The organism is Kluyvera sp. EC_51, assembly GCF_019584505.1.
Lineage (GTDB): Bacteria > Pseudomonadota > Gammaproteobacteria > Enterobacterales > Enterobacteriaceae > Kluyvera > Kluyvera sichuanensis.
The window spans coordinates 1-54,397 of record NZ_VDAG01000038.1 but is presented as its reverse complement, the minus strand read 5'-3'; the positions used below and the strand labels follow the sequence as shown (position 1 = coordinate 54,397).

General features: G+C 55.3%; 54 protein-coding genes and 1 pseudogene. 26 read left to right on the top strand and 29 right to left on the bottom strand.

The window, feature by feature from the left end; genetic code table 11:
* Window positions 1-158 precede the first annotated feature (158 nt).
* From FHC49_RS10630 to bolA, 9 genes are all read right to left on the bottom strand, one after another.
* The gene (locus FHC49_RS10630) at window positions 159-557 is read right to left on the bottom strand and encodes a YbgC/FadM family acyl-CoA thioesterase (RefSeq protein ID WP_185667142.1); all 399 of its coding nucleotides are present in this window, start codon (window positions 555-557) and stop codon (window positions 159-161) included.
* 109 nt (window positions 558-666) lie between these two features.
* The gene (locus FHC49_RS10625; protein WP_220439721.1) at window positions 667-1,044 is read right to left on the bottom strand and encodes a helix-hairpin-helix domain-containing protein; all 378 of its coding nucleotides are present in this window, start codon (window positions 1,042-1,044) and stop codon (window positions 667-669) included.
* Window positions 1,045-1,192: 148 nt separating this feature from the next.
* Window positions 1,193-3,067, bottom strand: coding sequence for a peptidylprolyl isomerase (gene ppiD, locus FHC49_RS10620; RefSeq protein WP_220439720.1), 1,875 nt, complete (start codon window positions 3,065-3,067; stop codon window positions 1,193-1,195).
* A gap of 198 nt (window positions 3,068-3,265) precedes the next feature.
* The gene (gene hupB / locus FHC49_RS10615) at window positions 3,266-3,538 is read right to left on the bottom strand and encodes a nucleoid-associated protein HU-beta (RefSeq protein WP_035895161.1); all 273 of its coding nucleotides are present in this window, start codon (window positions 3,536-3,538) and stop codon (window positions 3,266-3,268) included.
* Window positions 3,539-3,747: 209 nt separating this feature from the next.
* A complete protein-coding gene (gene lon / locus FHC49_RS10610) occupies window positions 3,748-6,102 on the bottom strand; it encodes an endopeptidase La (protein WP_185667145.1) in 2,355 nt (784 codons plus the stop codon).
* A 183-nt stretch (window positions 6,103-6,285) separates the two neighbouring features.
* Complete coding sequence (clpX, locus tag FHC49_RS10605; protein ID WP_220439719.1) at window positions 6,286-7,560, bottom strand: ATP-dependent protease ATP-binding subunit ClpX; 1,275 nt, start codon at window positions 7,558-7,560, stop codon at window positions 6,286-6,288.
* 134 nt (window positions 7,561-7,694) lie between these two features.
* Window positions 7,695-8,318, bottom strand: coding sequence for an ATP-dependent Clp endopeptidase proteolytic subunit ClpP (gene clpP / locus FHC49_RS10600; RefSeq protein WP_185667147.1), 624 nt, complete (start codon window positions 8,316-8,318; stop codon window positions 7,695-7,697).
* A 240-nt stretch (window positions 8,319-8,558) separates the two neighbouring features.
* Window positions 8,559-9,857 carry a trigger factor gene (tig, locus tag FHC49_RS10595; RefSeq protein WP_185667148.1) on the bottom strand — a complete coding sequence of 433 codons (1,299 nt, stop codon included), beginning with the start codon at window positions 9,855-9,857 and terminating at the stop codon, window positions 8,559-8,561.
* A gap of 346 nt (window positions 9,858-10,203) precedes the next feature.
* Window positions 10,204-10,521, bottom strand: a complete 318-nt coding sequence (gene bolA / locus FHC49_RS10590) for a transcriptional regulator BolA (protein WP_035894301.1) — start codon at window positions 10,519-10,521, stop codon at window positions 10,204-10,206.
* 297 nt (window positions 10,522-10,818) lie between these two features.
* Here bolA and FHC49_RS10585 point away from each other — a divergent pair, with 297 nt between their 5' ends.
* The 8 genes from FHC49_RS10585 (at window position 10,819) to FHC49_RS10550 (ending at window position 18,644) form a co-directional block, all read left to right on the top strand.
* The gene (locus FHC49_RS10585; protein WP_185667149.1) at window positions 10,819-11,397 is read left to right on the top strand and encodes a lipoprotein; all 579 of its coding nucleotides are present in this window, start codon (window positions 10,819-10,821) and stop codon (window positions 11,395-11,397) included.
* 45 nt (window positions 11,398-11,442) lie between these two features.
* Window positions 11,443-12,918 carry a muropeptide MFS transporter AmpG gene (ampG, locus tag FHC49_RS10580; protein ID WP_220439718.1) on the top strand — a complete coding sequence of 492 codons (1,476 nt, stop codon included), beginning with the start codon at window positions 11,443-11,445 and terminating at the stop codon, window positions 12,916-12,918.
* A 473-nt stretch (window positions 12,919-13,391) separates the two neighbouring features.
* Window positions 13,392-14,339: a cytochrome o ubiquinol oxidase subunit II gene (gene cyoA, locus FHC49_RS10575; protein WP_035894297.1), complete on the top strand. Its 948-nt coding sequence runs from the start codon at window positions 13,392-13,394 to the stop codon at window positions 14,337-14,339.
* A gap of 19 nt (window positions 14,340-14,358) precedes the next feature.
* A complete protein-coding gene (cyoB, locus tag FHC49_RS10570) occupies window positions 14,359-16,350 on the top strand; it encodes a cytochrome o ubiquinol oxidase subunit I (RefSeq protein ID WP_220439717.1) in 1,992 nt (663 codons plus the stop codon).
* Window positions 16,340-16,951, top strand: coding sequence for a cytochrome o ubiquinol oxidase subunit III (locus FHC49_RS10565; RefSeq protein WP_035894295.1), 612 nt, complete (start codon window positions 16,340-16,342; stop codon window positions 16,949-16,951). Before cyoB ends, FHC49_RS10565 begins: the two co-directional genes overlap by 11 nt.
* On the top strand, window positions 16,951-17,280 hold the full coding sequence (locus FHC49_RS10560) for a cytochrome o ubiquinol oxidase subunit IV (protein ID WP_106927992.1): 330 nt from the start codon (window positions 16,951-16,953) through the stop codon (window positions 17,278-17,280). Before FHC49_RS10565 ends, FHC49_RS10560 begins: the two co-directional genes overlap by 1 nt.
* Before the next feature lie 11 nt (window positions 17,281-17,291).
* Window positions 17,292-18,179, top strand: a complete 888-nt coding sequence (gene cyoE, locus FHC49_RS10555) for a heme o synthase (protein WP_185667152.1) — start codon at window positions 17,292-17,294, stop codon at window positions 18,177-18,179.
* A gap of 309 nt (window positions 18,180-18,488) precedes the next feature.
* Entirely contained in the window at window positions 18,489-18,644 is a 156-nt protein-coding gene (locus FHC49_RS10550) for a Hok/Gef family protein (protein WP_035894290.1), read from the top strand.
* 75 nt (window positions 18,645-18,719) lie between these two features.
* Here the strand turns inward: FHC49_RS10550 and FHC49_RS10545 are convergent, their stop codons facing one another.
* A complete protein-coding gene (locus FHC49_RS10545; RefSeq protein ID WP_202216336.1) occupies window positions 18,720-19,478 on the bottom strand; it encodes an IclR family transcriptional regulator C-terminal domain-containing protein in 759 nt (252 codons plus the stop codon).
* A 152-nt stretch (window positions 19,479-19,630) separates the two neighbouring features.
* Between FHC49_RS10545 and FHC49_RS10540 the strand changes: the two genes are divergently transcribed.
* From FHC49_RS10540 to FHC49_RS10505, 8 genes and pseudogenes are all read left to right on the top strand, one after another.
* Window positions 19,631-20,452, top strand: a complete 822-nt coding sequence (locus FHC49_RS10540) for a shikimate dehydrogenase (RefSeq protein WP_220439716.1) — start codon at window positions 19,631-19,633, stop codon at window positions 20,450-20,452.
* Entirely contained in the window at window positions 20,449-22,143 is a 1,695-nt protein-coding gene (locus tag FHC49_RS10535) for an FAD-dependent oxidoreductase (protein ID WP_220439715.1), read from the top strand. Before FHC49_RS10540 ends, FHC49_RS10535 begins: the two co-directional genes overlap by 4 nt.
* Complete coding sequence (locus FHC49_RS10530; RefSeq protein ID WP_035894285.1) at window positions 22,140-22,460, top strand: NIPSNAP family protein; 321 nt, start codon at window positions 22,140-22,142, stop codon at window positions 22,458-22,460. The genes FHC49_RS10535 and FHC49_RS10530 overlap by 4 nt, the downstream gene beginning before the upstream one ends.
* Window positions 22,461-22,470: 10 nt before the next feature.
* On the top strand, window positions 22,471-24,165 hold the full coding sequence (locus FHC49_RS10525) for an FAD-dependent oxidoreductase (protein ID WP_220439714.1): 1,695 nt from the start codon (window positions 22,471-22,473) through the stop codon (window positions 24,163-24,165).
* A gap of 72 nt (window positions 24,166-24,237) precedes the next feature.
* Window positions 24,238-25,041, top strand: coding sequence for a sugar phosphate isomerase/epimerase (locus FHC49_RS10520; RefSeq protein WP_220439713.1), 804 nt, complete (start codon window positions 24,238-24,240; stop codon window positions 25,039-25,041).
* A 13-nt stretch (window positions 25,042-25,054) separates the two neighbouring features.
* Window positions 25,055-26,419 carry an aromatic acid/H+ symport family MFS transporter gene (locus tag FHC49_RS10515; RefSeq protein ID WP_220439712.1) on the top strand — a complete coding sequence of 455 codons (1,365 nt, stop codon included), beginning with the start codon at window positions 25,055-25,057 and terminating at the stop codon, window positions 26,417-26,419.
* A pseudogene (locus tag FHC49_RS24690) lies at window positions 26,416-27,434 on the top strand (Gfo/Idh/MocA family protein). The gene FHC49_RS10515 and the pseudogene FHC49_RS24690 overlap by 4 nt, the downstream one beginning before the upstream one ends.
* A 158-nt stretch (window positions 27,435-27,592) precedes the next feature.
* A complete protein-coding gene (locus tag FHC49_RS10505) occupies window positions 27,593-28,957 on the top strand; it encodes an MFS transporter (protein WP_185667160.1) in 1,365 nt (454 codons plus the stop codon).
* A 42-nt stretch (window positions 28,958-28,999) separates the two neighbouring features.
* Here the strand turns inward: FHC49_RS10505 and FHC49_RS10500 are convergent, their stop codons facing one another.
* Entirely contained in the window at window positions 29,000-29,491 is a 492-nt protein-coding gene (locus FHC49_RS10500; RefSeq protein ID WP_220439711.1) for a YajQ family cyclic di-GMP-binding protein, read from the bottom strand.
* Window positions 29,492-29,650: 159 nt separating this feature from the next.
* Here FHC49_RS10500 and panE point away from each other — a divergent pair, with 159 nt between their 5' ends.
* Window positions 29,651-30,562, top strand: coding sequence for a 2-dehydropantoate 2-reductase (panE, locus tag FHC49_RS10495; RefSeq protein ID WP_220439710.1), 912 nt, complete (start codon window positions 29,651-29,653; stop codon window positions 30,560-30,562).
* Window positions 30,525-31,118, top strand: a complete 594-nt coding sequence (gene yajL, locus FHC49_RS10490) for a protein deglycase YajL (protein WP_185667163.1) — start codon at window positions 30,525-30,527, stop codon at window positions 31,116-31,118. Before panE ends, yajL begins: the two co-directional genes overlap by 38 nt.
* A gap of 73 nt (window positions 31,119-31,191) precedes the next feature.
* Here yajL and thiI read toward each other — a convergent pair whose 3' ends face one another.
* On the bottom strand, window positions 31,192-32,640 hold the full coding sequence (gene thiI / locus FHC49_RS10485) for a tRNA uracil 4-sulfurtransferase ThiI (RefSeq protein WP_220439709.1): 1,449 nt from the start codon (window positions 32,638-32,640) through the stop codon (window positions 31,192-31,194).
* Window positions 32,641-32,840: 200 nt separating this feature from the next.
* Between thiI and xseB the strand changes: the two genes are divergently transcribed.
* The 4 genes from xseB (at window position 32,841) to FHC49_RS10465 (ending at window position 36,902) form a co-directional block, all read left to right on the top strand.
* On the top strand, window positions 32,841-33,083 hold the full coding sequence (gene xseB, locus FHC49_RS10480) for an exodeoxyribonuclease VII small subunit (protein ID WP_035894270.1): 243 nt from the start codon (window positions 32,841-32,843) through the stop codon (window positions 33,081-33,083).
* A complete protein-coding gene (gene ispA, locus FHC49_RS10475) occupies window positions 33,084-33,983 on the top strand; it encodes a (2E,6E)-farnesyl diphosphate synthase (protein ID WP_220439708.1) in 900 nt (299 codons plus the stop codon).
* An 18-nt stretch (window positions 33,984-34,001) separates the two neighbouring features.
* Window positions 34,002-35,864, top strand: a complete 1,863-nt coding sequence (gene dxs, locus FHC49_RS10470) for a 1-deoxy-D-xylulose-5-phosphate synthase (protein ID WP_220439707.1) — start codon at window positions 34,002-34,004, stop codon at window positions 35,862-35,864.
* 63 nt (window positions 35,865-35,927) lie between these two features.
* Window positions 35,928-36,902, top strand: a complete 975-nt coding sequence (locus tag FHC49_RS10465; RefSeq protein WP_220439706.1) for an aldo/keto reductase — start codon at window positions 35,928-35,930, stop codon at window positions 36,900-36,902.
* 89 nt (window positions 36,903-36,991) lie between these two features.
* Here the strand turns inward: FHC49_RS10465 and pgpA are convergent, their stop codons facing one another.
* The 6 genes from pgpA to nrdR all read right to left on the bottom strand — a co-directional run bounded on the left by pgpA (window position 36,992) and on the right by nrdR (window position 41,075).
* Window positions 36,992-37,483, bottom strand: coding sequence for a phosphatidylglycerophosphatase A (pgpA, locus tag FHC49_RS10460; protein WP_255581328.1), 492 nt, complete (start codon window positions 37,481-37,483; stop codon window positions 36,992-36,994).
* The gene (gene thiL, locus FHC49_RS10455) at window positions 37,476-38,447 is read right to left on the bottom strand and encodes a thiamine-phosphate kinase (protein WP_185667170.1); all 972 of its coding nucleotides are present in this window, start codon (window positions 38,445-38,447) and stop codon (window positions 37,476-37,478) included. Before thiL ends, pgpA begins: the two co-directional genes overlap by 8 nt.
* A gap of 76 nt (window positions 38,448-38,523) precedes the next feature.
* On the bottom strand, window positions 38,524-38,943 hold the full coding sequence (nusB, locus tag FHC49_RS10450; RefSeq protein ID WP_185667171.1) for a transcription antitermination factor NusB: 420 nt from the start codon (window positions 38,941-38,943) through the stop codon (window positions 38,524-38,526).
* A gap of 19 nt (window positions 38,944-38,962) precedes the next feature.
* Complete coding sequence (gene ribE / locus FHC49_RS10445; RefSeq protein ID WP_001021161.1) at window positions 38,963-39,433, bottom strand: 6,7-dimethyl-8-ribityllumazine synthase; 471 nt, start codon at window positions 39,431-39,433, stop codon at window positions 38,963-38,965.
* Window positions 39,434-39,518: 85 nt separating this feature from the next.
* Window positions 39,519-40,622 carry a bifunctional diaminohydroxyphosphoribosylaminopyrimidine deaminase/5-amino-6-(5-phosphoribosylamino)uracil reductase RibD gene (gene ribD / locus FHC49_RS10440; protein ID WP_220439704.1) on the bottom strand — a complete coding sequence of 368 codons (1,104 nt, stop codon included), beginning with the start codon at window positions 40,620-40,622 and terminating at the stop codon, window positions 39,519-39,521.
* Window positions 40,623-40,625: 3 nt separating this feature from the next.
* Window positions 40,626-41,075 (bottom strand): transcriptional regulator NrdR, encoded by a 450-nt coding sequence (gene nrdR, locus FHC49_RS10435; protein WP_052283888.1) that lies wholly within the window; start codon window positions 41,073-41,075, stop codon window positions 40,626-40,628.
* 151 nt (window positions 41,076-41,226) lie between these two features.
* Here nrdR and FHC49_RS10430 point away from each other — a divergent pair, with 151 nt between their 5' ends.
* Window positions 41,227-41,769 (top strand): DUF3251 domain-containing protein, encoded by a 543-nt coding sequence (locus FHC49_RS10430; protein WP_220439703.1) that lies wholly within the window; start codon window positions 41,227-41,229, stop codon window positions 41,767-41,769.
* 298 nt (window positions 41,770-42,067) lie between these two features.
* Entirely contained in the window at window positions 42,068-42,928 is an 861-nt protein-coding gene (locus tag FHC49_RS10425; protein ID WP_220439702.1) for a nucleoside-specific channel-forming protein Tsx, read from the top strand.
* A gap of 89 nt (window positions 42,929-43,017) precedes the next feature.
* On the opposite strand, the gene FHC49_RS10420 is transcribed toward FHC49_RS10425, so the two are convergent.
* The 7 genes from FHC49_RS10420 to queA all read right to left on the bottom strand — a co-directional run bounded on the left by FHC49_RS10420 (window position 43,018) and on the right by queA (window position 49,341).
* Window positions 43,018-43,125, bottom strand: coding sequence for a type I toxin-antitoxin system toxin Ldr family protein (locus tag FHC49_RS10420; protein ID WP_035895150.1), 108 nt, complete (start codon window positions 43,123-43,125; stop codon window positions 43,018-43,020).
* 288 nt (window positions 43,126-43,413) lie between these two features.
* Window positions 43,414-43,761, bottom strand: coding sequence for an HNH nuclease YajD (gene yajD, locus FHC49_RS10415; protein WP_035895149.1), 348 nt, complete (start codon window positions 43,759-43,761; stop codon window positions 43,414-43,416).
* A gap of 116 nt (window positions 43,762-43,877) precedes the next feature.
* Complete coding sequence (gene secF, locus FHC49_RS10410; RefSeq protein ID WP_185667175.1) at window positions 43,878-44,849, bottom strand: protein translocase subunit SecF; 972 nt, start codon at window positions 44,847-44,849, stop codon at window positions 43,878-43,880.
* Window positions 44,850-44,859: 10 nt separating this feature from the next.
* Window positions 44,860-46,707: a protein translocase subunit SecD gene (secD, locus tag FHC49_RS10405; RefSeq protein ID WP_185667176.1), complete on the bottom strand. Its 1,848-nt coding sequence runs from the start codon at window positions 46,705-46,707 to the stop codon at window positions 44,860-44,862.
* A 27-nt stretch (window positions 46,708-46,734) separates the two neighbouring features.
* Window positions 46,735-47,067, bottom strand: coding sequence for a preprotein translocase subunit YajC (yajC, locus tag FHC49_RS10400; protein ID WP_123649994.1), 333 nt, complete (start codon window positions 47,065-47,067; stop codon window positions 46,735-46,737).
* 22 nt (window positions 47,068-47,089) lie between these two features.
* Entirely contained in the window at window positions 47,090-48,217 is a 1,128-nt protein-coding gene (gene tgt, locus FHC49_RS10395; RefSeq protein WP_123649993.1) for a tRNA guanosine(34) transglycosylase Tgt, read from the bottom strand.
* A 53-nt stretch (window positions 48,218-48,270) separates the two neighbouring features.
* Window positions 48,271-49,341, bottom strand: coding sequence for a tRNA preQ1(34) S-adenosylmethionine ribosyltransferase-isomerase QueA (gene queA / locus FHC49_RS10390; protein ID WP_185667177.1), 1,071 nt, complete (start codon window positions 49,339-49,341; stop codon window positions 48,271-48,273).
* A gap of 91 nt (window positions 49,342-49,432) precedes the next feature.
* Here queA and acpH point away from each other — a divergent pair, with 91 nt between their 5' ends.
* The gene (acpH, locus tag FHC49_RS10385) at window positions 49,433-50,014 is read left to right on the top strand and encodes an ACP phosphodiesterase (RefSeq protein WP_220439701.1); all 582 of its coding nucleotides are present in this window, start codon (window positions 49,433-49,435) and stop codon (window positions 50,012-50,014) included.
* 168 nt (window positions 50,015-50,182) lie between these two features.
* A complete protein-coding gene (locus FHC49_RS10380) occupies window positions 50,183-50,785 on the top strand; it encodes a peroxiredoxin (protein WP_064547849.1) in 603 nt (200 codons plus the stop codon).
* A 75-nt stretch (window positions 50,786-50,860) separates the two neighbouring features.
* Here FHC49_RS10380 and FHC49_RS10375 read toward each other — a convergent pair whose 3' ends face one another.
* From FHC49_RS10375 to FHC49_RS10360, 4 genes are all read right to left on the bottom strand, one after another.
* Window positions 50,861-52,729, bottom strand: coding sequence for an amidohydrolase (locus tag FHC49_RS10375; protein WP_220439700.1), 1,869 nt, complete (start codon window positions 52,727-52,729; stop codon window positions 50,861-50,863).
* Window positions 52,730-52,749: 20 nt separating this feature from the next.
* Complete coding sequence (locus FHC49_RS10370; protein ID WP_370631759.1) at window positions 52,750-53,292, bottom strand: antibiotic biosynthesis monooxygenase; 543 nt, start codon at window positions 53,290-53,292, stop codon at window positions 52,750-52,752.
* 60 nt (window positions 53,293-53,352) lie between these two features.
* On the bottom strand, window positions 53,353-53,994 hold the full coding sequence (locus tag FHC49_RS10365; RefSeq protein ID WP_185667181.1) for a hydrolase: 642 nt from the start codon (window positions 53,992-53,994) through the stop codon (window positions 53,353-53,355).
* 304 nt (window positions 53,995-54,298) lie between these two features.
* Window positions 54,299-54,397 (bottom strand): IS1 family transposase (locus FHC49_RS10360; RefSeq protein ID WP_000641146.1); only part of this gene is annotated, 99 nt, incomplete at its 5' end.

The window sequence follows — 54,397 nt, the reverse complement described above, 5'->3', positions numbered from 1 at the left end:
TACTATGACCGGAAAAGCCGTAGTATTATCCGGATAGACTAGGAAAGTGTTACCTATGTTCCCGGTCTGAAGTGTTACCTATGTATCCGGTCGTACATGCGCTCGCCCGGGCTACCTGTTCCGGGCAAGGCGTTTACGCCGCCCCCGGGACAAGCACATTACTCAACCATCGCTTCCAGATGCTCCCGCAATTCCCCTTCCAGCGCCAACGCCTTCTGGGTTTTTAAGTCGATACAGACGAAGGTAATCAGCGCGTCGGCAACCACCTGCCCTTCAGGCTCCAGCGTGACCACCTGACTTAATACGCCGCTTTTACCGTTCAATTGCTGCACCTTGCTGGTCACCGTCAGCAGATCGCCCAGCACCGCCGGACGACGGTAATTAATATTGATATTCACCACCACAAAGGCGATGTGGTTCGCACTCATCCACTGGAACCCCGCGCTGCTCTCCAGCCCATCCCAGCGGGCCTCTTCAAGAAACTCCAGATAGCGAGCGTTGTTAACGTGCTGATAGACGTCCAGGTGATAACCGCGAACTTTGATTTGTGTCTGCATAGCGCCATAGCCTTATTATTTTGTTTTTACATAGAGTCAGAGGTCACACCACTGGTATGACCTCTTTAGTCTGGCAAATTTTCAGACGAGTGCAAACACTTGATGCAAATTAAAGCGTGAGGTGTGCCAGATTACGCTCAACGAGCGAGCTACCCATTCCCGGCACCTGCTTGAGATCGTCCACCGTTTTGAACGGGCCATACTCTTCACGATAGCTAACGATGGCCTGCGCCTTTTTCAACCCTACGCCGTTCATCGCCTGCGCTAACGCCTCAGCCGACGCGGTATTGATGCTGACCCTGGTCCCTTCATCTTCCGCCGTTTTAGCGGCAGGCGCGGCCTTCACCTGCTCTCCGGTATCCGCACTGGCTTTTGTCTGCGCCGCCTGCGTTTTCGCCGCAGCAGGCGCTGCCGCCTGAACGCTAAAGCTCATCCCCGCACACGCCAGTACCGCCGCCATAACAGACATTTTGATTCCACGTTTCATCTTGATTTCTCCTTGTTGATTGATAGCGAAAGCACCATAACGGTTAGCGCGAAACGGTTCAAAAGGCAGATTTCAAATGTGGAAAAGGCCGCGAAAGCGGCCTTTGATATGTACATCGCATTACAAAATTATGCGAAGCGAATTCCGATTATTGCTGCTGGTCAATGATGTCGCCGAGCTTAATCTTCGCGGATTTACGCAGGTTGTTCATCATCGCTTCAAAGGCGATTTGCGCGTTGTTCTGGGTAATACCCTGAACCATCGCTTTCTTCTGCGCTTCCGGCATTTCGCCCGCTTTCACTTCGTCCAGCGCCAGCAGAACCACGTTGCCCTGCATATCGTTGCCGATACCGTAGCTTGGTTTGTCTTTCTGCGGCAGCGGCAGTGCGAAGGCAGCCTGGCTCAGCGGATCCTGACCGGCACGGCTCAGGGTTTTGCTGGCGCTAAAGGTCAGGCCTGCCGCTTTCATCGCGTCGTCGCCTTTACCGTCTTTCAGCGCCACCAGCAGTTTTTCAGCATCCAGTTTGGCCTGCTGTTCTGCTTTGTTGTGCTTAACGATATCGGTCACCTGCGCTTTCACTTCCGCCAGCGGTTTCACCGCTTCGGCTTTGTGCTCTCTCACGCGAATGACGAAGGCGCGGTCGCCGTCAACGGTGATGATGTCTGAGTTGCTGCCCGGCATGCCGTTCTCGCCAACCAGACCACCGTTGAAGATAGCCTCAGATACCGGCTTGAAGTTCAGCTCGGCCGGCAGGCTGTTACGGTCAAACCAACCGGTCTCAACCGCTTTCACGCCAGCCGCCTGCTCTGCACCCGCCAGAGAGTCGTTGTCGTTGCTCGCCGCATCGCTCACCTTCTGCTGCAGTGCATAGTAAGCGTCGAGTGATTTTTCCTGCTTCACTTTGTCCGCAATCTCTTTGCGCACGTCAGCCAGCGGTTTCACCTGTGCAGCCTGTACGTCGTCAAGACGCGCGACCAGGAAGCCCACGGAGGATTTGATCACGCCGGACAGTTGGCCTTTTTCTTTCAGGCCGGCATTTTTCAGCTCGTCAGGCGTGGTAGAGGCTTCCAGCCAACCCATATCGCCGCCGTTACGTGCGGAGATGATGTCAGCAGATTTCTCTTTTGCCAGAGCAGCGAAGTCAGCGCCTTTGTTCAGGGCGTCCAGTACCGCTTTCGCATCCGCTTCAGTTTTGGTCTGAATCACGCTGTAACGGTCACGCTGCGGCTGAGTGAACTGATCCTGATGCTGGTCGTAGTAAGACTGAATGTCGTTGTCAGAAACAGGCTCGCTCATGGAGGTAGCGTCCAGCTTGATGTAGCTCACGCGGAACTGCTCCGGCGCCACAAACTGGCTCTTGTTCTGCTCGTAGTAGCTAGAAACTTCCTGATCGGAAACCTGCTGCTTCGCCGCCAGCGCATTCACGCCGATCGTTGCTTCGCGAACCAGACGCTGCTGCGCAACCAGTTCGGCCAACTGGTCGGTTTCGCCCGGCAGCATAAAGTCGGTACCGGCAACGGCGTTAATCAGCTGTTGGGTCGTCAGTTGGTTACGTAGCGCCTGCGCGTATTGATCCGCCGTCATGCCCATCTGATTCACCAGCGCGTTGTAGCGGGTGTTATCAAATTTGCCGTCGGTCTGGAAAGCGGGGGTGGCGAAAATCGCTTTACGCACCTGCTCATCGCTGATGCTAAGACCTAAAGTCTTCGCGTACTGATCCAGCAGCGATTCGTCGATCAGGCGGTTCAGCACCTGCTGACGCATCGTTTTGATGTAGTTTTCGTTGGCCGCCAGCTCTGAGTACTGGTCGCCAAGCTGCTGCTGCATGCGGTTACGCTCGCTAGCAACGGCATTTTCAAACTGGCCGCGGCCAATTTCCTGGCCATTCACTTTTGCGGCAAAATTATTGTTACCGCCGATCAGGTAACCACTCACGCCGGTCAAAATGAACGACACGATAATGAGCCCGAAAATGACTTTGATCACGACGCTGTTGGCTGCCGTGCGTAAATTGTCCATCATGGTGTAACAACACTCCGCTGTAGGTGACAAATACCTCGTGCAGCATAGCACGTGTGGCCGCTATTTTGACAAGAAACCAGGGCGCTTGTCAGCATGACACCGAATATAAACGCTTAAAAGTACACAATAAGCCATAAAAAAAGGCACATCAGATGATGCGCCCTTGTACTGTGCCACATTCCCTACGCGGGAAAGCGATCAGTTTACCGCGTCTTTCAGTGCTTTACCTGCACGGAACGCTGGTACTTTAGCAGCGGCGATAGTGATCTCTTTACCAGTCTGAGGGTTACGGCCAGTACGGGCAGCACGCTCTTTAACAGCAAAGGTACCAAAACCTACCAGTGCAACATCATCCCCTGCCTGCAGAGATTCAGTAACAGAAGCAATTAAAGCATCTAACGCACGTCCAGCTGCAGCTTTGGAGATATCCGCGCCAGCAGCAATCTTGTCAATCAGTTGAGATTTATTCACTGTTCTCTTCCTCTCTTTATTATTTATATCGCACCTGAATCCTTCACGATGCAATCGCGGAGCAGTTATATCAGGACTCCCATGCCCTTACAACACCCGTCGTCATCGACACACCTGCCAGCCGTCTAAATTAGCGAGACAAAAAAAGGCTGGCAAGTCAGTTTACGCTTGCCAGCCTTGTTTTTATTAACGCTCTTTGCGCGAGGTCACTATTTTGCGCTTACAACCTGCATGCCAGACGGCTCATTTTGCAGCGCTAGCGCCAGAACTTCCTCGATGCGCTTAACCGGATGAATCTCCAGATCGGCCAGAACGTTGTCCGGAATCTCTTCCAGATCGCGTTTGTTCTCATCAGGAATCAGAACAGTCTTAATGCCGCCACGGTGTGCTGCGAGCAGTTTTTCCTTCAGACCACCGATTGGCAGCACCAGGCCACGCAGGGTAATTTCCCCTGTCATCGCCACGTCTGCACGCACCGGGTTACCGGTCAGGCAGGAAACCAGCGCGGTACACATCGCGATACCCGCACTTGGGCCGTCTTTCGGCGTAGCCCCTTCCGGTACGTGAACGTGAATATCGCGTTTTTCGTAGAAATCTGGGTTGATGCCCAGTTTTTCTGCGCGCGCGCGCACCACGGTCAGCGCAGCCTGAATGGACTCCTGCATCACTTCACCTAAAGAGCCGGTGTAGGTCAGTTTGCCTTTACCCGGTACACAGGCGGTTTCGATAGTCAGCAGATCGCCGCCCACTTCCGTCCACGCCAGGCCGGTAACCTGACCAACGCGGTTTTCTTCATCCGCGCGACCATAGTCGAAGCGCTGAATGCCGAGATAGTCGTGAAGGTTGTCGCCGTTAATATCGATGTGCTTCAGCTCTTTATCCAGCAGCAGCTGTTTAACCGCTTTACGGCACAGTTTCGAAATTTCACGTTCCAGGCTACGAACGCCCGCTTCACGGGTGTAGTAACGGATGATGCCAACAATCGCGCTATCGTCTACCGTCAGCTCGCCTTTTTTCAGGGCGTTACGTTCGATCTGCTTCGGCAGCAAGTGACGTTTAGCAATGTTCAGCTTCTCGTCTTCGGTATAACCGGACAGACGGATCACTTCCATACGATCAAGCAGCGGCGCTGGAATGTTCATGGAGTTCGAGGTCGCCACGAACATCACGTCGCTGAGATCGTAATCCACTTCCAGGTAGTGATCGCTGAACGCTACGTTCTGTTCTGGATCAAGCACTTCCAGCAGAGCGGAGGCCGGGTCACCGCGCATGTCCGAAGACATTTTGTCGATTTCATCGAGCAGGAACAGCGGGTTTTTAACGCCCACTTTGGCCATTTTCTGGATCAGTTTACCCGGCATAGAGCCGATGTAGGTGCGACGGTGACCGCGGATTTCCGCTTCGTCACGCACGCCGCCCAGCGCCATACGAACGTATTTACGTCCGGTCGCCTGAGCAATAGACTGCCCCAGAGAGGTTTTACCCACACCAGGAGGCCCTACCAGGCACAGGATTGGCCCTTTCAGCTTGTTCACACGGCTTTGAACCGCGAGATACTCAAGAATACGGTCTTTGACGCGCTCGAGGCCGTAATGGTCGGTATCGAGGATTTCCTGCGCCTGGCGAAGGTCTTTTTTGACCTTACTGCGCGTATTCCACGGCACCTGCACCATCCAGTCGATATAACCGCGAACCACGGTCGCTTCTGCTGACATCGGCGACATCATTTTCAGCTTTTGCAGTTCGGCTTCGGTTTTCTCTTTCGCCTCTTTCGGCATCTTCGCCGCGTCGATCTTACGCTTCAGCGCTTCGTTTTCGTCAGGAACTTCGTCCATCTCGCCGAGTTCTTTCTGAATGGCTTTCATTTGCTCGTTCAGATAGTACTCACGCTGAGATTTTTCCATCTGCTTTTTCACGCGGTTGCGAATACGTTTCTCAACCTGCAGCAGATCGATTTCTGACTCCATCATCGCCATCAGATATTCCAGGCGCTCATTGATGTCGGACATCTCGAGTACGGACTGTTTATCTGCCAGCTTCAACGGCATGTGGGCCGCGATGGTATCCGCCAGGCGTGCAGGATCGTCGATGCTGTTCAGCGACGTCAGCACTTCTGGTGGGATTTTTTTGTTCAGCTTGATATAGCCTTCAAACTGACCGATTGCGGTGCGTACCAGCACTTCCTGCTCGCGCTCTTCAATCGCCGGCGATTCCAGGTACTCTGCTTTCGCGGAGAAGTGTTCGCCGTTATCAGAGAGCGTAGAGATACGCGCACGCTGCAGCCCTTCAACCAGTACTTTGACCGTACCGTCAGGCAGCTTCAGCATTTGTAAAATAGAGGCCACGGTCCCGACGGTGAAAAGATCGTTTACACCCGGCTCATCCGTTGAAGCATCTTTCTGCGCGACCAGCATGATTTTTTTATCATGATCCATGGCCGCTTCCAGACAACGGATAGATTTTTCCCGCCCTACAAATAAGGGGATGACCATGTGCGGATAAACCACCACATCGCGCAACGGCAATACGGGGATTTCAATGCGTTCAGAACGCTCAGGATTCATAGAGCTCTCTCTTAGTTTAGTGTCCGCCAGGTAAACTGGTCATGCGACTGTGCTTCACACAACCATTAACATGTAACCAGTATATGGGGATGTATTCCACACATTCAACGCCATGAATACGGAAAAATAAAAGGGGAGATAAAATCCCCCCTTTTTGATTAACTGATTGTATGATCTGGTGAATTATTCGCCAGATGCCTGCTGCGCTTCCGGCTTGCCGTAAATCAGCAGCGGTTCGCTTTGACCGGCAATCACCGACTCGTCGATAACCACTTTTTCGACGTCTTCCATAGAAGGCAGATCGTACATGGTTTCGAGCAGTGCGGCTTCAACGATAGAACGCAGACCACGAGCACCGGTTTTACGCGCCATTGCTTTCTTGGCGATAGCGTCCAGCGCTTCGTCACGGAATTCCAGATCCACACCTTCGAGGTTAAACAGCGCCTGATACTGCTTGGTCAGGGCGTTTTTCGGCTCTTTGAGGATCTGAATCAGCGCTTCTTCGCTCAGTTCAGTCAGGGTTGCAACCACCGGCAGACGGCCGATGAACTCAGGGATCAGACCAAATTTGATCAGATCTTCTGGCTCAACCTGGGTCAGCAGTTCGCCTTCGCTGGCTTTATCCGTTTTAGATTTCACCGTTGCGCCAAAGCCAATACCCGAACCGGTTTCAACGCGGTTACCGATCACTTTATCCAGACCAGCAAACGCGCCGCCGCAGATAAAGAGGATCTTCGAGGTATCAACCTGCAGGAACTCCTGCTGCGGATGTTTACGGCCACCCTGCGGCGGAACGGCCGCTACGGTGCCTTCAATCAGCTTCAGCAGCGCCTGCTGTACGCCTTCGCCGGACACGTCACGAGTAATCGACGGGTTGTCAGACTTACGAGAAATCTTGTCGATTTCATCGATGTAAACAATACCGCGCTGGGCTTTCTGTACGTCGTAGTCGCACTTCTGCAGCAGTTTTTGAATAATGTTTTCAACGTCTTCACCCACGTAACCAGCTTCGGTCAGGGTGGTTGCATCAGCCATGGTGAACGGAACGTCCAGCAGGCGTGCCAGCGTTTCGGCCAGCAGGGTTTTACCGGAACCGGTTGGGCCAATCAGCAGAATGTTACTTTTGCCGAGCTCAACACCGTTGTTGGTATCACCGTTACGCAGACGTTTGTAGTGGTTGTAGACCGCAACGGCCAGCACCTTTTTCGCCTGTTCCTGACCGATAACATAGTCATCTAAGTGGTGGCGAATTTCGTGTGGCGTCGGCAGAGCACTGCGTTCACGATGCGGCGCCACTTCTTTAATCTCTTCGCGAATGATGTCGTTACATAAGTCGACGCATTCGTCGCAGATATACACGGATGGGCCGGCGATGAGCTTACGCACTTCGTGCTGGCTTTTGCCGCAAAAAGAGCAGTACAACAGTTTGCCCGAGCCATCTTTGCGTTTATCTGTCATGAGTCAAAACCTCTTTTTAAGTTCTTTGTGCCGCATATGACGACGCAAATGCCATTCTTAAGCGCAAGCTGCTACGCAAGCGTTGTGCCGCCCTTAGTAGTATATACCGTGCAGCGGCACGTGCCGTCATGACATTAGTTACGTTTGCTCAAAATTGAGTCAACCAGGCCATACTCGACGGCTTCAGAAGCGGACAGGAAGCGGTCACGTTCAGTGTCGCTCTCAATCTGCTCCAGAGATTTGCCAGTATGGTGCGCCATAAGCTCATTCATGCGTCCTTTCACCTTCAGGATCTCACGGGCGTGGATTTCGATATCCGTCGCCTGGCCCTGATAACCGCCCAGCGGCTGGTGAATCATTACGCGGGAGTTTGGTAAGCAGAAGCGCTTACCTTTTGCGCCTGCCGTCAGCAGGAACGCGCCCATCGATGCCGCTTGCCCCATACAGATGGTGCTGACATCCGGCTTGATAAACTGCATGGTGTCATAAATAGACATCCCTGCAGTGATCACGCCGCCTGGGGAGTTGATGTACAGATAAATGTCTTTTTCCGGGTTTTCCGCTTCCAGAAACAGCATTTGCGCCACAATCAGGTTTGCCATGTGGTCTTCGACCTGACCGGTCAGAAAGATTACGCGCTCTTTAAGTAGACGGGAGTAGATATCAAAAGAACGTTCGCCACGTGAGGTCTGTTCAATGACCATCGGCACCAGGGCCATGTGGGGTGCAAAATTATCTCGTTCGCCACTGTATGACATTTCCGTCTCCTGGATAATAAATAAAATAGCCACAGCCTGCTAATTATAGAGATGCGGCGAGTGATTCGTTCCCTCAGTAATGGGTACGATCTTACCCTATTTCAAGCATAACAATATTTTGTTGATACGCTAACACCGAAAAGCCGTTTTATCACGCAAGCTTTGGTTATTACTGCAATAAAAAAACCCGTCACCAAAAGGCAACGGGTTTTTCTCAAAACCGTAAACCGGTAAGCGAAATTACGCCTGCTGGTTCATCAGTTCATTGAAGGAAGTTGCTTTTTCAGTCACTTTCGCTTTTTCCAGAACCGCTTCAACAGCCTGTTCTTCCAGAGCGACACTGCGCATGTTTTCCATCAGCTCTTTGTTTTTGCTGTAGAATTCAATAACTTCTTTCGGATCTTCGTAGGCGGAAGCCATTTCTTCGATCAGGGTAGCAACGCGTGCTTCGTCAGCTTTCAGCTCGTGGGTACGAATCACTTCGCCCAGCAGCAGGCCAACAACTACGCGGCGTTTAGCCTGCTCTTCGAACAGTTCGCGAGGCAGTTCCATCGCTTGCTGCTGGTTGCCACCGAAACGCTGTGCAGCCTGACGGCGCAGAACGTCGATTTCGCTGTCGATCAGGGCAGCAGGAACGTCGATTTCGTTCGCTTTTACCAGACCTTCGATTGCCTGAGATTTAACGCGGTTACGTACCGCGCCTTTCAGTTCGCGTTCCATGTTTTTACGCACTTCAGCGCGCAGGCCTTCAACGGAACCATCTTCAACGCCGAAACGTTTGATGAATTCTGCAGTCAGTTCTGGCAGTTCACGCTCTTCAACTTTCTTCAGGGTAATCGCGAATTTAGCCGCTTTACCTTTCAGGTTTTCAGCGTGGTATTCTTCTGGGAAGGTAACGTCGATAACGAACTCTTCGCCTGCTTTGTGACCTTTGATACCGTCTTCAAAGCCTGGGATCATACGACCCTGGCCCATTGCCAGTACGAAATCAGTCGCTTTGCCGCCTTCGAATTCTTCGCCGTCTACAGAGCCGGAGAAGTCAACGGTAACGCGGTCTTCAGCGTCAACAACGCCGTCTTTGTCTTTCCAGGTTGCCTGCTGCTTACGCAGAGTGTCCAGCATGCCGTCAACGTCAGCTTCGGTCACTTCAACGACTGGTTTTTCAACTTCGATAGCGTCCAGACCCTGCAGTTCAACTTCTGGGTACACTTCGAATTCTACTGCGTAGGTGAAATCTTCACCCAGCTTGTATTCACCTGGAACGTAGTTAGGCGCGCCAGCTGGATTGATCTTCTCTTTGATGATCGCGTCAACGAAGTTGCGGCTCATCAGGTCACCCAGAACGTCCTGACGCACGGAAGCGCCATAACGCTGAGCAACAACATTCATCGGTACTTTACCTTTACGGAAACCGTCAATGCGTACTTTTTTCGCTACGTTGACCAGCTCGCTTTTTACAGCGGTCTCGATGCTGTCAGCAGCGATAGTAATCGTTACACGGCGGCCAAGGCCCTGAGTGGTTTCAACTGAAACTTGCATCTTGTTACCTCAAAAAAATCACAGTGCTCGGTCAACTCTACTCCGCAAGCTCGAAAAGCTGGCGTTGCGGACCTGGGATGCTCTCGTAATCAATCACATTCCCTGTCGTCAGAATCATCCCGAAGACATTCCGAAAAATAAGACGCAGCATTATAGCGGCATCACTTTTATGAGTCGAGAACGGTTATCACGCGTTGCTGCGGCATTTTTCACAATTCCCGGCTAATTTTTGTCTGAACGCTGTCGAAATAGCTCAAAATTCAGACAAAACAAAACGGCCCGCAGGCCGTTTTCTCATAATCTGTACGCAACATACTGGAAAAGTTCCGTGTTGCAAATGCCTTTTCTACGCGATAGTACCCGCTCCGCGGCATGGCGGTGAGGTAATGACGGTATCTTGCAAACCTTCCCACTCTTTTCGCGTATAAGTATGCAATGCCAGCGCATGGACGGTGGACGCAAACTCCTCTGTTAACGTTCCGTAGATCATCCGATGACGATTCAGAAAACGTTCCCCGGTAAACTTATCGCTCACCAGCACAACTTTAAAGTGGCTCTCAGAACCGGCCGGTACGTTGTGGCGGTAGCTTTCGTCTACGACTTCCAGGAAAACAGGTTCAAACGCTGCCCTCAGTTTTTCTTCGATTTGTTCACGCATCATCATGATATTACTCCTCCGACAACGTTAAGATGCCGCCTATCCCTTTAAATGTTAGCCGCTTTTACTGATTACATTACACAAAGGCAACAAAAAATTAGCGTTCGCACCCTTTTATTTGTCAAGTAGATGAAGTTAACGTCTTTTACAATCGCTTCTCATCTGAAATCCTGCCGCAGATTGTTCGCGAGCGCAGAAAAACACCAACACGATGAAATTACATGCATTGCCTACTTCCCCTGACCGATGGCGATGTTATGATGGCGGGAATTTTCAGTAAACAATGCGTTTGAGACCCCTAACATGTTAAAAAAAATCCTCTTCCCACTGGTAGCACTGTTTATGCTGGCAGGATGCGCAACGCCTCCGACCACGGTTGAAGTGTCACCAAAAATCACCCTGCCTCAGCAGGATCCAAGCCTGATGGGCGTGACCGTTAGCATCACCGGCGCTGACCAGCGTCAGGATCAGGCGCTGGCCAAAGTCACCCGTAACAACCAGTTGGTTACCCTGACCGCTTCCCGCGACCTGCGTTTCCTGATGCAGGAAGTGCTGGAAAAACAGATGACCGCGCGCGGCTATATGATTGGCCCGAACGGTGCGGTAAATCTGCAGATTATCGTTAATCAGCTGTATGCCGACGTTTCCCAGGGTAACGTGCGTTACAACATCTCTACCAAAGCCGATATCGCTATCATCGCGACCGCCGCTAACGGTAACAAGATGACCAAAAACTACCGTTCTAACTACTCCGTTGAAGGCGCATTCCAGGCTTCCAACAAAAACATTTCCGATACCGTTGATAGCGTGCTGGGCGATACCATCGCCGATATGGCACAGGACACCTCTATCCACGATTTCATCAAGCAGAACGCTCGCTAATCCCGTCACAGACCCGGCTTAGGCCGGGTCTGAACGTATAACACTATGTCTGGTCACTATCTCCGCATTTTTCAGCAACCGAAATCAGCCATTCTGCTGATTCTTGGCTTTGCTTCCGGCTTACCGCTCGCCCTGACCTCAGGGACGATGCAGGCGTGGATGACGGTCGAAAATATCGATCTGAAAACCATCGGCTTTTTCTCGCTTGTCGGCCAGGCATACGTCTTTAAGTTTCTCTGGTCACCGGTCATGGACCGCTACACGCCGCCGTTTTTAGGGCGTCGTCGCGGCTGGCTGTTGACGACACAATGTTTGCTGCTTATCGCCATTGCTGCGATGGGCTTCCTTGAGCCCTCCACGCAGCTACGCTGGATGGCGGCGCTGGCGGTGATTATCGCGTTCTGCTCCGCCTCGCAGGATATCGTTTTCGACGCCTGGAAAACCGATGTGCTTCCAGCGGAAGAGCGCGGCGCGGGCGCGGCGATTAGCGTGTTGGGCTATCGTCTGGGGATGTTGGTTTCCGGCGGGCTGGCGCTATGGCTGGCCGATAAATGGCTGGGCTGGCAGGGCATGTACTGGCTAATGGCGGCGCTGCTAGTGCCATGCATTATCGCCACGCTGCTGGCCCCTGAACCGAGCGACGTTATTCCGGTTCCGAAAAGCCTTGAGCAAGCGGTGGTACAACCGCTTAAAGATTTCTTCGGCCGCAACAACGCCTGGCTCATTCTGCTGCTCATCGTGATGTATAAGCTCGGCGACGCCTTCGCCATGAGCCTGACTACCACCTTCTTGATCCGCGGCGTGGGGTTTGACGCCGGCCAGGTCGGGATGGTGAATAAAACCCTCGGCCTGTTTGCCACCATTGTCGGCGCGCTGTACGGCGGCGTGTTAATGCAGCGCCTGACGCTGTTCCGCGCGCTGCTGATCTTTGGCATTTTGCAGGGCGTGTCAAACGCTGGCTACTGGGCGCTTTCGGTCACGGATAAGCATATTTATTCGATGGCGGCTGCGGTCTTCTTTGAAAACCTGTGCGGCGGCATGGGTACGGCGGCATTCGTCGCACTGTTGATGACGCTGTGTAATAAATCGTTTTCTGCCACCCAGTTTGCGCTGCTGTCGGCGCTGTCCGCCGTCGGCCGTGTCTACGTAGGGCCAATTGCGGGCTGGTTTGTCGAAGCGCACGGTTGGCCGACGTTCTATCTTTTCTCGGTGTTTGCCGCCGTACCGGGCATTCTGTTGCTGCTTATCTGCCGTCAGACCCTGGAATATACTCAGCGAACCGAACAATTTATGCCGCGTGATAGCTATGCGGGCGCCTACCGATTCGCGCTACGTCTGCTGATGCTGGGTGCCGTGCTGCTGGGAGTCTGGCTGGTGATGCTGCTGGCAAATGCCCTGAACCTCACCGCCATTCAATGGTCCGAAATCGTACTCGAGATAGGCGTCGTGATTGCCTTTATCGGCATTATTTACGGCTGCCTGCTGGACTACCTTGCCCTGCGTAAAACGCAGTTCCAATAAAATAAGCGGAAAATGTGAAGTCTACGTTGTAATCACGACGCGTAATAATAACGCTTACATCGTATGTAAAAAAAAATATTTGTGCTTTTGTGCGCTTTAGAATTCTGGAAATTATTGGAACGTCTAAAATGTGCTTTATTTCTTTAACCGATTCAGCACCAGAACAATTAATTTTTCGTTTTTGAGTTGTCTATTTTTTGATGATTAATTGTTAATTATTTGTGTATTTTTGGCAATGGTTATACCAATTGCCATCTCCCCCACCTCCCCATACCCCCTTTCGTTATAACGCCCGCCAGATGGGCTTTCCGCTCGGAAAATAGACACATTTAGCAACATCTGTGACAGGTGCGGCAGAACCCGGTAACACATAACTGACAGAGCCCTAATGATGTTTACAGTAATGTAACCTTCCCGTAAAATGACCCCACACTTTAAACGCCACCAACACCCCGTGGAATTGAGGTCGTTACATGAGACTCAGGAAATACAATAAAAACTTGGGATGGTTGTCATTAATCGCCGGCACTGTATTACTCAGTGGTTGTGATTCTGCACTTCTTGACCCCAAAGGACAGATTGGACTGGAGCAGCGTTCGCTGATTCTGACGGCTTTCGGCCTGATGATGATCGTCGTAATCCCGGCCGTCTTAATGGCCGTTGGTTTCGCCTGGAAGTATCGTGCGAGCAATAAAGATGCGAAGTATAGCCCGAACTGGTCACACTCCAATAAAGTGGAAGCTGTGGTCTGGACCGTGCCAATTCTTATCATCATCTTCCTCGCCGTACTGACCTGGAAAACCACTCACGCTTTAGAACCGAGCAAACCACTGGCTCATGATGAGAAACCAATCACTATCGAAGTGGTTTCCATGGACTGGAAATGGTTCTTCATCTACCCGGAGCAGGGCATTGCTACCGTTAACGAAATCGCCTTCCCGGCGAACGTTCCGGTGCAGTTCAAAGTGACCTCTAACTCCGTGATGAACTCCTTCTTTATCCCGCGTCTGGGCAGCCAGATTTACGCGATGGCCGGTATGCAGACCAACCTGCATCTGATCGCTAACGAAGCAGGTATCTACGATGGTATCTCTGCTAGCTATAGCGGCCAGGGCTTCTCTGGAATGAAGTTCAAAGCCATTGCTACGCCGGATCGTGCCGCATTCGATCAGTGGGTCGCGAAAGCGAAACAATCTCCGAACACCATGGATGACATGGCTACCTTCGAGAAATTGGCTGCACCGAGCGAATATAACAAGGTGGAGTACTTCTCCAGCGTGAAACCAGATTTGTTTAAAGCAGTGACCAGCAAATTCATGGATCACGGCAAGAGCATGGACATGACCAAACCAGAAGGCGAACACGCATCGCACGAAGGAATGGAAGGCATGGACATGAGCCACGCGGAATCCGCTCACTAAGGGGCCGAGGAAGAATACGATGTTCGGAAAACTGACACTGGATGCAGTGCCCTACCACGAACCCATTATCGTGGTTACGGTGGCTGCCATTATCGTCGGGGGACTCGCTCTCCTGGCGGCCATCACTTACTTCGGTAAGTGGTCCTATCTATGGAACGAGTGGCTGACCTCCGTCGACCACAAAAAGCTGGGCATCATGTATGTCATCGTTGCTATCGTCATGCTGCTGCGTGGCTTTGCCGATGCCGTGATGATGCGTAGCCAGCAGGTTCTGGCCTCGGCCGGGGAAGCTGGGTTCCTACCACCGCATCACTACGACCAGATCTTTACCGCCCACGGCGTCATCATGATCTTCTTCGTGGCGATGCCGTTCGTTATCGGTCTGATGAACCTGGTGGTTCCACTGCAGATCGGTGCGCGCGACGTAGCGTTCCCATTCCTGAACAACCTGAGCTTCTGGTTCACCGTTGTCGGTGTGGTTCTGGTTAACCTGTCCCTGGGCGTTGGTGAATTTGCTCAGACCGGTTGGCTGGCCTATCCGCCGCTCTCGGGAATAGAGTACAGTCCGGGCGTAGGTGTCGATTACTGGATTTGGGCGCTGCAGCTCTCCGGTATTGGTACAACGCTGACTGGTATTAACTTCTTCGTGACCATCATCAAGATGCGTGCACCAGGAATGACGATGTTCAAGATGCCGGTATTTACCTGGGCATCTCTGTGCGCCAACATCCTGATTATCGCCTCCTTCCCAATTCTGACGGTTACCATCGCGCTGCTGACCCTGGATCGCTATCTGGGCACCCATTTCTTTACCAACGATATGGGCGGCAACATGATGATGTACATCAACCTGATTTGGGCCTGGGGTCACCCGGAAGTGTACATTCTGGTTCTGCCTGTCTTCGGTGTGTTCTCTGAAGTTGCAGCAACCTTCTCGCGTAAACGCCTGTTCGGTTACACCTCACTGGTGTGGGCGACCGTGTGTATTACCATCCTGTCGTTCATCGTTTGGCTGCACCACTTCTTCACCATGGGTGCGGGCGCGAACGTAAACGCCTTCTTCGGTATTACCACGATGATCATCGCCATCCCTACCGGGGTGAAGATCTTCAACTGGCTGTTCACCATGTATCAGGGGCGTATCGTCTTCAACTCAGCAATGATGTGGACCATCGGCTTTATCGTGACCTTCTCGGTCGGCGGTATGACCGGCGTTCTGCTGGCAGTGCCGGGCGCGGACTTCGTGCTGCACAACAGCCTGTTCCTGATTGCGCACTTCCATAACGTTATCATCGGCGGCGTCGTATTTGGTTGCTTCGCAGGTCTGACCTACTGGTGGCCGAAAGCCTTTGGCTTCACGCTGAACGAAACCTGGGGCATCCGTGCTTTCTGGTTCTGGATCATCGGCTTCTTCGTCGCCTTCATGCCGCTGTACGTGCTGGGCTTCATGGGTATGACCCGTCGCCTGAGCCAGCAGATTGACCCGCAGTTCCACCCAATGCTGGTTGTTGCAGCATGCGGTGCGGCGCTGATTGCCTGCGGTATCCTGTGCCAGCTGATTCAGTTCTACGTCTCTATTCGCGACCGCGAGCAGAACCGCGACCTGACCGGTGACCCATGGGGCGGCCGTACGCTGGAGTGGGCAACCTCTTCTCCTCCTCCGTTCTACAACTTTGCCATTGTGCCGCAGATTCACGAACGCGATGCATTCTGGGAAATGAAAGAGAAAGGTGAAGCGTACAAGCAGCCGGCTCACTATGAAGAAATTCATATGCCGAAAAACAGCGGCGCGGGCATTGTGATTGCCGCCTTCGCAACCATCTTTGGTTTCGCCATGATCTGGCATATCTGGTGGTTGGCGATTGTCGGCTTCGCAGGCATCGTGATTACCTGGATTATCAAAAGCTTTGACGAGGACGTGGATTACTACGTGCCGGTTGCAGAAGTCGAAAAACTGGAAAATCAGCATTTCGATGAGATTTCTAAGGCAGGGCTGAAAAATGGCAACTGATACTCTGGCGCATAACGCCCACGCGCACGAACACGGGCACCACGATACAGGGCCGATGAAGATCTTCGGCTTCTGGATCTACCTGATGAGCGACTGCATCATCTTCGCCACCCTGTTCGCTACCTATGCCGTTCTGGTGAACGGCACGGCTGGCGGCCCGGCAGGTAAAGATATCTTCGAGCTGCCGTTCGTTCTGGTTGAAACCGCACTGCTGCTGTTCAGCTCCATCACCTACGGCATGGCGGCTATCGCCATGTACAAAAACAACAAGAGCCAGGTTGTTTCCTGGCTCGCCCTGACCTTCCTCTTTGGTGCAGGGTTCATCGCGATGGAAATCTATGAATTCCATCACCTGATTGTTGAAGGTATGGGCCCGGATCGCAGCGGCTTCCTGTCAGCGTTCTTCGCACTGGTAGGGACTCACGGTCTGCACGTCACCTCCGGTCTTATCTGGATGGCCGTGCTGATGGTGCAGATTTCCCGCCGCGGCCTGACCAGCACTAACCGTACTCGTATCCTGTGCCTGAGCCTGTTCTGGCACTTCCTGGACGTAGTGTGGATCTGTGTGTTCTCCGTTGTTTACCTGATGGGGGCAATGTAATGAGTCATTCTAACGATCACAGCGGCGCATCCCACGGCAGCGTGAAGTCGTACATGACAGGTTTCATCCTGTCTATCATCCTGACGGTGATCCCGTTCTGGATGGTGATGACCGGCAGCGCGTCGCATGCGGCGATTCTGGGGACCATTCTGGTCACCGCTGTCGTGCAGATTGTGGTGCACCTGGTGTACTTCCTGCACATGAACAGCAAGTCTGACGAAGGCTGGAACCTGACCGCGTTTGTCTTTACCGTGATAATCATTGCCATCGTGGTGGTGGGCTCCATCTGGATTATGTGGAACCTGAACTACAACATGATGGTTCACTAAGAGCGGCGAGTATGTTTAAGCGATACCTGCAAGTAACGAAGCCTGGCATCATTTTTGGCAACCTGATCTCCGTGATCGGCGGTTTCCTGCTGGCCTCCAAAGGTCACATCGACTATCCGCTGTTCGCCTGGACGTTGATCGGCGTGTCCCTGGTGGTCGCCTCGGGTTGTGTTTTCAACAACTATATCGATCGTGACATCGACCGTAAGATGGAGCGAACGAAGAACCGAGTGCTGGTTAAGGGACTGATTGCGCCAAAAACGTCACTGGTCTACGCCACCTTGCTGGGTCTCGCTGGCTTCATGCTGCTGTGGTTCGGCGCCAATCCCCTCGCCTGCTGGCTGGGGGTAATGGGGTTTGTGGTTTATGTCGGCGTTTACAGCCTGTACATGAAACGCCACTCCGTTTACGGCACGCTGATTGGTTCACTCTCCGGCGCTGCGCCGCCGGTGATTGGCTACTGCGCAGTGACCGGTGATTTCGACAGCGGCGCACTGATTCTGCTGGCGATCTTCAGCCTGTGGCAGATGCCTCACTCCTACGCTATCGCGATTTTCCGCTTCAAGGATTATCAGGCAGCGAACATTCCGGTTCTTCCGGTGGTGAAAGGCATTGCAGTGGCGAAAAACCACATCACGCTGTACATCGTGGCGTTTGCTCTGGCCACATTGATGCTCTCCCTGGGCGGCTACGCTGGGTATAAATACCTGATCGTTGCCGCCGCAGTGAGCGTCTGGTGGCTTGGCATGGCGCTGCGCGGTTACAAAGTGGAAGATGATAAGGTCTGGGCGCGCAAGCTGTTCGGCTTCTCCATCATCGCCATTACCGCGCTCTCCGTGATGATGTCCGTTGATTTTATGGTGCCGAATTCTCAGAACCTGCTGACTTACGTCTGGTAAAGAGACACCGTTTGAAAAAACCTCGCTTCGGCGGGGTTTTTTATTGCCTGAAGAAAAGCGCCCAATATTGATGTTTTCCTAAATAGCGGCGAGGTCAGCGTTTAGGCAGTTCATTCGAGGAGAAGAGGTATAGAATCGCGGCGGGTGCTTGAGACTGTTTGTCTTGAGCATAATGTGAAAGGCAGATAGACAAAAGCCCCAGATAACATTCAGCGTCCGGCAAGACGCTTAACATTAATCTGAGGCCCCTAATACACAACAGCATTAGGTTAGCCTCTTACCGACCTTCGGGTCAAGGAGAAGTAGCCTATGAAACGGAACAAGGTAGTGATTGTTGCCCTGATTGTCCTCTGTATTACCGTTGTGATGTCGGTACTGGTTACGCGCAAAGATCTTTGCGCGGTCCGTATCCGTAGCGGGCATACGGAGGTCGCCGTCTTCACAGCCTACGAATCTGTTAAGTAAGAGACCGGCGGGGAGTCATCCCCGCCACTCCTGATGTTGCCAGGTACTCTCAACGCACCCAATTTTTTCACCTGACTAGCCCACCAGCATCGCCTGGGCGCTATACAGCAGATCCAGATGATCCCGGCACAGCGCCTCCAGCGAGGTGCGCGACTGGTGACTGGTCAAACTCAACGCCCCCCAGTACAGCCCTTCCCTATCAGCAAGCGGTACGGCTATCACCAGCATGCCTATCTCAAACTCCTGCTCAATAGAGGCGTATCCCTGACGGCGTACCTGCGCGATACGCTCCATCAATGTTGGTACATCCGTCACCGTGTAAGGCGTTCGCTGCTCGCGGGTCACGCGCTGCAGTACCGCTTCACACTCCGCTTCCGGCAACGAAGCCAGCCATAACCTGCCGCCTGCTGTGCAGTGAATAGGCACCCGCTCACCCAATCGCACAGAGGTTGAGTTAAACGGCGTGTGTTTGCTGCGGGCGATATACACCAGCTCGTTGTCATCAATCACCCCAACTGACGCGTGTTCTTCGCTGCGGCTAGCCACGTACTCCACGATAGGCCGCACCATGCGCGGAAACTGTGCGGAATCAACATAAGCCTGCCCCAGGCGCAGCGTCTTCGCCATCAGCCAGTAGTAGCGCCCGTCGGTATCCAGATAGCCGTCATGCACCAGCGTCAGGAAAAATCGACGGGCGGCGCTCTGCGTCAACCCGCTCATTTTCGCCGCCTGCGGCACCGTCAGCCGCGGGTTCGCCTTCGAAAAAAGCTGGATCAACGCCAGCCCTTTTTGCAACCCGACGATCAAATCGCGCTGATGAATCTCGTTTTGCATAGCTGTTCACACTTTTGCAACAGAGGGAGTCGATTACTGCGATTATCGCACTGCCGGTGCGATTAACAACCAACCTGTCCGAATTCTGCGTTGTCGCTCACTGCTTCCATTGAAATACTCAAGCAACAGTTTATTAACAAACGAGGTGAGCAATGGTCAGCGGATTTACTCAGGTCGTCGCCGTTATCGGGCATCCCATTACCCAGGTGAAATCACCGGACAACTTTAACCACTACTTTGCCACTCAGGGCATGGACAAGGTGATGATCCCGGTCGATATCGTGCCGGAAGCCGTCGCCGATTACCTGAATGCCCTGCGCGGTTGGCAGAATATGAGCGGCATTCTGGTTACCGTACCGCATAAACAGCGCGTGGCCGGTCTGCTTGATACCCTCACGTCCCGCGCTCGCCATCTCAACGCCGTTAACGTGGTGCGCAAGCTGGCAGACGGCCGTTTAGAGGGTGACATGCTGGACGGCGTGGGTTTCCAGCGCGCGGCAGAAGCTCACGGTTTTAACCCTGCGGGTAAACGCGCCCTGCTTTCCGGTTGTGGCGGCGTCGGCAGCGCTATCGCCTGGGGACTGTGCGAAGCGGGTATCAGCCATCTCGCACTGTATGACCGCGATGACGCCAGTCGTCAGCGTCTGGAAAACCGTTTAGCCACCCATTTCCCTACCGTGCATATCACTCCCCTTCCCGACTCGCTCTCGGAGATTGATCTGCTGGTCAACGGCTCTCCCGCTGGCATGGCGGGCTTCGACGCACTGCCGCTAAGTCAAAATCTGCTGGAGACATTAACGGCGGCCACTCACGTCGCCGACGTCGTCACCGCGCCGGTTATCACCCCGCTGCTGGCCTTTGCCAATGCGCGTGGTTGCCGTACACAAACCGGCCCGGAAATGGCGCTGGCGCAGATGCAGCTGATGGGGCAATTCATCGGTGCTATTGAACAACCAGACGAGGCCGCAGCATGAAAAGCTGGGATGTGATCGTGATTGGCAGCGGCGCGGCGGGTTTTGCCGCCGCCGTTACCGCCTGCTGCAAAGGTCTCTCGGTACTGATGCTGGAAAAGGCCCCGCATTTTGGCGGGACATCAGCAATCTCCGGCGGCGCGGTGTGGATTAACGACACCGACCAGGCCCGTCGTCTTGGAAAAAGCGGCTCGCCGGAGGCAATAAAAACCTACCTGCGCACCATCATTGGCGAAGCGAACTACCGCCCAGACATGGTTGACGCCTTCGTTCATGCCGGGCGCGAAGCGCTGGCCTTTCTCGAACAGGAAGGCGCGGTGAAATACAGCCTGCGCCCGCTGTCGCCGGACTACTATCCGGATGAACCTGGCGGTGTGGACGTTGGCCGCGCGCTGGAAGTGGTAGAATATGATGGCCGCGAGCTGGGCCAACACTTTACCACCCTGCGTTCGCCGCCGCCGGGGATGCTGCTGTTTGGCGGCATGATGGTAAACCGCGTCGATATTCAGCACTTCCTCGATATGCGCCGCTCGTGGCGTTCGTTCCGTCACTGCACCAGGCTACTACTCCGTTACGGGCGGGACCGTCTGCGGCATCACCGAGGAACCCGTCTGGCGATGGGCAACGCGCTGATTGCCCGCATGGCAACGCTGGCGCTGCGTAAAGGGATGGAGCTGGAACTTAACGTGACGGTGAAATCGCTGGTCGAACAGAACGGTCGAGTGACCGGGGTTGAAATCGAACGCGATGGCCAAACGCTGCCATTACACGCTCGTCGTGGCGTCGTACTTGCCGCCGGAGGGTTTGCCGCCGGGCGCATCGCTCCCCAGTTTCGCCCGGCGACGCAGCAGCACTACACCATGTCTCCCGCCACCAACGACGGCGCAGCATTCCAGTTGGGACTTGGCGTTGATGCTCGACAAGGCGCAGATCTACCGTCGAACTTTTTCTGGGCTCCGGTCTCCGTACTGCGACGTCCGGACGGCAGCGAGGAGCGCTTCCCGCACCTGGTGACCGACCGTGCCAAACCGGGGGTGATCGCGGTTAACCAACGCGGCGTACGCTTCGTCAACGAATCAAACTCTTACCACCATTTCGCCAGCGCCATGCAGCAGCAGCCGGAAAACGCCCCATGCTACCTGTTGTGCGATGCCCGGGCGATGAAGCGCTATGGCCTGGGGCTGGCGCGCCCGGCGCCGGTTAACAACGACGCGTTGGTGAACGCCGGTTATCTGCATCAGGCCGAAAGTCTGAGCGAACTGGCGCAGCAGTTAGGTATAGACCCGCAGCAGCTTGAGCACACCGTTTCCCGCTACAACCAGCATGCAGCAAGCGGCAGCGATCCGGAATTTCATAAAGGCGGTAACAGCTATAACCGCGCGATGGGCGATGCGGCGCACAGTCCGAACGCCTGCAACGCGCCGCTGTTAAGCGCACCGTTCTATGCCATCAAGCTCTTTACCGGTGACTTAGGCACTTCACGCGGGCTGGTCACTACCGCCGACGCGCAGGTCATCAACCAGCAAGGCCAGCCTATTGGCGGTCTGTATGCGGTCGGTAACGATATGGATTCGATGATGGCGGGCACCTACCCCGGCCCAGGCATCACCCTCGGCCCAGCGCTCACCTTCGGCTATCTGGCCGCCATGCATATGACACAAGCATCCTCACTCACTTCAGGAGAAGCAGCATGATCTACGAAAAACGCACCTACACCATCAATCCTCTGAAAATGGCCGACTGGCTGGCGCTGTACAAAAGCGACGCCTTTGCGGTGCAAACCGAACACCTCGGCAAGCTGATTGGCTTTTTCTTTACTGAAATCGGCGTGGTCAATCAGGTGGTGCATATCTGGGCTTACGAGAGTCTGGACGACCGTCTGGTGCGCCGCGCGCGCATGTCCCAGGACGAGCGCTGGCTGACCTTCTCACGGAAAAACCGCGAACTGGCGGCGGTTGAACGCCTGGAATCGGTGCTGATGCGCCCTACCGATTTCTCGCCGCTGCAATAAGGAGTTTCCCATGAGCAGGCATGTAGAGGTAGATATGCTGGTGATTGGCTCCGGCGCCGCTGGGCTTTCTGCCGCCGTCACCGCCGCACTGCACGGTGCACGAGTGCTGGTTGCCGAAAAAGAGTCAACGATCGGCGGCACCAGCGCCTGGTCGGGCGGTTGGCTGTGGATCCCGCAAAACCCGCTGGCCCGTGAGGAAGGCATCGTAGAAGACGATGCCGCCCCGCTGAGCTATCTGCAGTCCGAGATGGAAGGCCTTCCTGCCGATGCACGCCTGCGCACCTTTTTACGCTACGGCCCGGAAATGGTGAATTTTTTCCGGCAAAACACCGCCGTGCAGTTTCTGTCCGGTAGCAAAATGCCTGACTTTCATAACAACACAGGCTTTGCCACCGGTGGTCGCTCCGTCACCGCCCAACCGTACGATGCCCGCGGACTAGGTGACTGGCTTCACCGCCTGCGTCCACCGCTGGAGACCATCAGCCTTGCCGGCATGGGCATTGCGGGCGGTACGGATATGGCGCACTTCTTTAACGCGACGCGCTCACCGCGTTCGGCGCTGTACGCCGCTCGTCGCCTGGCGCGTCACGGCTGGCAACGCCTGCGCCACGGACGCGGCCGCCATCTGGTCAACGGCAACGCGCTGGTCGCGCGTCTTCTGCGCTCAGCGCTCGACGCTAACGTGAGTTTCCAACTCAACGCCCCGGTCACTCGTTTATTAAGGGATGCCCACGGCGTGACCGGCGCCATTCTTAGTAGCGATGATGGCGAGATCCAGGTTACGGCCCGTGCGGTGGTACTGGCCTGCGGCGGTTTTCCGCATGATAAACAGCGACTGGCCGAGCAGGTTCCGCACGCAGCGCAGGGCTACGGCCACTTCTCCGCCGCGCCACCAGGAAATCAGGGCGATGGCATTCGCCTTGGCGAAACCGCAGGCGGTCAGTTTGACGGCTCGCTTAAGCACCCGATGGCGTGGGCGCCGGTCTCCCGCGTCTCGCTTTCCAGCGGGCTACAGCTGGCGTTTCCGCACCTTGTTGAGCGTGCTAAACCGGGGTTTCTCGCGGTACGCAGTAACGGCAAGCGTTTCGTCAATGAGGCCGACTCCTACCACGACTTTATCGCCGCGCTGCTGGACGCCACGCCAAAAGGCGAAAAACCGGTGGCCTGGTTGATTGCCGATAGCCGCGCACTGCACCGCTACGGCCTGGGTCACGCCCGCCCCACGCCGTTCCCGGTGAAGGCCTGGCTGCGAACCGGCTATCTGCAAAGCGCCGACACGCTGGAAGCGCTGGCACAGCAATGCGGCATTGACGGTTCCGTGCTTAGCGATACCGTCGAACGCTTTAATGGCTTCGCCCGACAGGAGCGCGATGACGACTTCCAGCGCGGCGCATCGGCCTATAACTGTGCGCAGGGTGATGCCAGCCACCAGCCCAGCCCGACGCTGGGCGAGCTAACACAGGCGCCTTACTTCGCGGTACGCATTCTGCCCGGCTCGCTGGGATCATTCAGCGGACTGAAAACCGACGAACAAGCGCGCGTTCTGGATGCCGAGCAACATCCCATCCCCGGCTTGTTCGCCGTGGGTAACGATATGTCGAGCGTGATGCAGGGGTTCTACCCCAGCGGCGGCATCACGCTGGGCCCCGCCATGACCTTTGGTTACCTGGTGGGGAAAAATCTGTCCGCAAAAATAACATCTTAAAAATACGCATTTAGCCAGGGAAAGGCGCCAAACATAACAACAAACCTCACCTGCAACTGTACTGGAGTCTGTATGAATAGGCGTTCTCTCTCCCTTGCAGCACTAACCGTGCTGGACGTTTCACCGCCGGAACAGGTGCGCATCGCCGCGCTCACCGGCTACAGCCACGTTGGCATTCGCCTGTTGCCCGCGACGCCAGACGACCCCGATTACGACATGCTTGGCGATACGCATACGGTACGCGAAACGCTGGCTGCGCTCCGCGATACTGGTATTCGCGTCTCCGACGTGGAGATTGTGCGCCTGACGCCGGATTTCAGCCTTGATGCGCTGCGTCCGTTCCTCGAAACCGCTGCCCGCCTGGAAGCCCAGCAGGTGCTGGTTGCCGGTAATGACGATAACCTTCCTCGCTGCGCGGAGAACCTGGCGACACTGGCACAGGCGGGGGAAGCCTACGGCTTGACCATGAACCTGGAGCCGATGCCGTGGACCCATCTGCCCACGCTTGCCAGCGCGCAAAAGTTGATTGCCGCCAGCGGGCAGCGCAACGTCGGCATTCTGGTAGATGCCATTCACTTCTGGCGAGCAGGCGAGTCGTTAGAGGCACTCAGTGCGCTCGCACCAGAGCAACTGAACTATATGCAGCTCTGCGATGCTCCGGGGCGGATACCGACGGAGACTCAGGAGCTGATTTACCAGGCCCGCTGCGCGCGACAGGTTCCAGGAGAAGGTGAGCTGGATCTTCGCAGCCTGCTTGCGGCGCTCCCGCCGACCATTCCCGTCTCGGTAGAAGTGCCGCTGGCCGGCGCTCAGGGAGCACTTCCGGCACAACAACGCGCCCAGCTGCTGTTTAACGCTGCACAATCCTTCCTGTAAACAGGAGCTTGCCATGTCACAGACACAACGCCTGGATGTCAGAGAATTAATTAACACCAACCCGCTCAGCCGCTACCAGAAACTGGTTATTTTTCTCGGTTTTTGCGTCATTGCGCTGGACGGTTTTGATATCGCCATTATGGGTTTTATTGCCCCAACGCTGAAGCAGGAATGGGGCGTCAGTAACCATGAACTCGGCTTTGTTATTAGCACGGCGCTGATTGGCCTTGCGCTCGGCGCACTCTTCTCCGGCCCGCTTGCCGACTGGTTGGGGCGCAAAAAAATCATCATCAACAGCGTCTTCTTCTTCGGATTCTGGACCATCGCCACGGCGTTCTCCCAGAACATCGAACAGATGATCTTTTTCCGCTTTATGACCGGTTTAGGGCTGGGTGCTGCAATGCCCAATATGAGCACGCTGGTTTCGGTGTACGCCCCTGAGCGCCAGCGCTCGTTTATCATCACCGTTATCTTCTGCGGCTTTACCTTTGGCGCGGCTATCGGCGGGTTTGCCGCCTCGTGGCTTATTCCTGAGTTTGGCTGGCACTCACTGATGGCGCTGGGCGGTGTGCTGCCGCTGTTATTCGCACCGGTACTTATCTGGAAACTGCCGGAATCGGCGCGCTTCCTGGTGATTAAGCAGGCTCCCGCCGCGCGAATACACGCCATCCTTCAGCGTTTTTTCCCCGGCCAGATCAGTGAAAATGTCAGTTTTATTCTGCCCCAGCAACCCATTAAGAGCAGCGCCATGCGCATTGTGCTGTCACGCGAATATCTGTTCGGTTCGTTGATGCTTTGGTTGGTCTATTTTATGGGGCTGTTTCTGGTCTATATCCTCGGCAGTTGGTTACCGACGCTAGTGAAAGAGATAGGTCTGACCGTCAGCCAGGCAGCGATAATGACCGCGATTTACCAGGCTGGCGGCACCGTTGGTTCGTTGTTCGCGGGCTGGTTGATGGACCGTATCGATCCGCACCGGGCGCTGGGGTTTATCTTCGCCGTGGGCGGTCTGTTCACCATGGCGATTGGCTACGCGGGGGTGAACTTCCCGCTGCTTTGTCTGCTGGCGTTTGTCAGCGGCGCCTGCCTTAACGGTGCAAATACCGGAATGAACGCCCTTTCCGCCCGTTTCTACCCCACCCAGGCTCGTGCGACCGGTTCAAGCTGGATGCACGGTGTCGGGCGAATCGGTGCCATTCTTAGCGCCTTTGCCGGTGCGGAAATGCTGGCGCTGGGGCTCGATTTTAAATCGGTGTTCCTGATCCTCGGCATTCCCGCAGCGCTGACCGTCATCGGTCTGGCCGCCAAAGGCTACTGGGCGGCAAGCCCGACTAACGCGAAACCACCCGTCACGACCACCCTGAGGAGCCCATCATGAATCGCATCCGTCTTGCCATCATCGGCGCGGGCGCTATCGGCCGCAAGCATATTGAGGTCATTCAGCTGACACCAGAGGCGGAGCTGGTCGCGCTGGCCGATCCGTCACCGCAGGCTCAGGCGCTGGCGGCATCGCTGGGCATCGCGTGGTATGCCGATATCAACGACATGCTGGATCAGGTCAATCCGCAAGGAGTGATTAACGCCACGCCAAACACCCTGCACGTGCCGTGCGCTATTGCCTGCGTCGAGCGCGGTATTCCGGTGCTGGTAGAAAAACCGGTCGCCGAATCGCCAGAACGCGCACAAGCGCTGGTCGACGCCGCGGCGCAGCATGGCGTTCCCGTTTTGGTAGGCCACCACCGGCGGCACAACGCGCTAACGGCGGCGGCAAAGTCGCTTATCGACAGCGGTGAGCTGGGCAACATTGTGGCGGTCTCGGCGCACTGGATCCTGCAAAAGCCCGATGACTATTTCGACGTTGCCTGGCGTCGTGAACCGGGTGCCGGGCCGCTGCTGGTGAATCTGGTGCACGATATCGATCTGCTGCGCTATCTTCTGGGGAAATTGAGGAAGTGCAGGCGATGACCAGCAACGCCGGGCGCGGTTTCGCCAACGAAGACAGTGCCGTAGTCAACCTGCGCTTTGCTTGCGGAGCACTCGGCAGCGCGGTGCTCAGCGACTGCGGCGTCAGCCCGTGGAGCTGGGAGATGAATTCAGCAGAGAATGCGATTTACGCCCATACCCCAGAAAACTGCTACCTGATTTCCGGCAGCAAAGGGGCGCTGGCCATTCCGCAAATGCGCTGGTGGCGCTACGGTGAACAAAGCGGCTGGCATGCGCCGCTGCTGCAGGAGACGCTCGCCGTCGAGCCTATCGATCCCTTTATCCTGCAATTGCGCCATTTCCTGCAGGTGATCGCCGGTGAGGCCGAGCCAATCATTGATGCGGCAGATGCTTTGCGTTCACTGAAAGTGATCGACGCCATTCGCCAGATATCGCAGAAAGCCGCCTGACCAGGCTTTAACTCCGGCGGCCCTGGTGCCGCCGGGTGATTGTTTCTGTCTCTATTCCGCACAAATGATTCAATAATGTAATATTTGTTAATTAAGCGTCTGTTTACCCTGCCCTCTCCCCGCACTACACTACTCCCAGCTTTTATATAGAGGTGGGAATGAACGATTACAAAATGACGCCGGGTGAGTTACGCGCCACCTGGGGTTTAGGGACCGTATTTTCTTTGCGTATGCTCGGCATGTTTATGGTCCTCCCGGTTCTGACCACATACGGCATGGCATTACAGGGCGCAAGCGAAGCGCTGATTGGCCTGGCGATCGGTATTTACGGACTGGCGCAGGCCGTTTTCCAGATTCCCTTTGGCCTTATCTCCGATCGCATTGGCCGCAAACCGCTGATTGTCGGCGGGCTGGCCATTTTCGTCCTTGGCAGCGTGATTGCGGCGATGTCGGATTCTATCTGGGGCATTATTCTCGGCCGCGCGCTGCAGGGCTCGGGCGCGATTGCCGCTGCGGTCATGGCGCTGCTTTCCGACCTGACCCGTGAACAAAACCGCACCAAGGCGATGGCGTTTATCGGCGTCAGCTTTGGCGTTACCTTTGCCATTGCGATGGTGCTGGGCCCGATTATCACCCACAAGCTCGGCCTGCACGCGTTGTTCTGGATGATTGCCGGGCTGGCGACGCTGGGCATCCTGCTTACCCTTTGGGTGGTGCCGGACAGCAAAAACCACGTGCTCAACCGCGAATCAGGGATGGTCAAAGGCTGCTTTAGCAAAGTGCTGATGGAGCCGAAGCTGCTGAAGCTGAACTTCGGCATCATGTGTCTGCACATCCTGCTGATGTCGACCTTCGTGGCGCTGCCTGGCCAACTAGAGTCCGCAGGCTTCCCGGCTTCCGAGCACTGGAAAATCTACCTGGTGACCATGGTCGTCTCGTTTGTCGCGGTTGTGCCTTTTATCATCTACGCCGAAGTGAAGCGCCGCATGAAGCGGGTGTTCGTGCTGTGTATCGCCCTGCTGCTGATTGCCGAAATCGTGCTGTGGGGCTCCGGTACCTACTTCTGGGAACTGGTCGCTGGCGTACAGATTTTCTTCCTTGCGTTTAACCTGATGGAAGCGCTGCTGCCTTCGCTTATCAGCAAAGAAGCCCCGGCAGGCTACAAAGGTACGGCGATGGGGATTTACTCCACCAGCCAGTTCCTCGGCGTCGCTATCGGCGGCTCACTAGGAGGCTGGATTGACGGCCTGTTCGACTCACAAACGGTATTCCTCGCCGGTGCACTACTGGCAACGGTCTGGCTACTGGTTTCGATGACGATGCAGGAGCCGCCGTACGTTAGCAGCCTGCGCGTGCAGATCCCGGATGATATTGATGCCGATGACGCACTGCGCGAGCGCCTGCTGGCAACCGATGGCGTGAAAGAAGTATTGGTGGTGGCGCAGGAGCACTCTGCCTACATCAAAATTGACAGCAAAGTGACAAACCGCTTTGAGGTTGAGCAGGCGATAGCCGCCAGGTAAGACGAAACTGCCCGCAGCAGCGTGCGGGCAGTACTTTCACGGTTAGTCGCGGAAGTTTTTAAACTGGAACGGCTGACCGAGGTCGCCGCCGCGCACCAGCGCCATCGCGGCCTGCAGATCGTCGCGGGATTTCCCGGTTACACGAATCTCTTCGCCCTGAATCTGCGCCTGCACCTTCAGCTTGTTGTCTTTGATAAGCTTAACGATTTTCTTCTGAATCGCGCTTTCAATACCCTGCTTCAGCTTCGCTTCCACAAACCAGGTTTTGCCGCTGTGGACGAACTCTTCCGGTACATCAAGAGATGTGCCTTCGATGCCGCGCTTGAGCAGCTTAGCGCGCAGGATATCCAGCAGCTGGTTCACCTGGAAATCAGACTCGCTCAACACCTTAATGGTCTTATTCGCTTCGTTAAGCTCAATTTTCGCTTCTACGCCGCGAAAATCGAAGCGAGATTCAACCTCACGGGCTGCGTTATCCACGCCGTTACGCGCTTCCTGAAGATCGACTTCAGAGACAATATCGAAAGATGGCATCTTTTCCCCTCCCTTAGTTTCTTTTGCGTTGCATAATACCTGCAACACGGCATAACTCAACTTGTTATCCCCGGAAGCTTAGTTGATAACGCTATACTCATTCGAGTGCTCGCGTGAAGTATGACATACCAGCAGCATCTGGTGTGGTAAGGAGGATGTTTGAAAATTACCGTTTTGGGATGTGGTGCGCTAGGCCAGCTCTGGATGACCGCGCTCCATAAAAAAGGATTTGAAGTACAAGGATGGCTACGCGTACCTCAGCCCTACTGTAGCGTCAACGTGATGGAATTGGACGGTAGCGTATTCAACCACTCATTTATCGCCAATGACCCCGACTTCCTGGCGCAGAGCGATCTGCTGCTGGTGACCCTCAAAGCCTGGCAGGTCTCAGACGCGGTCAGAAGCCTGGCGGCGACGCTTCCGGCAACGACGCCCATTTTGCTGATTCATAACGGTATGGGGACGTTGCAGGAGCTTAACGGCCTGCGCCAGCCGATTCTGCTGGGGGCAACCACGCAGGCCGCCCGCCGCGATGGCAATATCATTATTCACGTCGCCAACGGCACCACCCACATCGGCCCAGCTAAACGCTACGATGACGACTACAGTCAGCTCGCGGAAACCCTCCAGGAGGTGTTGCCGGACGTAGCCTGGCACGACAATATTCACTCCGCCATGTGGCGTAAGCTCGCCGTGAACTGCGTGATTAACCCGATGACGGCGCTGATGAACTGCCCTAACGGCGAACTTCGTCATCATCAGGAACAGGTGGCGCGTATTTGCGATGAAGTGGCGATGACCATGACGCGGGAAGGATTTCATACCTCTCCGGAAAGTCTGTTATTTTATGTTAATCAGGTGATTGATCTGACGGCGGAGAACATCTCCTCCATGCTGCAGGACATCCGCGCACTTCGGCATACGGAAATCGACTATATCACCGGTTTCCTGCTCAAGCGCGCGCGGGCGCACGGCATTCCGGTGCCGGAAAATACCCGCCTGTATGAACAGGTTAAACGTAAGGAGAGTGAATATGAGCGCGTCGGCACTGATTTGCCTCGCTCCTGGTAGTGAAGAGATGGAAGCCGTCACCACTATCGATCTGTTAGTGCGTGGCGGGATCAGCGTCACCACCGCCAGCGTCGCCGGTGATGGCAACCTGACCATTACCTGCTCCCGCGGCGTTAAGCTGCTGGCTGATGCCCCGCTGGTCGAAGTGGCAGACGGCGATTTCGACATCATCATCCTGCCGGGCGGTATTAAAGGCGCGGAGTGCTTCCGCGATAGCCCTCTGCTGGTCGAGACGGTGAGGCAATTTCACAACTCCGGGCGTATTGTCGCCGCTATCTGCGCGGCAGCCGCCACCGTGCTGGTGCCCCATGAGCTCTTCCCTATCGGCAATATGACCGGTTTCCCGGCGCTGAAAGACCAAATCCCTGAAGGTCAGTGGCAGGATAAGCGTGTGGTCTGGGACCCGCGCGTCAACCTGCTAACCAGCCAGGGGCCGGGCACATCGATTGATTTCGGGCTGAAGATTATCGACCTGCTGGTCGGGCGTGAAAAAGCGTATGAGATTGCGTCACAGTTGGTGATGGCGGCGGGGATTTATAACTTCTACGAAGAGTAGGTGCAAAACCCGGCGTCGCTCTGCTCGGCCGGGCTACCTGATATAAAAAAACCGGCCAGGCCGGTTTTTTTAGTTATGGGCGGTATACCTTAACGTTGGTAAAGCCCTGCTCACGCAGATAAAGCGCCTGCAGGCGGCTCATCACGCCGCGCTCGCACCACAGCAGGTAGGTTTTGCTCTGGTCGAGGTCGCCGAACTGGGTGCTCAGCTTGTAGAACGGCAGAGAGGCGATTTCCACGCCTTCCAGCTTCAGCGGTTTATCATCCTGCTCGTCAATGGAGCGGATATCCAGAATCACGTCGTTCTCGCTAAAGCCGCTGACGGTTTCAACTTCCACCACGTCCTGCTGGGTCTGCTGCGCGATTTCGCGGATATCGACGTTATTCGCTTCGGTAACCACTTTATCCAGAATCGCAAAATCGAAGTTCGCTTCTTCCGCTTCGATTTTCGCCTTCACCGCTTTGATAGTCGGGCTCTTCGAGATCACGCCGCAGTATTCCGGCATGGTGCGGGCAAAGTCTTCAGTGCCGATTTCACGCGCCAGGTTGATGATGTGCTCTTTATCGTGAGAAATCAGTGGACGCAGGATCAGGGTGTCAGAGACGTTATCAATCAGACGCAGGTTGGTCAGCGTCTGGCTGGACACCTGACCCAGCGCTTCACCAGTCACCAGCGCCTGTACGCCGTAGCGCTCAGCCACTTGCGATGCCGCACGGACCATCATGCGCTTCAGCACGACGCCCATCTGGCCGTCTTCCACTTTCTCAAGAATTTCGCCAACCACCGGCTCGAAGTTGATCGCCACGAAACGCACGCGGTGTGAGCTACCGAAACGGTTCCACAGGTAATGCGCAACCTGACGAACGCCGATTTCATGAGCCGCGCCGCCGAGGTTGAAGAAACAGTAGTGCACGCGACAGCCGCGACGCATCAGCATATAGCTGGACACACCGGAGTCGAAGCCGCCGGAAATCAGCGACAGCACGTCTTCCTGAGTACCAATCGGGAAGCCGCCAATGCCTTCGTAGCGCCCTTTCACCAGCAGCAGACGGTCGTTCTCGATTTCGAGGTTAACGGTCACGTCTGGGTTAGTCAGCTTCACGCGCGCCGTCTCGATGTGCTGATTCAGGCCGCCGCCAACGTAACGCTCCACTTCAATTGACGTGAATTCGTGCTTACCACGACGCTTAACGCGTACGCAGAAAGATTTACCTTCCAGCGCTTCACGCCACAGCGGCAGCGTCTGCTCAAAAATATTGTGCAGCGAGGTAAACGGAACGTCTTCGACTTCCAGAATATGGTGGATACCCGGAATACGGGTCAGCGCGTCGCGAAGCACCAGACGTTTGTCTTCATCTTTAGAACGCACTTCGATGTGGTCCCAATGGCGAACGACGGCAAGCGTTTCATCGTAGTTTTTAAGAACGTTACGAATATTCCCGGTTAAAATTTTAATAAAGCGCAAACGCACAGTTTGGCTTTTGATGGTGATTTCCGGGAACAATTTAATGATAAACTTCATGGCGGCAATGGTTCGTTGGCAAGCCCGACGGGGCTTTAGGCAAAAAGATGTATCACAGCGTACCGTTTCATAGCGAGGGCACCTGCGTCCAGGACGCGGAGTATACCATCATCCCGCTTACCATTGCGTGTTATTTGCTTCACACCCAGACTCCGTTACCATAGACGCAGTCGCGACATAACAAGAGCCAAACATTCACTATGCCAAAGAAAAACGAAGCCCCGGCCAGTTTCGAGACCGCTTTAACCGAGCTGGAGCAAATTGTTAACCGTCTGGAAAGCGGCTCCCTTCCTCTGGAAGAGGCGCTGAACGAATTCGAACGTGGCGTGCAGCTAGCACGTCAGGGGCAGACCAAGCTGCAACAGGCGGAACAACGCGTGCAGATCCTGCTGGCCGATAACGAAGATTCCCCACTAGAGCCTTTCACGCCGGACGCTGAATAAATGGATTTTTCGCAACAGCTGAATGCCTGCGTTGAGCAGGCAAACGACGCGCTGCGCCGTTTTATTGCACCACTGCCGTTTCAGAACACTCCTCTGGTTGATGCCATGCAGTATGGCGCACTATTAGGCGGTAAACGTCTGCGTCCGTTCCTGGTGTACGCCACCGGGCAGATGTTCGGCGTTAGCCTCGCGACGCTGGATGCACCCGCAGCGGCGGTCGAGTGTATTCACGCCTATTCGCTGATGCATGACGATCTCCCGGCGATGGACGATGACGACCTGCGTCGCGGTCAGCCAACCTGCCATATTAAATTTGGTGAGGCGAGCGCCATTCTGGCCGGGGATGCGCTACAAACGCTGGCGTTTTCTATACTGAGTGATGCGCCGATGCACGAGGTCTCCGATCGCGATCGTCTGGCGATGCTCTCCGAGCTGGCAACCGCCAGCGGCGTGGCGGGTATGTGCGGCGGCCAGGCGCTGGATCTGGAAGCCGAGGGGCAACAGGTTAATCTTGAAATGCTGGAGCGCATCCACCGCCATAAGACCGGTGCGCTAATCCGCGCCGCCGTGCGTCTGGGCGCACTCAGCGCGGGTGAACAGGGCCGCAAGGCGCTGCCGCTACTGGATAAGTATGCCGAAAGCATCGGCCTCGCGTTCCAGGTTCAGGATGACATTCTGGATGTGGTGGGCGATACTGCGACCCTCGGAAAACGCCAGGGTGCCGACCAGCAGCTCGGCAAGAGCACCTATCCTGCACTACTGGGCCTTGAGCAAGCCCGGACTAAAGCCAGTGACCTTATTGCCGATGCCCGTCAGTCTCTTACCGAACTGGCCGCGCAATCACTGGATACCACAGCACTGGAAGCGCTAGCGAACTACATCATCCTGCGCGACAAATAAACCATAAATGAGTCTCAGATGAGTTTTGATATTGCCAAATACCCGACCCTGGCGCTGGTCGATTCCACTCAGGAATTACGTCTGCTGCCAAAAGAGAGCCTGCCGAAGCTGTGTGACGAGCTGCGCCGTTACCTGCTCGACAGCGTGAGCCGTTCCAGCGGACACTTCGCCTCCGGGCTTGGCACGGTGGAGCTCACCGTGGCGCTGCACTACGTCTACAATACGCCGTTCGACCAGCTTATCTGGGACGTCGGCCATCAGGCCTATCCGCACAAAATTCTGACCGGCCGTCGCGACAAAATTGATACCATTCGCCAGAAAGGTGGCCTGCACCCGTTCCCGTGGCGCGGCGAGAGCGAGTACGACGTGCTGAGCGTCGGTCACTCCTCCACCTCGATTTCCGCCGGTATTGGTATTGCGGTTGCGGCGGGCAAAGAAAACAAACAGCGTCGCACCGTCTGCGTGATTGGCGATGGCGCGATTACCGCCGGTATGGCGTTTGAAGCGATGAACCACGCGGGCGATATCAAGCCCGATATGCTGGTGGTGCTGAACGACAACGAAATGTCTATCTCTGAGAACGTCGGCGCGCTGAACAACCATCTGGCGCAGCTGCTTTCCGGCAAGCTCTACTCTTCCCTGCGTGAAGGCGGCAAGAAAGTCTTCTCCGGCGTACCGCCGATTAAAGAGCTGCTGAAGCGTACCGAAGAACATATCAAAGGCATGGTGGTGCCGGGCACGCTGTTTGAAGAGCTGGGTTTCAACTACATCGGGCCAGTTGACGGTCACGACGTACTGGGGCTGGTGAATACGCTCAAGAACATGCGCGACCTGAAAGGCCCGCAGTTCCTGCATATCATGACCAAAAAAGGCCGTGGCTATGAGCCGGCCGAAAAAGATCCTATTACCTTCCACGCGGTGCCGAAGTTTGATCACACCAGCGGTAAGCTGCCAAAAAGCAGCGGTGGCCTGCCGTCGTACTCGAAAATTTTCGGTGACTGGCTGTGCGAAACCGCGGCGAAAGACAGCAAGCTGATGGCGGTGACGCCAGCGATGCGCGAAGGCTCCGGCATGGTGGAGTTCTCGAAAAAATACCCTGACCAGTATTTCGACGTGGCAATTGCCGAACAGCACGCGGTGACTTTCGCCGCGGGCCTGGCGATTGGCGGCTACAAACCGATCGTGGCTATCTACTCTACCTTCCTGCAGCGCGCCTACGATCAGGTGATCCACGATGTGGCTATCCAGAAGTTGCCGGTACTGTTTGCTATCGATCGCGCAGGCATTGTCGGCGCCGACGGTCAGACGCACCAGGGCGCGTTTGATATCTCCTATCTGCGCTGCATCCCTGACTTTGTCATCATGACGCCAAGCGATGAAAACGAATGTCGCCAGATGCTCTATACCGGCTATCACTACAGCGACGGCCCAAGCGCGGTACGCTATCCGCGCGGCTGCGGTACCGGTGCTGAACTTCAGCCGCTGGAAAAACTGCCGCTCGGCAAAGGCGTAGTGAAACGCGAAGGCGAGAAGCTGGCGATCCTCAACTTCGGTACCCTGCTGGCCGAAGCGGAAATCGTCGCCGAGAAACTGAACGCCACGCTGGTTGATATGCGCTTTGTCAAACCGCTGGATGAAAGCCTGATCCTCGAGATGGCCGCACGCCACGACTCGCTGGTGACGCTGGAAGAGAACGCCATCATCGGCGGCGCGGGTAGCGGCGTCAACGACGTGCTGATGGCACATCGTAAACCGGTGCCGGTGCTGAATCTCGGTCTGCCTGACTTCTTCGTTCCGCAGGGCACGCAGGAAGAGGCCCGAGCCGACCTCGGCCTGGATGCCGCCGGTATCGAAGCGAAGATCGCGGGCTGGCTAGCATAATCCTCCCCATCGCTCCTGCTATGCTTAAAGGTAAACCGCTTACCCGCTAGCAGGAGCTGATTCATGCAATACGATACGTTAGGACACACCGGCCTTCGGGTCTCTCGTCTTTGCCTTGGCTGTATGACCTTCGGCGAACCGGATCGGGGTAAACACGCCTGGACGCTTCCGGAAGACAGCAGTCGCCCCATCATCCAGCGCGCCATCGAAGGCGGCATCAACTTTTTCGACACCGCTAATAGCTATTCTGACGGCAGCAGCGAAGAGATTGTCGGCCGTGCGCTGCGCGATTTCGCTCGCCGTGATGAAGTAGTGGTCGCCACCAAGGTTTATCATCAAGTGGGTGACCTTGAAGAAGGTCTGTCCCGCGCACAAATTCTTCGCTCCATTGACGACAGCCTGAAGCGCCTCGGGATGGACTACGTCGATTTGCTGCAAATTCACCGCTGGGACTACCGCACGCCCATTGAGGAGACGCTGGAAGCGCTGGATGAGGTAGTGAAGTCCGGCAAGGCACGATTTATTGGCGCATCGTCAATGCACGCTCGTCAGTTTGCCCACGTGCTGGCGCTGCAAAAAACCAACGGCTGGACACCGTTCGTCACCATTCAGGATCACTACAATCTGATCTACCGGGAAGAGGAGCGCGATATGCTGCCGCTCTGCACTCAGGAAGGGGTAGCGGTGATTCCGTGGAGTCCGCTGGCGCGCGGTCGCCTGACGCGTCCGTGGGGCGAGACGACCGCCAGACTGGTCTCCGACGAGTTTGGGCAAACGCTGTATAGCTCAACCGAAGAGAACGATGAGCAGATTGCCGGGGAACTGGAGCGGGTCGCGCAGGAAGTTGAAGCCAGCCGAGCGCAGACGGCGTTGGCATGGCTGCTGAGTAAACCTGGCGTTGCGGCACCGATTATTGGAGCGTCGCGCGAGGATCAGTTGGATGAGCTATTGAACGCGGTGGATATTACGCTGACGCCGGAACAGATTGCGTCAATGGAAGCGCCGTATCAGCCGCATCCGGTGGTTGGGTTCAAATAATCTGTAGCCCGGGCGAGGCGGTCACGCCGACCCCGGGGCAGCTTCGTACCCTCCCCGGCGTCGCTCTGCTCAGCCGGGCTACAGTAACATCACAGAATATAATGCCCCACCACAAACAGTATCCCCGCCGAAATCACCCCGGCGATAACATCGTCGACCATAATCCCCATTCCACCATGGACGTTTCGGTCGAACCAGCGAATAGGCCAGGGCTTCCACATATCAAAAATACGGAACAGCACAAACCCCGCCAACACCCATTGCCAGTTGATGACCGGAATTGCCATCAGCGTGATCCACATGCCGATAAACTCATCCCAGACGATGCTACCGTGGTCATGCGTGCCCATATCACGCGCCGTACGGCGGCAGATATAAACACCGATACAAATACCGAACATCACCACCAGCGAATAGAGCTGTAGCGGCAGAAACGTCAGCACGTACCAGAAGGGAATGGCGGCAATCGAGCCAGCCGTACCCGGCATTATCGGACTCAGACCGCTGCCAAATCCCGTTGCCAGCAGGTGCCAGGGGTTGCGTAAATTCAGACGGCTTTTTGCTTCATCGTACTTAGCCAAAATGATCGTATCCCTTCCAGTCGAGCTGCACCGCTTTCCCCTCTTGGGTGAAATGCAGTCCTTCCACATCGGCGCTGATTTGCCCGATGCAGGTAAACGGTGTGCCCAGTTGACCCAGCGCCACTTCCAGCGCGCCGCGGTTCAGTTCTGGAACGGTAAAGCAGAGCTCATAGTCTTCACCGCCGGAAAGCGCCCAGCGGCACGCCTGCTCCGGCTGTACATGGCGACGCAGCGCGTCGGAATATGGCAGTAGATCGAGGTCAACCCGAGCCCCTACGCCGCTGGCATTAAGGATATGCCCCAGATCGGAAATCAGACCGTCGGAGAGATCGATAGCCGAGTTTGCCAGGTCGCGCAGCGCCTGCCCTTGCAGGATACGCGGCGTCGGGCGCAGATGGCGCTGACGCAGATAGGCTGCATCTTCAGGGTTATCAATCGTCAGTTGATTCAGAATCAACGCCAGGCCCGCCGCGCTGTCACCGGGCGTGCCGGTCACGTAGATCCAATCACCCGGTTTTGCACCCGAACGTTTTAGCGCGCGGCCCACCGGCACGTAGCCGTGAATACCCAGCGTCATCGACAGCGGCCCTTTGGTGGTGTCGCCGCCAATTAACTGCATATCGTAGTAGCTTAACAGCTCAAACAGCCTGTCACTAAACGCCGCCAGCCAGGCTTCATCCACCGCGGGCAGCGTCAACGCAAGCGTCAGCCAGGCTGGGTCAGCACCCATTGCGGCTAAATCGCTAAGGTTTACCGCCAGCGCTTTGTGGGCCAGGTCAGCCGGGTCGATATCAGGAAGGAAATGGTTGCCCACCACCAGCGTGTCGGTGCTGATAGCCAGGGTCTGTTTTTCGGGAATATTGAGTAACGCGCAGTCGTCGCCGATTCCGGTTTCTACATCAAGACGGGCGTTTCGTACTCGGTCAAAATAACGGGCAATCAGGGAGAATTCGCCGCATGCCATACGTTATGCCTCAGCAGAAGGATAAAACAAGGCCGGGATTCGCCAGAAAGAGATTCGGCAAAACCCGGCCTGGAGATTACTTTTTGTGGGGACGAATAGCAGGAGCGGCTTTATCCAGCACGCCGTTGACAAACTTGTGGCTGTCTTCAGCGCCAAAGGTTTTTGCCAGTTCGATAGCTTCGTTGATAGCCACTTTGTATGGCACATCATCACGCTTCGACAGCTCGAACAGCGCGATGCGCAGTACGGCTTTCTCTACCTGGCCCAGCTCTTCGAGCATACGGGACAGGTATGGCTTCATCAATCCGTCGAGGTACGCGCTGTTAGTCGCCACCCCGGACAGCAGTTCACGGAAGTACACGACGTCGACATCTTTAACGTCTTGTTCCGCCAGGAACTGGTATTCAACATCGGAGATGTCGTTCTGGGACAACTGCCAGGAGTAGAGCGCCTGGACGGCACACTCACGGGCGCGGCGACGAGCAGCAGGTTTCACGGATTTCCCCTTACAAAAATCAGGCCTTGATGGCTTTCAATACATTAATCATTTCAAGCGCGGTCAGTGCAGCTTCTGCACCTTTGTTACCGGCTTTTGTGCCAGCGCGTTCGATGGCTTGTTCAATACTTTCGGTGGTCAGAACACCAAAGGCTACCGGGATTTCGCTGTCCTGAGCGACGTGCGCCAGGCCATTGCTTGCCCCGCCAGCAACATATTCGAAGTGCGCAGTACCGCCACGGATAACTGTACCCAGCGCGATCACCGCATCGTATTTACCGGTTTTTGCCAGTGCGCCAGCCGCCAGAGGCAGTTCATAAGCACCTGGAACCCAAACAACGGTGATGTTTTCATCTTTAACCTGACCAATGCGCTTCAGGGCGTCGATAGCACCTTCCAGCAGGCTGTCATTGATAAAGTTGTTGAAACGCGCGATGGTGATGGCGACGCGAGCGTCCGGGGTAGCAACGTTAGCTTCAATAATGTTCATACTCTTCCTTTGGGTTCATTTGCCCCGCAGGGGGGCGGATTTTATCATAATATTCTGGGCGCTGCTTCCTCTAATTCGGAAAGCCTCACGCAGTGGTTAAATGCAGGCACACATCCGGGCCCACCTGGCGTATCTCGTTGAATTTGAAATGGGGGGCGTCGGCCAGTTTCTCAAGGCCTGGCAGCACACATAATCCCCGCGCATCGCTTCCTAACAGTTTAGGCGCGATATAGACGATAAGCTCGTCAACCAGCCCCGCCTGAATCAGCGCGCCAGCAAGCGTTGGCCCCGCCTCCACCCAGATGCTGTTAATCTGCTGTTTGCCCAGTTGCATCATCAGCAGCACCAGATCGAGGTGACCATTGTGCTCCGGTATTTTCAGCGTTTGCACGCCTTCCGGCCACACGCGAGTATCATCCTCGGTGCGCGCAAACAGCGTTTCACCCGGCTGCTGCACAATGCGGTGCTCCGGCTTGGCGCGGTTGCCGCTATCAATAACGATGCGCAACGGCTGGCGCAGATTTTCCTGCGGGTAGAGCGCCTGCGTTTCGGCATTGAGCTCGTCCCAACGCACGGTCAGCGCCGGGTCATCCGCCAGCACCGTCGCGCTGCTGGTTAGAATCGCGTGGCTTTCTGCGCGCAGGCGCTGAACGTCGCGTCGCGCCTGCGGCGAGGTAATCCATTGGCTTTCACCGCTGGCCATTGCCGTGCGGCCGTCGAGCGACGCGCCAAGCTTCAGTTGGATATACGGGAAACCGGTGCGCATCCGCTTGAGGAAGCCTTTGTTCAACGCTTCGGCTTCGCTCATCATCAGACCGTGGCTGACTTCAATACCCGCCTGCTGCAGGCGGTACAGTCCGCGCCCTGCAACCTGCGGGTTTGGGTCCTGCATAGCGGCGACGACGCGGGAAACGCCCGCGGCAATCAGCGCGTCACAGCACGGTGGTGTGCGGCCATGGTGACTGCATGGTTCGAGCGTCACATAGGCGGTAGCGCCTTTCGCTTTATCACCCGCCATGCGCAGCGCATGCACTTCCGCATGCGGTTCACCGGCGCGGTAGTGGAAACCTTCGCCAACAATTTCGCCCTGATTGACAATCACGCAGCCCACGCGTGGGTTGGGATGCGTGGTGAAGCGACCGCGTTGCGCCAGCTTTAGCGCGCGCGCCATGTACATTTCATCGTGCATAGCTTAGTCCTGTAAGCGGGCGATCTCTTCGCCAAATTCTTTAATATCTTCAAAGCTGCGGTATACCGACGCAAAGCGGATATAGGCCACTTTATCGAGCTTTTTCAGCTGTTCCATGACCAGGTTACCCAGCAGTTTGCTCGGCACTTCACGTTCACCGGTCGCGCGAAGATGCGATTTGATATGGTTAATCGCCATTTCTACATCATCGGAACTAACCGGGCGTTTTTCCAGGGCGCGCAGCATACCGCTACGCAGCTTATCTTCATTAAACGGTTCACGCACGTCGTTGCTTTTCACCACGCGCGGCATCACCAGTTCTGCCACTTCAAAGGTGGTAAAGCGCTCGTTGCACACCAGGCATTGCCGACGGCGGCGAACGGAAGAACCTTCTCCCACGAGACGGGAGTCAATGACTTTAGTGTCTACGGCGAAACAGAATGGGCAGTGCATACGACGTCCTGACGATGAGGTGATGGGAATCTATTTTACCCTGAACTGCGGATACAACAAAGGCGCAGCGCTTTTTGAGACAAAGGATCGATGCCAGATGCCGTATTGCGCGCTACCATTGCGTTATCCCGAAGAGAAGGAAACAGACAGCATGACAAGACGTTACCTAAGAATCGCCCTGCTGGGAAGCCTCGTCAGCCTGAGCGCCTGTGCGCAACAGTCTGAAGTTAAGCAGATGCACCAAAGCATTAGCGCGCTCAGTACCGAGATGACGCAGCTGAATAAAGAGACGGTGAAAATCACTCAGCAAAACGCGCTGAATGCGAAGTCTACGCGCGGTGTCTACCTGCTTCCCGGCGCTAACACGCCTGCCCGTCTGAACAGCCAGGTGGGCACTCTGCGCATGTCATTGCGCAATATCGCCGCTAACGCTCAGGGCACGGCGGTGACGCTGCGCATCCAGGGGGAATCGAACGAGGCGCTCCCGGCCTTCACCGGCACCGTCGAGTGGGGTCAGATTCAGGGCACAACCGAGCAGTATCAAGAGGTCAACGTGCAGAATCAGCTCTTCTCCGCGCCGGCAAGCGTGCTGGCACCGAGCGACGTCGATATCCCGCTGCAGCTTAACGGCGTTACCCCCGATCAGCTCGGCTTTGTTCGTATTCACGACGTGCAGCCTGCCAAAGCACAGTAACCGTTCTACAGGAGGGAGTTGTAACAATACTCCCCCTGAACTCGCCTTCTCTTTCCCACGCCTGAAACACATTTCTCGTATGTAAACATTTGCAATAATTCACCCCATCAGTACAATCGCGGCGTCTAATCTACGCAAACGTGAACGCAATCGATTACGCGTTTGAAAAATGTGTGAACTGTGACTGATTTTCGTGAGCAAGGATTCATATAATAGGCTCGCAGAAACACGAAACATTTAGAAAAACTTCGGTGATAAAAATCACTCTCTTTCGATTTTTTTTATTAGTGGCACAAATATGAAAAAAACATTATTAGCAGCCGGTGCTGCACTGGCGCTCTCCGCATCTTTCACTGCTAACGCAGCAGGCGACTCTCAACCTCAGTATGTCTCCGACTGGTGGCATCAGAGCGTAAACGTGGTGGGTAGCTATCACACCCGCTTCTCGCCGCAGATCCGTAACGATACCTATCTGGAATACGAAGCTTTTGCGAAAAAAGATTGGTTCGACTTCTATGGCTACATGGATGCACCGGTGTTCTTCGGCGGTAACAGCACTGCGAAAGGTATCTGGAACCATGGTTCTCCGCTGTTTATGGAAATTGAACCACGCTTCTCCATCGATAAACTGACAGGAACCGATCTGAGCTTCGGTCCATTCAAAGAATGGTATTTCGCCAATAACTACATCTACGACATGGGTCGTAACGAAGATGGCCGTCAGAGCACCTGGTATATGGGTCTGGGTACCGATATCGACACCGGCCTGCCGATGAGCCTGTCCCTGAACGTGTATGCTAAATACCAGTGGCAAAACTACGGTGCCGCGAACGAAAACGAGTGGGATGGCTACCGCTTCAAAGTGAAATACTTTGTGCCAATCAGTGACCTGTGGGGCGGCAAGCTGAGCTATATCGGCTTCACCAACTTCGACTGGGGTTCCGATCTCGGCGACGAACCGAACCGTACCAGCAACTCCATCGCATCCAGCCACATTCTGGCCCTGAACTACGATCACTGGCACTACTCCGTCGTTGCCCGTTACTTCCATAGTGGTGGCCAGTGGAAAGCAGGTTCTACTTTGAACTGGGGCGAAGGCGATTTCAGCGCTAAGTCTACCGGTTGGGGTGGTTACTTTGTTGTAGGTTACAACTTCTAAGTTCGACACCGCAAAAAAGGCCAGAGGTTTCCCTCTGGCCTGTTTCGGGCGCATGCTGCCACGCGGGCGGCAGGTTCGCCCACCTCGCTTTATCTCTGACTATGCCACCAGCCTAAAAACAGACCTGTCGCAATACCGACCAGCGTAGGTGCGGCCAGATCGTGCCAGACAATAATGCAAACTTCCGTGAGCGTCATACAGCCGCCTTGGTTGCAATGGCAACGGTTCGCGGCTATCCTCAACTTGTCTGGAGTCAAGTTAGCCCCCGTTATGTTGCCGGTGAATACCGAACAACGTGCGGGGGTTTTCTCTTTCCAGCGACAAGGCCACCGGGGATCAAGCCCCCGCAACACTGCGCCTCACCGGGAGACCCGGCTTGCCGCTGATTCTACTCCGCTCACCACTATCTTCATGATGTAAAAACAAAAAAATCCCGACCTTGCGATCGGGATTCCAGCAACGATGTACGCGTTACAGCACGTCGGCTATTTCTTTTTGTTCAGCATCGCTTTCAGGTCAGCGAACGGGTTGTAGGTCGCCTCGCCCACGTCTTTCTGCGCATCTTCCCCGGCGACGACCGTAGAACCGTACTGGTCTGCCTCGGTGTACTTCGAGTGTTCGTGATCGTGACAGAACAGGCACAGGAGCTCCCAGTTGCTGCCATCTTCCGGGTTGTTGGTATGGTCGTGATCCATATGGTGAACCGTCAGCTCACGCAGGTTGGAGTAGACGAACTCGCGCGAACAGCGCCCGCAGACCCACGGAAACAGTTTCAGCGCTTTTTCACGGTAGCCGCTTTCCAGCCGCACGTAGTTTTTTGGGATGATGGCCATAATGACTCGATATGTCGTGTTCAATGTAAGGGAATACGCACAGTCTAAATGGGCAATAAAAAAGCCGCAACACCCTACGGCGTTGCGGCTTTTATTCGTGCCCTCAGAGCGGCAGATTACGGCAGAATTGACGGCTGATCCGCCCCTTCTTTCTCCACTTTCTGCTGCAGCATATGCTCACGCTTCATACCCAGCTTCAGCGCCAGCGCCGAGGCTACGTAGATAGACGATGCGGTACCGATGGAAACACCGATAAGCATAGTCAGCGAGAAGCCTTCCAGTACCGGACCACCGAAGAGATACAGCATCAGAATAACCACTAACGTGGTACCGGACGTAATCAACGTACGGTGCAGCGTCTGGGTCAGCGACACGTTAAAGATTTCGTACGGCGTACCGCGACGAATCTTGCGGAAGTTTTCACGAATACGGTCAGATACCACGATACTGTCGTTCAGCGAGTAACCGATGACCGACATCAACGATGCCACGATGGTCAGGTCAATCTCGATATGGAACAACGACAGAATCCCGAGCGTAATGATAACGTCGTGCGCCAGCGCGATAACCACACCTGCCGCCAGTCGCCACTCAAAGCGGAAACCGACGTACACCAGGATAGAGATCAGCGCGACAATCAGCGCCATCGCACCGGTTTGCGCCAGATCGGCCCCCACGCTTGGCCCAACGAATTCAATACGCTTCACGGCAGCATTCTGACTGGTGGATTCGTTAATCACACTCAGCACTTTGCTACCCAGTACCTGTCCACCATCCGCACCTTTGGTTGGTGGCATACGTACCATGATGTCATGGCTGCTGCCGAAGTTCTGCAGAAGCGGATCAACGAAGCCCGCTTTCTCCAGCGCATCGCGCATCAAGTCCATGTCCGCCGGTTTTTCCAGCGTAATTTCAATCACCGTACCGCCGGTGAAATCGAGACCCCAGTTAAACCCGCGTACGCCCATCACCACGATGGCCGCGATCAGCAGGAAACCTGAGATGCCGAAAGCCCAGTAGTCCCAGCGCATAAAGTCATAGACTTTACGGCCGTGGTTTAATTGTTCAACACTATATTCCTGTGCCACATCGCACTCCTCAGATTGACAGCTTTTTGACGCGCTTGCCGCCATACAACAGGTTTACGATGGCACGCGTACCGACAATCGCGGTAAACATCGACGTTGCCACACCGATACCGGTAGTAATCGCGAACCCTTTAATTGCCCCGGTGCCGACTGCATACAGGATCAGGACTTTAATCAGCGTCGTAATGTTCGCATCGAAGATGGAACTGAACGCGCCGGCATAGCCCTCGTTGATTGCCTGTTGTACCGAACGTCCGTTACTCAGTTCTTCTTTAATACGTTCGTTGATCAGTACGTTAGCATCGACCGCGACCGCAAGGGTTAACACAATCCCCGCGATACCCGGCATACTCAACGTCGCGCCCGGCAGCAGTGACATGATACCGACGATCAGTACCAGGTTAGCCAGCAGTGCGCTTGTCGCGATCAGACCGAACTTCTTATAGAAGAAGAGCATGAACAGGATAGAGACCACCAGACCGGCCAGACACGCTTCCAGACCTTGCTTGATGTTCTGCATACCCAGGGTTGGGCCGATAGTACGTTCTTCAACAATCTGAATCGGTGCAATCAGCGCACCGGCACGCAGCAGCAGAGAGAGCTGACGCGCTTCATTCGGGTTGCTGATACCGGTAATACGGAAGCTGTTGCCCAGACGAGACTGGATGTTGGCAATGTTAATCACCTCTTCCTGTTTCACCAGAATAGCGCGACCGTTAGCGTCTTTCTTACCGCTGTCTTTGTACTCCACGAACAGGGTCGCCATCGGCTTACCGATGTTGTCCTTAGTGAAGTTAGACATGATGTTACCACCCGCGCTATCGAGCGAGATGTTAACCTGCGGCTGGTTGTACTCATCCTGGCTTGAAGTGGAGTCGGTGATATGGTCACCGGTCAGAATCACGCGCTTGTACAGCACAACTGGCTGACCTTCACGGGTATCTTTCACTTCGGAGTCGCCCGGCACGCGGCCAGAGGCAGCCGCAGCCTGGTCAACGTTGGTGTTTACCAGACGGAATTCCAGGGTCGCAGTCGCACCCAGAATCTCTTTCGCACGCGCGGTGTCCTGAATACCTGGCAGTTCAACCACGATGCGGTCAGCACCCTGACGCTGAACCACTGGCTCAGCAACGCCCAGTTGGTTAACACGGTTACGCAGAATGTTGATGTTCTGCTGAACCGCATATTCGCGGGCTTCGCTCAGGCGAGCATCGGTCATCACCGCACGCAGCGCAGTGCTACCCTGGCTGGAAATCACCAGATCCTGATGGCGCTTGCTCAGATAAGAGATCGCTTCATCACGTGCATTGCTATCACGGAAAGTGATGCTCAGACCGTAGTTGTCTTCTTTGCGAACGGTAGTATAAGGAATGCCTTTTTCACGCAGGTCACTGCGCAGGCTATCGATATTTTGCTCCTGGAGTTTGCCCAGCGCAGTGTCCATATCCACTTCCATCAGGAAGTGCACACCACCACGCAGGTCAAGACCGAGCTTCATTGGCTCTGCGTTAATCGCAGCCAGCCAGCGCGGTGTTGCCGGAGCAAGGTTAAGCGCCACGACGTATTTGTCACCCAGCACGTTTACCAGCGCTTCACGCGCACGCAGCTGGATGTCGGTGGTGTCGAAGCGCGCAAGAATAGCGCCCTCTTCCAGTGCCACAGACTTAGCGGTAATTTTTTCTTCTTGTAACGTTTTCTGGACCTGGATCAGCGTTTGCTCACTGGCGGCGACGCCGCGCACGCCAGTGATTTGAACGGCCGGATCCTCACCATACAGGTTGGGAAGCGCATACAACAGACCGACGACAATAACGACGATCAGCATGACATACTTCCACAAAGGATAACGGTTTAACACGGCAGTTCCCTTTGGGAAAACGAAATATTACAGCGCCTTCATGGTGCCTTTCGGCAGAACGGCAGCTACGAAGTCACGTTTGATAACCACTTCAGTGGTGTCGTTCAGTGCGATAGCAATGTAGCCAGTTTCCGCTACTTTGGTCACACGACCAACCAGGCCACCGTTAGTCAGCACTTCATCGCCTTTCGCGATGGAGCTCATCAGGTTTTTATGCTCTTTGGTACGTTTTTGCTGTGGACGCAGGATCATGAAATAGAAGATCAGGCCGAAAACCACCAGCATCAGAATCAGAGACATCGGGCTGCCCTGCGACGGAGCCCCGGTTGCTGCTACCGCATCAGAAATAAAAAAGCTCATTCAAATTCCCTCATTATTAAAATTAATCAACGTTCAAAGGTGGAACGGTACGCCCCTGGCGTTGGTAGAAATCGGTCACGAAGCTCTCTAATTTACCCTCTTCAATAGCCTTGCGTAAACCAGCCATTAAGCGCTGATAGTAGCGAAGATTATGAATGGTATTGAGGCGCGCGCCCAATATTTCGTTGCAACGGTCAAGATGATGCAAGTATGCACGCGAATAATTGCGACAGGTGTAGCAATCACACTCGGCATCAAGCGTGCTGGTATCGCTCTTATGTTTGGCATTACGGATTTTCACCACACCGTCGGTCACAAAGAGATGACCGTTACGGGCGTTACGCGTTGGCATAACACAGTCAAACATATCGATACCGCGACGAACGCCTTCAACCAGGTCCTCTGGTTTGCCAACGCCCATCAGGTAACGCGGTTTGTCAGCAGGGATCTGCGGGCAAACGTGCTCCAGGATACGGTGCATGTCTTCTTTCGGTTCACCTACCGCCAGGCCGCCGACAGCGTAGCCATCAAAGCCAATCTCCACCAGACCTTTGACGGAGATATCACGTAAATCTTCGTAAACGCTGCCCTGAATGATGCCAAACAACGCATTTTTGTTGCCAAGGCCATCGAAACGGTCGCGGCTACGTTTAGCCCAGCGCAGAGACATTTCCATCGAGCGCTTGGCGTAGTCCCAATCCGCCGGGTACGGCGTACATTCATCGAAAATCATCACGATATCGGAACCGAGATCGTACTGAATTTCCATCGATTTTTCCGGATCGAGGAAGATCGGGTCGCCGTTGATAGGGTTGCGGAAGTGCACGCCCTGCTCGGTGATTTTACGGATATCGCCCAGGCTGAAGACCTGGAAGCCGCCGGAATCGGTCAGGATTGGTCCTTTCCACTGCATGAAATCGTGCAGGTCACCGTGCAGCTTCATGATTTCCTGGCCCGGGCGCAGCCACAGGTGGAAGGTGTTGCCAAGAATGATTTGCGCGCCGGTCGCTTCTACTTCTTCCGGCGTCATGCCCTTAACGGTGCCGTAGGTACCCACCGGCATAAAGGCAGGCGTTTCAACTACGCCACGATCAAAAACCAGGCGGCCGCGGCGGGCGCGACCGTCTGTGGTATCCAGTTCAAATTTCATCTTTACTCCTGCGTCAGAAAAACAGTCCGACGTTAAATTCTCATGCCGGGAACTTACTCCCCGACACGCTCAAAAATAGCCTGCGGATTGTACGTGATAAACATGGCATCACCGTAACTAAAAAAGCGATATTTTTGTTCTACAGCAGCCTTATAGGCGTTCATGGTGTGCTGATAACCGGCAAAAGCGGACACCAGCATAATCAGCGTCGATTCTGGCAAGTGGAAGTTGGTCACCAGTGCATCAATCACCTGGTATTGGTAGCCTGGGAAAATAAAGATTTGCGTGTCGCCGAAGAACGGTGCAATCAGCTCATCTTTTGCCGCCTGCGCTGCGCTTTCCAGCGAGCGAACGGAGGTGGTGCCAACGGCAATCACGCGGTTGCCGCGCGCTTTCGCCGCCAGTACCGCATCAACCACGTCCTGCGGCACTTCCGCGTATTCGGAGTGCATGATGTGGTCTTCAATGCTGTCGACGCGCACCGGCTGGAAAGTACCTGCGCCCACGTGCAGGGTGACAAACGCCATCTCGATGCCCTTTTCACGAAGCTTCGCCAGCAGCGGTTCGTCGAAGTGCAGGCCCGCGGTCGGTGCCGCAACGGCACCTGGTTTTTCGCTATACACGGTCTGATACAGCTCGCGGTCAGCGTCTTCGTCCGGACGGTCGATATACGGCGGCAGCGGCATGTGGCCGATAGCGTTCAGAATATCCAGCACGCTGCGCTCGTCGTCGAACTCGACTTCAAACAGCGCATCATGACGCGCAACCATCGTTGCCTTAATGCTTTCATCATCGCCCAGCAGCAGTTCCGCACCCGGCTTCGGCGCCTTAGAGGCGCGAATATGTGCCAGAATACGTTTATCATCCAGCATACGCTCGACCAGTACTTCAATCTTGCCGCCGCTGGCTTTACGGCCAAACAGGCGCGCCGGGATCACGCGGGTATTGTTAAAAACCAGCAGATCGCCAGGGTTGAGCTTGTCGAGCAAATCGGTGAAAGTACCGTGCGTCAGCGCGCCCGTCGGCCCGTCCAGAGAGAGCAAGCGACAGCTGCTACGCTCGGCTTGTGGATAGTGGGCAATCAGGGATTCGGGTAGTTCAAAGGAGAAATCGGCAACGCGCATGACTGTGACTCTGGGCTTAATAATGAGGCGGGTAGTCTAGTGCCGGGGAGACATCCCTGCAACCCTTACCCCTCTGGATAAACGTTTAACAATGAATTTTCTCGCTCACCTGCATCTCGCGCACCTGGCCAATAGCTCGCTATCGGGAAACCTGCTGGCAGATTTTGTTCGCGGTAACCCGCAGCAGGATTACCCGGCCGACATCGTTGACGGCATCTATATGCATCGCCGCATTGACGTGATGACCGATAATTTGCCGCAGGTAAAAGAAGCGCGCGAATGGTTCCGTCCCGAAACGCGCCGCGTCGCACCGATTACCCTCGACGTCATGTGGGACCACTTCCTTTCGCGCCACTGGGCACAAATCTCGCCAGAGATAGCCCTGCCCGAGTTCACCCGCTACGCCCGTGCCGAAGTCACCACGATCCTTCCGGACGCGCCAGAACGCTTTCTGGCGCTGAACGAGCACCTGTGGTCTGAACGCTGGCTAGAGCGCTACGGTGAGATGGACTTTATCCAGCGGGTGCTGAACGGGATGGCCAGCCGTCGCCCTAAGCTCGATGCGCTGCGCGATTCATGGCATGACCTCGACGCGCACTATGATGCGCTGGAAACGCGTTTCTGGCAGTTCTATCCGCAGATGATGGCGCAGGCGAAAAACAAAGCGCTGTAGGGCTTGCATCGGGCCACGGAACGGCTATGCTTATTCCTTCGGTAAAATAACAATTGATAGGTGAATCCTATCTTATTAATCGTCATAGTCTTTTTGTGTTCCCCGCTTACCCTCCCTATACTGGCCCGCGTTGCGTTCCATTAACCTTATAAATTCAAAGGAGAACCCATGGTTCTGGTTACTCGTCAAGCGCCTGACTTCACCGCAGCAGCGGTACTGGGCAACGGTGAAATCGTTGAGAAATTCAATTTCAAACAGCACACCCAGGGTAAAGCCACCGTTCTGTTCTTCTGGCCGATGGACTTCACCTTCGTCTGCCCGTCCGAGCTGATTGCCTTCGACAAACGTTACGAAGAGTTCCAGAAGCGCGGCGTTGAAGTGGTTGGCGTCTCTTTTGACTCCGAATTCGTTCACAACGCATGGCGTAACACCCCTGTCGACAAAGGCGGCATCGGTGCAGTGAAATACGCAATGGTTGCCGACGTTAAGCGTGAAATTCAGAAAGCTTACGGCATCGAACATCCAGACGAAGGCGTTGCACTGCGCGGCTCCTTCCTGATCGACGCTAACGGCGTGGTTCGCCACCAGGTGGTTAACGACCTGCCGCTGGGCCGTAACATCGACGAAATGCTGCGTATGGTAGATGCGCTGCAGTTCCACGAGCAGCACGGCGAAGTGTGCCCGGCGCAGTGGGAAAAAGGGAAAGAAGGCATGAACGCGTCTCCAGACGGCGTTGCTAAGTACCTGAGCGAGAACGTTTCTAGCCTGTAATCGGCTGACGTTTCGTCAAAAAAAGGCTCGCATTGTGCGAGCCTTTTTTGTTTCCCCGGCGTCAGCGGTGCCGTTTTAGAACGAGAAGCAAGAACAGCCAAGCGCCCCCCAGAAGGCACGATCGTCAGATACCGGAATACCAGACTGACGCGCAATGTCATGCTGATGCCCGTGTACGCCGCAGCTGCCGCAGCACTGGTGCATCTGAACCACCGCGCCGATATGCTCAGAACCCGGAGGCGCGGAGCGATAGTGGCCCGGTACTTTCACCACTGGCGACCAATCTGGCACCACCGGAATCGACGGCGGGGCGATCGGCGTGAAGTGCCCAGCAGCGTAGACCACGCGGCCATCGACAATCGTCATCACCGACTCAATGCCTTTGATCTCTTCTTCCGGCACGCTGAAGTAGTCCTTCGACAACGCCACCAGATCCGCCAGTTGCCCGGCGGCAATACGGCCTTTTTTGCCCTGCTCGCTGGAGAACCAAGCGCTGCCTGCCGTCCACAGTTCCAGCGCGACATCGCGCGGCAGACGGTTTTCATCGTCATACATCGCCATACCGCCGACGGTACGCCCGGAAACCAGCCAGTACAGTGCCGTCCACGGGTTGTAGCTTGCCACGCGGGTGGCGTCCGTCCCCAGGCCAACAGGAACGCCCATCTCCAGCATTTTTGCCACCGGCGGCGTGTGTTTCACCGCGTCTTTGCCGTAGCGATCGACAAAGTATTCCCCCTGGAAGGCCATACGGTGCTGCACCGCAATCCCGCCGCCCAGCGCCTTCACACGCTCAATATTGCGCTCGGTGATGGTCTCTGCGTGGTCAAAGAACCAATGAAGGCCATTAAACGGAATATCACGGTTAACCTTCTCGAACACGTCCAGCATGCGGCTGATTGATTCATCGTAAGTGGCGTGCAGACGGAACGGCCAGCGATGTTCGACCAGGTGACGGACGACGCGTTCAAGCTCATCTTCCATCCCCGGTGGCAGATCCGGACGCGGCTGCAGGAAATCTTCAAAGTCGGCCGCCGAGAAGACCAGCATCTCGCCCGCGCCGTTGGCACGGTAGAAGTCGGTGCCCTGCCCCGGTTTCAGCATATCCGTCCAGCGTTCGAAATCCTCGACCTCCTGCTTCGGACGCTGGGTAAACAGGTTATAGGCGATGCGGATAGTCATCTGCTTATTGGCGTGCAGCTGCTCAATAATTTCGTAATCTTCCGGGTAGTTCTGGAAGCCGCCGCCCGCATCAATGGCGCTGGTCAGCCCCAGCCGGTTAAGCTCGCGCATAAACTGACGGGTGGAGTTGACCTGCATCTCCAGCGGCAGCTTCGGCCCTTTGGCCAGCGTCGCATAGAGGATCATGGCGTTAGGTTTGGCAATCAGCATCCCGGTCGGGTTGCCGTTGTTGTCGCGAACAATCTCGCCGCCCGCAGGGGCTGGCGTATCTTTGGTGTAGCCCACCGCCTTCAGCGCGGCGCGGTTGAGCAGCGCGCGATCGTAGAGGTGCAGCACAAATACCGGCGTATCTGGCGCGGCGTCGTTAAGCTCCTGCAGCGTTGGCATCCGGCGTTCGGCAAACTGGAACTCGCTCCAGCCGCCCACCACGCGCACCCACTGCGGCGACGGCGTACGGTCGGCCTGCTCTTTGAGCATGCGTAGTGCATCCGCCAGCGACGGTACGCCTTCCCAGCGCAGCTCCAGGTTGTAGTTCAGCCCACCGCGAATCAGGTGCAGGTGCGAGTCGTTAAGGCCAGGGATCACCGTGTGACCATGCAGGTCGACAATCTGCGTGCCTTCGCCCGCCCAGGACATCATCTGCGCGTCGCTGCCGACGGCCAGAATTTTGCCGCCGGCAATGGCCACCGCGTCCACGAGCGGCTGTTGCGGGTCAAGCGTGTGAATCTGCCCCTGGGTTAAAATCAGGGTAGCGGTTTGTGACATAGCGTTCTCCTCGCGTCGGTTCAGGCTTTTTTCAGCCAACCGGCAAACAGGCGGGTCACGATGGGCATCCAGAACCAGACCACCAGCGCGACCACACAGGCATCATTGATAAAATGCAGCGACAGGGTTCCCTTTAACGACGGCAGCAGCATGCCGGTAATCGCGGGCACCAGGTTGGTACTGGGGAAAATCACCAGCAGCGTTATCAGAAACTGTTTCCAGCGCTTCGGCTGACGGACGTTGGCGGCGGGCGGGGTAAACCAGAAGGCGGCTTCAGTGCGCACTTCGGTACGGTCGCCCTCTCCGAGCACCGGGGCAATCTCCTCAACCAGCTTGCGCCGCACGTCAGACTGGGTCCAGCCATAAAGGTGTTCGATGGTGTCGAAGCGGATGATGATATTCCAGGCCGTTTGCCCATCGACCGGGCGAATAACGTTGGCCCCCAGATGGCCCGGATAGTTAGCGGCGATAGGCATAATCTCGCCCAGCCAGGCTTCATACTGCGCAACGTGTTCGGGGCGAATAGCGTGGGTAATGACCAGCGTGACATGCTTTTGCGTCATGACGATAGGTTCCTTGCGCTTGCAAACCGGCGGGGTCATCACCCCACCGGATCTCAGGCCTTAAGCTTTGCGCTCAGGCGCGCCATGCACCATGGTGTAGGCGTAATCCACGCCCATCCCATAGGCGCCGCTGTGTTCACGCACCAGATCCATCACCGCGTCGTAGGTCTCTTTACGCGACCAGTCACGCTGGTACTCCAGCAGCACCTGCTGCCAGGTCACCGGCACCGCACCGGCCTGCACCATGCGATCGATTGAACGTTCGTGGGCATCCACGGAGGTGCCGCCAGAGGTATCGGTCACCACGTAAACCTCATAGCCCGCTTCCAGCGCCATCAGCGCCGGGAAGGTCAGGCAGACTTCGGTCCACAGCGCGGAGATAATCAGTTTTTTACGTCCGGTCGCTTCCACCGCTTTCACAAAAGCTGCGTCTTCCCAGGAGTTCATTGAGGTACGTTCGATAGGCTTAACGTCAGGATGAACAGCGAGTAATTCTGGCCAGATATAACCGCTAAAACTTTTCGTTTCGACGGAGGTATAAATGACCGGAACATTAAATATTTTCCCGGCTTTCGCTAACGCTACGGTATTATTTTTTAATGTCTGGCGATCAATATTCGCCACGCCAAATGACATTTGTGGCTGATGGTCAATAAAAATAAGCGCAGAGTTCTTAGGGTCAATCAGTTCCCGGATAGACATAACACACCTTCTTAATCAATAAGTTAAAAGGCAACGGTCTTAAACTGCCGTCAGCAGCAGGATCCTGAATCAGAAAGCTTGTTGAGTATAGCGGGAAATTTCTAACGAGTTATTAAAGAAAACTTACCATCTTGTGACGGTAATAAATCAGCATCAAAAAAATGCGATGCTTATATCTAATTTATTCACTGGCTTTGTTTTTCACTATTCGTTACAACGTAGTGGTTTAATTTTCAGGATATTTTCCCATTATGCGAATCAATCTGGACGTACTGCTTATTCTTGATGCGGTAATGACTCCAACTTATTGATAGTGTTTTATGTTCAGATAATGCCCGATGACTTTGTCATGCAGCTCCACCGATTTTGAGAACGACAGCGACTTCCGTCCCAGCCGTGCCAG

Bases quoted from the DNA above. Each gene is read 5' to 3' on its own strand.
- FHC49_RS10525 (WP_220439714.1), top strand. From the start codon at position 22,471: ATGAGCAGGCATGTAGAGGTAGATATGCTGGTGATTGGCTCCGGCGCC.
- ribE (WP_001021161.1), bottom strand. From the start codon at position 39,433: ATGAACATTATTGAAGCTAACGTTGCTACCCCGGACGCTCGCGTCGCC.
- FHC49_RS10625 (WP_220439721.1), bottom strand. From the start codon at position 1,044: ATGAAACGTGGAATCAAAATGTCTGTTATGGCGGCGGTACTGGCGTGT.
- yajC (WP_123649994.1), bottom strand. From the start codon at position 47,067: ATGAGCTTTTTTATTTCTGATGCGGTAGCAGCAACCGGGGCTCCGTCG.
- FHC49_RS10535 (WP_220439715.1), top strand. From the start codon at position 20,449: ATGAAAAGCTGGGATGTGATCGTGATTGGCAGCGGCGCGGCGGGTTTT.
- FHC49_RS10630 (WP_185667142.1), bottom strand. From the start codon at position 557: ATGCAGACACAAATCAAAGTTCGCGGTTATCACCTGGACGTCTATCAG.
- FHC49_RS10375 (WP_220439700.1), bottom strand. From the start codon at position 52,729: ATGTCACAAACCGCTACCCTGATTTTAACCCAGGGGCAGATTCACACG.
- thiI (WP_220439709.1), bottom strand. From the start codon at position 32,640: ATGAAGTTTATCATTAAATTGTTCCCGGAAATCACCATCAAAAGCCAA.
- FHC49_RS10585 (WP_185667149.1), top strand. From the start codon at position 10,819: ATGTTAAAAAAAATCCTCTTCCCACTGGTAGCACTGTTTATGCTGGCA.
- FHC49_RS10520 (WP_220439713.1), top strand. From the start codon at position 24,238: ATGAATAGGCGTTCTCTCTCCCTTGCAGCACTAACCGTGCTGGACGTT.
- clpX (WP_220439719.1), bottom strand. From the start codon at position 7,560: ATGACAGATAAACGCAAAGATGGCTCGGGCAAACTGTTGTACTGCTCT.
- dxs (WP_220439707.1), top strand. From the start codon at position 34,002: ATGAGTTTTGATATTGCCAAATACCCGACCCTGGCGCTGGTCGATTCC.
- lon (WP_185667145.1), bottom strand. From the start codon at position 6,102: ATGAATCCTGAGCGTTCTGAACGCATTGAAATCCCCGTATTGCCGTTG.
- FHC49_RS10515 (WP_220439712.1), top strand. From the start codon at position 25,055: ATGTCACAGACACAACGCCTGGATGTCAGAGAATTAATTAACACCAAC.
- cyoA (WP_035894297.1), top strand. From the start codon at position 13,392: ATGAGACTCAGGAAATACAATAAAAACTTGGGATGGTTGTCATTAATC.
- tgt (WP_123649993.1), bottom strand. From the start codon at position 48,217: ATGAAATTTGAACTGGATACCACAGACGGTCGCGCCCGCCGCGGCCGC.
- FHC49_RS10365 (WP_185667181.1), bottom strand. From the start codon at position 53,994: ATGTCTATCCGGGAACTGATTGACCCTAAGAACTCTGCGCTTATTTTT.
- FHC49_RS10430 (WP_220439703.1), top strand. From the start codon at position 41,227: ATGACAAGACGTTACCTAAGAATCGCCCTGCTGGGAAGCCTCGTCAGC.
- FHC49_RS10420 (WP_035895150.1), bottom strand. From the start codon at position 43,125: ATGACGCTCACGGAAGTTTGCATTATTGTCTGGCACGATCTGGCCGCA.
- nrdR (WP_052283888.1), bottom strand. From the start codon at position 41,075: ATGCACTGCCCATTCTGTTTCGCCGTAGACACTAAAGTCATTGACTCC.
- ampG (WP_220439718.1), top strand. From the start codon at position 11,443: ATGTCTGGTCACTATCTCCGCATTTTTCAGCAACCGAAATCAGCCATT.
- FHC49_RS10380 (WP_064547849.1), top strand. From the start codon at position 50,183: ATGGTTCTGGTTACTCGTCAAGCGCCTGACTTCACCGCAGCAGCGGTA.
- FHC49_RS10540 (WP_220439716.1), top strand. From the start codon at position 19,631: ATGGTCAGCGGATTTACTCAGGTCGTCGCCGTTATCGGGCATCCCATT.
- ribD (WP_220439704.1), bottom strand. From the start codon at position 40,622: ATGCACGATGAAATGTACATGGCGCGCGCGCTAAAGCTGGCGCAACGC.
- FHC49_RS10550 (WP_035894290.1), top strand. From the start codon at position 18,489: ATGAAACGGAACAAGGTAGTGATTGTTGCCCTGATTGTCCTCTGTATT.
- bolA (WP_035894301.1), bottom strand. From the start codon at position 10,521: ATGATGATGCGTGAACAAATCGAAGAAAAACTGAGGGCAGCGTTTGAA.
- FHC49_RS10505 (WP_185667160.1), top strand. From the start codon at position 27,593: ATGAACGATTACAAAATGACGCCGGGTGAGTTACGCGCCACCTGGGGT.
- FHC49_RS10425 (WP_220439702.1), top strand. From the start codon at position 42,068: ATGAAAAAAACATTATTAGCAGCCGGTGCTGCACTGGCGCTCTCCGCA.
- cyoE (WP_185667152.1), top strand. From the start codon at position 17,292: ATGTTTAAGCGATACCTGCAAGTAACGAAGCCTGGCATCATTTTTGGC.
- ispA (WP_220439708.1), top strand. From the start codon at position 33,084: ATGGATTTTTCGCAACAGCTGAATGCCTGCGTTGAGCAGGCAAACGAC.
- ppiD (WP_220439720.1), bottom strand. From the start codon at position 3,067: ATGATGGACAATTTACGCACGGCAGCCAACAGCGTCGTGATCAAAGTC.
- cyoB (WP_220439717.1), top strand. From the start codon at position 14,359: ATGTTCGGAAAACTGACACTGGATGCAGTGCCCTACCACGAACCCATT.
- tig (WP_185667148.1), bottom strand. From the start codon at position 9,857: ATGCAAGTTTCAGTTGAAACCACTCAGGGCCTTGGCCGCCGTGTAACG.
- clpP (WP_185667147.1), bottom strand. From the start codon at position 8,318: ATGTCATACAGTGGCGAACGAGATAATTTTGCACCCCACATGGCCCTG.
- FHC49_RS10545 (WP_202216336.1), bottom strand. From the start codon at position 19,478: ATGCAAAACGAGATTCATCAGCGCGATTTGATCGTCGGGTTGCAAAAA.
- FHC49_RS10370 (WP_370631759.1), bottom strand. From the start codon at position 53,292: ATGACGCAAAAGCATGTCACGCTGGTCATTACCCACGCTATTCGCCCC.
- xseB (WP_035894270.1), top strand. From the start codon at position 32,841: ATGCCAAAGAAAAACGAAGCCCCGGCCAGTTTCGAGACCGCTTTAACC.
- yajL (WP_185667163.1), top strand. From the start codon at position 30,525: ATGAGCGCGTCGGCACTGATTTGCCTCGCTCCTGGTAGTGAAGAGATG.
- FHC49_RS10500 (WP_220439711.1), bottom strand. From the start codon at position 29,491: ATGCCATCTTTCGATATTGTCTCTGAAGTCGATCTTCAGGAAGCGCGT.
- FHC49_RS10465 (WP_220439706.1), top strand. From the start codon at position 35,928: ATGCAATACGATACGTTAGGACACACCGGCCTTCGGGTCTCTCGTCTT.
- FHC49_RS10560 (WP_106927992.1), top strand. From the start codon at position 16,951: ATGAGTCATTCTAACGATCACAGCGGCGCATCCCACGGCAGCGTGAAG.
- acpH (WP_220439701.1), top strand. From the start codon at position 49,433: ATGAATTTTCTCGCTCACCTGCATCTCGCGCACCTGGCCAATAGCTCG.
- thiL (WP_185667170.1), bottom strand. From the start codon at position 38,447: ATGGCATGCGGCGAATTCTCCCTGATTGCCCGTTATTTTGACCGAGTA.
- FHC49_RS10565 (WP_035894295.1), top strand. From the start codon at position 16,340: ATGGCAACTGATACTCTGGCGCATAACGCCCACGCGCACGAACACGGG.
- yajD (WP_035895149.1), bottom strand. From the start codon at position 43,761: ATGGCCATCATCCCAAAAAACTACGTGCGGCTGGAAAGCGGCTACCGT.
- queA (WP_185667177.1), bottom strand. From the start codon at position 49,341: ATGCGCGTTGCCGATTTCTCCTTTGAACTACCCGAATCCCTGATTGCC.
- FHC49_RS10530 (WP_035894285.1), top strand. From the start codon at position 22,140: ATGATCTACGAAAAACGCACCTACACCATCAATCCTCTGAAAATGGCC.